The sequence below is a fragment of the Pseudomonas sp. 9.1(2019) genome (genome assembly GCF_009910445.1).
GTDB classification, from domain to species: domain Bacteria; phylum Pseudomonadota; class Gammaproteobacteria; order Pseudomonadales; family Pseudomonadaceae; genus Aquipseudomonas; species Aquipseudomonas paraversuta.
This window is the reverse complement of sequence record NZ_VBWF01000003.1, coordinates 172196-229162: the sequence shown is the minus strand read 5'-3', so window position 1 is coordinate 229162 and position 56967 is coordinate 172196. Positions and strand designations below refer to the sequence as shown.

Annotated in this window: 52 protein-coding genes and 1 pseudogene (2 of these 53 only partly in view); 21 read left to right on the top strand and 32 right to left on the bottom strand. The window is 59.7% G+C overall.

What is annotated here, in order from left to right:
* On the bottom strand, window positions 1-118 hold the beginning of the coding sequence (gene gmk / locus FEZ21_RS04095; protein WP_003437785.1) for a guanylate kinase. Its footprint begins 503 nt before the window's first position; 118 of the gene's 621 nt are visible here — the first part of the coding sequence; it begins with the start codon at window positions 116-118; its stop codon lies off the left edge, out of view.
* 13 nt (window positions 119-131) lie between these two features.
* Complete coding sequence (locus FEZ21_RS04090; protein ID WP_003437788.1) at window positions 132-995, bottom strand: YicC/YloC family endoribonuclease; 864 nt, start codon at window positions 993-995, stop codon at window positions 132-134.
* A 222-nt stretch (window positions 996-1217) separates the two neighbouring features.
* On the opposite strand from FEZ21_RS04090, the gene rph reads away from it, so the two are divergent.
* Window positions 1218-1940 carry a ribonuclease PH gene (gene rph, locus FEZ21_RS04085; protein ID WP_003437790.1) on the top strand — a complete coding sequence of 241 codons (723 nt, stop codon included), beginning with the start codon at window positions 1218-1220 and terminating at the stop codon, window positions 1938-1940.
* Between the two features lie 49 nt (window positions 1941-1989).
* On the top strand, window positions 1990-2358 hold the full coding sequence (locus FEZ21_RS04080; protein ID WP_003437794.1) for a DUF4870 domain-containing protein: 369 nt from the start codon (window positions 1990-1992) through the stop codon (window positions 2356-2358).
* 60 nt (window positions 2359-2418) lie between these two features.
* Here FEZ21_RS04080 and FEZ21_RS04075 read toward each other — a convergent pair whose 3' ends face one another.
* Complete coding sequence (locus FEZ21_RS04075) at window positions 2419-3198, bottom strand: exodeoxyribonuclease III (RefSeq protein ID WP_003437806.1); 780 nt, start codon at window positions 3196-3198, stop codon at window positions 2419-2421.
* Between the two features lie 81 nt (window positions 3199-3279).
* On the opposite strand from FEZ21_RS04075, the gene pyrE reads away from it, so the two are divergent.
* Window positions 3280-3921, top strand: coding sequence for an orotate phosphoribosyltransferase (gene pyrE / locus FEZ21_RS04070; RefSeq protein ID WP_003437809.1), 642 nt, complete (start codon window positions 3280-3282; stop codon window positions 3919-3921).
* A gap of 61 nt (window positions 3922-3982) precedes the next feature.
* On the opposite strand, the gene argB is transcribed toward pyrE, so the two are convergent.
* The 4 genes and pseudogenes from argB to coaBC all read right to left on the bottom strand — a co-directional run bounded on the left by argB (window position 3983) and on the right by coaBC (window position 8281).
* Window positions 3983-4888 carry an acetylglutamate kinase gene (gene argB / locus FEZ21_RS04065; protein WP_003437812.1) on the bottom strand — a complete coding sequence of 302 codons (906 nt, stop codon included), beginning with the start codon at window positions 4886-4888 and terminating at the stop codon, window positions 3983-3985.
* Window positions 4889-4913: 25 nt separating this feature from the next.
* A pseudogene (locus tag FEZ21_RS04060) lies at window positions 4914-6290 on the bottom strand (phosphomannomutase/phosphoglucomutase); the annotation flags it as partial.
* A gap of 321 nt (window positions 6291-6611) precedes the next feature.
* Window positions 6612-7067: a dUTP diphosphatase gene (gene dut, locus FEZ21_RS04055; protein ID WP_003437816.1), complete on the bottom strand. Its 456-nt coding sequence runs from the start codon at window positions 7065-7067 to the stop codon at window positions 6612-6614.
* Window positions 7068-7072: 5 nt separating this feature from the next.
* Window positions 7073-8281 carry a bifunctional phosphopantothenoylcysteine decarboxylase/phosphopantothenate--cysteine ligase CoaBC gene (gene coaBC, locus FEZ21_RS04050; protein ID WP_003437818.1) on the bottom strand — a complete coding sequence of 403 codons (1209 nt, stop codon included), beginning with the start codon at window positions 8279-8281 and terminating at the stop codon, window positions 7073-7075.
* 122 nt (window positions 8282-8403) lie between these two features.
* On the opposite strand from coaBC, the gene radC reads away from it, so the two are divergent.
* The gene (gene radC, locus FEZ21_RS04045) at window positions 8404-9078 is read left to right on the top strand and encodes a DNA repair protein RadC (protein WP_003437820.1); all 675 of its coding nucleotides are present in this window, start codon (window positions 8404-8406) and stop codon (window positions 9076-9078) included.
* 3 nt (window positions 9079-9081) lie between these two features.
* Here radC and FEZ21_RS04040 read toward each other — a convergent pair whose 3' ends face one another.
* Window positions 9082-10668 carry an ABC transporter substrate-binding protein gene (locus FEZ21_RS04040; protein WP_010656756.1) on the bottom strand — a complete coding sequence of 529 codons (1587 nt, stop codon included), beginning with the start codon at window positions 10666-10668 and terminating at the stop codon, window positions 9082-9084.
* A 512-nt stretch (window positions 10669-11180) separates the two neighbouring features.
* Here FEZ21_RS04040 and rpmB point away from each other — a divergent pair.
* Both rpmB and rpmG read left to right on the top strand, forming a co-directional pair.
* On the top strand, window positions 11181-11414 hold the full coding sequence (gene rpmB / locus FEZ21_RS04035) for a 50S ribosomal protein L28 (protein WP_003437823.1): 234 nt from the start codon (window positions 11181-11183) through the stop codon (window positions 11412-11414).
* 11 nt (window positions 11415-11425) lie between these two features.
* Window positions 11426-11581 carry a 50S ribosomal protein L33 gene (gene rpmG, locus FEZ21_RS04030; RefSeq protein ID WP_003437824.1) on the top strand — a complete coding sequence of 52 codons (156 nt, stop codon included), beginning with the start codon at window positions 11426-11428 and terminating at the stop codon, window positions 11579-11581.
* Between the two features lie 173 nt (window positions 11582-11754).
* On the opposite strand, the gene FEZ21_RS04025 is transcribed toward rpmG, so the two are convergent.
* On the bottom strand, window positions 11755-12117 hold the full coding sequence (locus FEZ21_RS04025; protein ID WP_003437825.1) for a cupin domain-containing protein: 363 nt from the start codon (window positions 12115-12117) through the stop codon (window positions 11755-11757).
* 238 nt (window positions 12118-12355) lie between these two features.
* On the opposite strand from FEZ21_RS04025, the gene FEZ21_RS04020 reads away from it, so the two are divergent.
* Both FEZ21_RS04020 and FEZ21_RS04015 read left to right on the top strand, forming a co-directional pair.
* Window positions 12356-13849: an aldehyde dehydrogenase gene (locus tag FEZ21_RS04020; protein WP_003437826.1), complete on the top strand. Its 1494-nt coding sequence runs from the start codon at window positions 12356-12358 to the stop codon at window positions 13847-13849.
* Between the two features lie 147 nt (window positions 13850-13996).
* On the top strand, window positions 13997-15142 hold the full coding sequence (locus tag FEZ21_RS04015) for an MFS transporter (protein WP_010656754.1): 1146 nt from the start codon (window positions 13997-13999) through the stop codon (window positions 15140-15142).
* Between the two features lie 29 nt (window positions 15143-15171).
* Here the strand turns inward: FEZ21_RS04015 and FEZ21_RS04010 are convergent, their stop codons facing one another.
* A complete protein-coding gene (locus FEZ21_RS04010; RefSeq protein WP_029612719.1) occupies window positions 15172-16707 on the bottom strand; it encodes a phospholipase D family protein in 1536 nt (511 codons plus the stop codon).
* Between the two features lie 30 nt (window positions 16708-16737).
* The gene (locus FEZ21_RS04005; RefSeq protein ID WP_003437829.1) at window positions 16738-18174 is read right to left on the bottom strand and encodes a PLP-dependent aminotransferase family protein; all 1437 of its coding nucleotides are present in this window, start codon (window positions 18172-18174) and stop codon (window positions 16738-16740) included.
* Between the two features lie 169 nt (window positions 18175-18343).
* On the opposite strand from FEZ21_RS04005, the gene FEZ21_RS04000 reads away from it, so the two are divergent.
* A complete protein-coding gene (locus tag FEZ21_RS04000; protein ID WP_003437832.1) occupies window positions 18344-18577 on the top strand; it encodes a DUF1127 domain-containing protein in 234 nt (77 codons plus the stop codon).
* 35 nt (window positions 18578-18612) lie between these two features.
* Here the strand turns inward: FEZ21_RS04000 and FEZ21_RS03995 are convergent, their stop codons facing one another.
* The gene (locus tag FEZ21_RS03995; RefSeq protein ID WP_003437833.1) at window positions 18613-19914 is read right to left on the bottom strand and encodes an FAD-binding oxidoreductase; all 1302 of its coding nucleotides are present in this window, start codon (window positions 19912-19914) and stop codon (window positions 18613-18615) included.
* A 147-nt stretch (window positions 19915-20061) separates the two neighbouring features.
* On the opposite strand from FEZ21_RS03995, the gene FEZ21_RS03990 reads away from it, so the two are divergent.
* On the top strand, window positions 20062-20415 hold the full coding sequence (locus FEZ21_RS03990; protein WP_003437837.1) for a YkgJ family cysteine cluster protein: 354 nt from the start codon (window positions 20062-20064) through the stop codon (window positions 20413-20415).
* 50 nt (window positions 20416-20465) lie between these two features.
* Here FEZ21_RS03990 and FEZ21_RS03985 read toward each other — a convergent pair whose 3' ends face one another.
* The gene (locus FEZ21_RS03985; RefSeq protein WP_003437842.1) at window positions 20466-20954 is read right to left on the bottom strand and encodes an Lrp/AsnC ligand binding domain-containing protein; all 489 of its coding nucleotides are present in this window, start codon (window positions 20952-20954) and stop codon (window positions 20466-20468) included.
* 156 nt (window positions 20955-21110) lie between these two features.
* Between FEZ21_RS03985 and dadA the strand changes: the two genes are divergently transcribed.
* From dadA to FEZ21_RS03955, 6 genes are all read left to right on the top strand, one after another.
* On the top strand, window positions 21111-22412 hold the full coding sequence (gene dadA / locus FEZ21_RS03980; RefSeq protein ID WP_003437843.1) for a D-amino acid dehydrogenase: 1302 nt from the start codon (window positions 21111-21113) through the stop codon (window positions 22410-22412).
* Complete coding sequence (locus tag FEZ21_RS03975) at window positions 22384-22737, top strand: RidA family protein (RefSeq protein ID WP_003437845.1); 354 nt, start codon at window positions 22384-22386, stop codon at window positions 22735-22737. The genes dadA and FEZ21_RS03975 overlap by 29 nt, the downstream gene beginning before the upstream one ends.
* A 99-nt stretch (window positions 22738-22836) precedes the next feature.
* The gene (gene alr, locus FEZ21_RS03970) at window positions 22837-23910 is read left to right on the top strand and encodes an alanine racemase (protein WP_160626490.1); all 1074 of its coding nucleotides are present in this window, start codon (window positions 22837-22839) and stop codon (window positions 23908-23910) included.
* 127 nt (window positions 23911-24037) lie between these two features.
* Window positions 24038-24586: a cupin domain-containing protein gene (locus FEZ21_RS03965; RefSeq protein ID WP_003437848.1), complete on the top strand. Its 549-nt coding sequence runs from the start codon at window positions 24038-24040 to the stop codon at window positions 24584-24586.
* Window positions 24587-24766: 180 nt separating this feature from the next.
* Window positions 24767-25180 carry a cytochrome c5 family protein gene (locus FEZ21_RS03960; RefSeq protein WP_127196668.1) on the top strand — a complete coding sequence of 138 codons (414 nt, stop codon included), beginning with the start codon at window positions 24767-24769 and terminating at the stop codon, window positions 25178-25180.
* A 147-nt stretch (window positions 25181-25327) separates the two neighbouring features.
* Window positions 25328-27259 carry an acetyl-CoA hydrolase/transferase C-terminal domain-containing protein gene (locus FEZ21_RS03955; RefSeq protein WP_003437852.1) on the top strand — a complete coding sequence of 644 codons (1932 nt, stop codon included), beginning with the start codon at window positions 25328-25330 and terminating at the stop codon, window positions 27257-27259.
* Window positions 27260-27305: 46 nt separating this feature from the next.
* On the opposite strand, the gene FEZ21_RS03950 is transcribed toward FEZ21_RS03955, so the two are convergent.
* Window positions 27306-27878: a xanthine phosphoribosyltransferase gene (locus tag FEZ21_RS03950; RefSeq protein ID WP_003437854.1), complete on the bottom strand. Its 573-nt coding sequence runs from the start codon at window positions 27876-27878 to the stop codon at window positions 27306-27308.
* 56 nt (window positions 27879-27934) lie between these two features.
* Window positions 27935-29944: a DNA helicase Rep gene (gene rep, locus FEZ21_RS03945; protein ID WP_127196640.1), complete on the bottom strand. Its 2010-nt coding sequence runs from the start codon at window positions 29942-29944 to the stop codon at window positions 27935-27937.
* A gap of 368 nt (window positions 29945-30312) precedes the next feature.
* Here rep and FEZ21_RS03940 point away from each other — a divergent pair, with 368 nt between their 5' ends.
* Window positions 30313-31872 (top strand): EAL domain-containing protein, encoded by a 1560-nt coding sequence (locus FEZ21_RS03940; RefSeq protein ID WP_010656748.1) that lies wholly within the window; start codon window positions 30313-30315, stop codon window positions 31870-31872.
* Window positions 31873-31930: 58 nt separating this feature from the next.
* Here the strand turns inward: FEZ21_RS03940 and FEZ21_RS03935 are convergent, their stop codons facing one another.
* A complete protein-coding gene (locus tag FEZ21_RS03935; protein ID WP_160626537.1) occupies window positions 31931-33307 on the bottom strand; it encodes a NorM family multidrug efflux MATE transporter in 1377 nt (458 codons plus the stop codon).
* A 152-nt stretch (window positions 33308-33459) separates the two neighbouring features.
* Here FEZ21_RS03935 and FEZ21_RS03930 point away from each other — a divergent pair, with 152 nt between their 5' ends.
* Entirely contained in the window at window positions 33460-34380 is a 921-nt protein-coding gene (locus FEZ21_RS03930) for a LysR substrate-binding domain-containing protein (RefSeq protein WP_003437862.1), read from the top strand.
* Window positions 34381-34390: 10 nt separating this feature from the next.
* Here FEZ21_RS03930 and FEZ21_RS03925 read toward each other — a convergent pair whose 3' ends face one another.
* The 14 genes from FEZ21_RS03925 to FEZ21_RS03860 form a co-directional block, all read right to left on the bottom strand.
* Window positions 34391-35884, bottom strand: a complete 1494-nt coding sequence (locus FEZ21_RS03925; protein ID WP_160626488.1) for a YifB family Mg chelatase-like AAA ATPase — start codon at window positions 35882-35884, stop codon at window positions 34391-34393.
* 131 nt (window positions 35885-36015) lie between these two features.
* Window positions 36016-37263 (bottom strand): VWA domain-containing protein, encoded by a 1248-nt coding sequence (locus FEZ21_RS03920; RefSeq protein ID WP_160626487.1) that lies wholly within the window; start codon window positions 37261-37263, stop codon window positions 36016-36018.
* Between the two features lie 61 nt (window positions 37264-37324).
* Window positions 37325-37828, bottom strand: coding sequence for a hypothetical protein (locus tag FEZ21_RS03915; protein WP_003437868.1), 504 nt, complete (start codon window positions 37826-37828; stop codon window positions 37325-37327).
* A gap of 4 nt (window positions 37829-37832) precedes the next feature.
* Entirely contained in the window at window positions 37833-38546 is a 714-nt protein-coding gene (locus FEZ21_RS03910) for a hypothetical protein (protein ID WP_003437870.1), read from the bottom strand.
* A 32-nt stretch (window positions 38547-38578) separates the two neighbouring features.
* Complete coding sequence (locus tag FEZ21_RS03905; protein ID WP_127196636.1) at window positions 38579-40126, bottom strand: SUMF1/EgtB/PvdO family nonheme iron enzyme; 1548 nt, start codon at window positions 40124-40126, stop codon at window positions 38579-38581.
* Window positions 40116-41339 carry an ABC transporter permease gene (locus FEZ21_RS03900; protein ID WP_127196635.1) on the bottom strand — a complete coding sequence of 408 codons (1224 nt, stop codon included), beginning with the start codon at window positions 41337-41339 and terminating at the stop codon, window positions 40116-40118. The genes FEZ21_RS03905 and FEZ21_RS03900 overlap by 11 nt, the downstream gene beginning before the upstream one ends.
* Window positions 41323-42042, bottom strand: a complete 720-nt coding sequence (locus tag FEZ21_RS03895; RefSeq protein ID WP_003437878.1) for an ABC transporter ATP-binding protein — start codon at window positions 42040-42042, stop codon at window positions 41323-41325. The genes FEZ21_RS03900 and FEZ21_RS03895 overlap by 17 nt, the downstream gene beginning before the upstream one ends.
* A 10-nt stretch (window positions 42043-42052) precedes the next feature.
* Window positions 42053-44038, bottom strand: coding sequence for a vWA domain-containing protein (locus FEZ21_RS03890; protein WP_202210162.1), 1986 nt, complete (start codon window positions 44036-44038; stop codon window positions 42053-42055).
* Window positions 44035-45051 (bottom strand): hypothetical protein, encoded by a 1017-nt coding sequence (locus FEZ21_RS03885; RefSeq protein WP_160626484.1) that lies wholly within the window; start codon window positions 45049-45051, stop codon window positions 44035-44037. Before FEZ21_RS03885 ends, FEZ21_RS03890 begins: the two co-directional genes overlap by 4 nt.
* 3 nt (window positions 45052-45054) lie before the next feature.
* Entirely contained in the window at window positions 45055-47766 is a 2712-nt protein-coding gene (locus FEZ21_RS03880) for a virulence factor SrfC family protein (protein WP_160626482.1), read from the bottom strand.
* The gene (locus tag FEZ21_RS03875) at window positions 47763-50828 is read right to left on the bottom strand and encodes a virulence factor SrfB (RefSeq protein ID WP_127196631.1); all 3066 of its coding nucleotides are present in this window, start codon (window positions 50826-50828) and stop codon (window positions 47763-47765) included. Before FEZ21_RS03875 ends, FEZ21_RS03880 begins: the two co-directional genes overlap by 4 nt.
* An 18-nt stretch (window positions 50829-50846) precedes the next feature.
* The gene (locus FEZ21_RS03870; protein WP_160626480.1) at window positions 50847-52235 is read right to left on the bottom strand and encodes an SrfA family protein; all 1389 of its coding nucleotides are present in this window, start codon (window positions 52233-52235) and stop codon (window positions 50847-50849) included.
* Window positions 52236-52385: 150 nt separating this feature from the next.
* A complete protein-coding gene (locus FEZ21_RS03865) occupies window positions 52386-52832 on the bottom strand; it encodes a VOC family protein (RefSeq protein ID WP_003437890.1) in 447 nt (148 codons plus the stop codon).
* A 46-nt stretch (window positions 52833-52878) separates the two neighbouring features.
* Window positions 52879-53139 (bottom strand): accessory factor UbiK family protein, encoded by a 261-nt coding sequence (locus FEZ21_RS03860; RefSeq protein WP_003437892.1) that lies wholly within the window; start codon window positions 53137-53139, stop codon window positions 52879-52881.
* A gap of 417 nt (window positions 53140-53556) precedes the next feature.
* Here FEZ21_RS03860 and glnK point away from each other — a divergent pair, with 417 nt between their 5' ends.
* From glnK to sutA, 3 genes are all read left to right on the top strand, one after another.
* On the top strand, window positions 53557-53895 hold the full coding sequence (gene glnK, locus FEZ21_RS03855) for a P-II family nitrogen regulator (RefSeq protein WP_002555808.1): 339 nt from the start codon (window positions 53557-53559) through the stop codon (window positions 53893-53895).
* Between the two features lie 34 nt (window positions 53896-53929).
* Complete coding sequence (locus FEZ21_RS03850; RefSeq protein ID WP_003437894.1) at window positions 53930-55267, top strand: ammonium transporter; 1338 nt, start codon at window positions 53930-53932, stop codon at window positions 55265-55267.
* 504 nt (window positions 55268-55771) lie between these two features.
* Window positions 55772-56098 carry a transcriptional regulator SutA gene (sutA, locus tag FEZ21_RS03845; protein WP_003437896.1) on the top strand — a complete coding sequence of 109 codons (327 nt, stop codon included), beginning with the start codon at window positions 55772-55774 and terminating at the stop codon, window positions 56096-56098.
* Window positions 56099-56193: 95 nt separating this feature from the next.
* Here sutA and FEZ21_RS03840 read toward each other — a convergent pair whose 3' ends face one another.
* Both FEZ21_RS03840 and xerC read right to left on the bottom strand, forming a co-directional pair.
* The gene (locus FEZ21_RS03840; RefSeq protein ID WP_127196628.1) at window positions 56194-56886 is read right to left on the bottom strand and encodes an HAD family hydrolase; all 693 of its coding nucleotides are present in this window, start codon (window positions 56884-56886) and stop codon (window positions 56194-56196) included.
* Window positions 56883-56967, bottom strand: the 3' end of a protein-coding gene (gene xerC / locus FEZ21_RS03835) for a tyrosine recombinase XerC (protein ID WP_160626478.1). Its footprint extends 812 nt past the window's final position; the window shows 85 of its 897 coding nt (coding positions 813-897); its start codon lies beyond the right edge, outside the window — the gene reads right to left on this strand; it ends in the stop codon at window positions 56883-56885. Before xerC ends, FEZ21_RS03840 begins: the two co-directional genes overlap by 4 nt.

The following is a 56967-nucleotide window of genomic DNA, read 5'->3' as shown; positions in this document are numbered from 1 at the left end:
TGTGCGAAACCGAGACGCGAATCTGCGGTTCGAGGTCGATCAATGCCTTGACCAGACTGGTCTTGCCTGCGCCCGAAGGGGCAGAAACGATATAAAGGGTGCCGGTGCTATGGGTCATGTCAGGGAGAGCCTTACTCAATATTCTGTACTTGTTCGCGCATCTGCTCGATCAACACCTTGAGGTTGACCGCCGCCTGGGTACTGCGCGGATCGAATGCCTTGGAACCGAGGGTGTTGGCCTCCCGGTTGAGTTCTTGCATCAGGAAGTCGAGGCGCCGGCCGGCGGCTCCACCGGACTTGAGCACGCGCCGCACCTCAAGGATGTGGGTACTCAGGCGGTCAAGCTCTTCGGCGACGTCGCTTTTTTGCGCCAGCAGGACCATTTCTTGCTCAAGACGCTGGGGATCAAGCTCGGCCTTCATGTCAGCAAAGCGATCGAGCACCTTTTGCCGCTGGGTGGCCAGCATCTGTGGCACGAGTTCACGCAAAGTCTCGACATCAGCCTCGATCGCGGTCAGTCGCTCGCTGATCAGGCGCGCCAGTTCGGCGCCTTCGCGCTCGCGGCCGTTTTTCAGTTCCTGCAGCGCCTGCTTGAACAGCACCAGCGCCTGATTGTTCAGGGCCTGAGGGTCGCTTGCATCCGCCACCAATACGCCTGGCCAGGCCAGCACTTTCAGCGGATCCAGCGCAGCCGGCTGCTTGATCAGGCTGGCGATGGATTCGGCGGCGGCCACCAGTTGCGCCGCACGCTCACGGTCAACCTGCAGCGGCTTGCCCGTGGTTTCTTCGGTGAAACGCAGCGTGCATTCCAGCTTGCCACGTGAGATCCCCTGACGCAGCGCTTCACGCACCGCACCTTCGAGGTCACGCAAAGACTCGGGCAGGCGCAGGTGCGGCTCCAGGTAGCGGCTATTGACCGAGCGCAGCTCCCAGCTCAGGGTGCCCTGAGTGCCGGCACTTTCGACGCGGGCAAAGGCGGTCATGCTATGCACCATGGAGGTACCTCGCGATTCGATGAATTTAGCCTGACGGCCATTGAGGCGAAGGATTGTAACGCAGTGCAGGGGACGGCCCCAAATGACGTCTGTCGTAAAAGTACCCGGTGTCATGGCGCTCCCAAGGGGGCGGCGAGCCGGGCATGCAATTATTAGGCGTGTCCTGTCGGGCCATGGCCTTTATAATGCTCGGCAGTTTTCCGTCCCGTACAGGTATCCCACATGAAACGTCCAAGTGGTCGCGTTGCCGATCAGCTCCGTCCGATCCGCATCACCCGCAACTACACCAAACACGCAGAGGGTTCTGTACTGGTCGAGTTCGGTGACACCAAAGTCATCTGCACCGTCAGCGTCGAAAACGGCGTGCCACGCTTCCTTAAAGGCCAGGGCCAGGGCTGGCTGACTGCCGAATACGGCATGCTGCCCCGCGCCACCGGCGACCGCAACCAGCGTGAAGCCAGCCGCGGCAAGCAAGGCGGACGTACCCTGGAAATCCAGCGCCTGATCGGCCGCTCGCTACGCGCCGCACTGGACATGTCCAAGCTGGGCGACATCACCCTGTACGTCGACTGCGACGTGATCCAGGCCGACGGCGGCACTCGCACGGCCTCGATCACCGGCGCCATGGTTGCCCTGGTCGACGCTTTGAAGCTGATCAAGAAACGCGGCGGCCTCAAGGGCGGCGACCCTCTCAAGCAGATGATTGCAGCGGTCTCGGTGGGCATGTATCAGGGCGAGCCAGTGCTCGACCTCGACTATCCTGAAGATTCGGCAGCCGAAACCGACCTGAACGTCGTAATGACCAGCACCGGTGGCTTCATCGAAGTTCAGGGCACTGCCGAAGGCGCGCCATTCCAGCCTGAAGAGCTGAACGCCATGCTGGCACTGGCGCAAAAGGGCATGACCGAAATTTTCGCCCTGCAACAAGCTGCACTGGCCGACTAACATCGCCGAGCTGTATGCCGAAGCCGTCTGTAACCATCTGGAGAACGCCATGAGCGAGCTGGACCTTTCAAAACCCGAGCCGAGCCGCGATGCTCGTAAATGGGCCATGTTTTGTCACTTTTCAGCGTTCCTCGGGATGTGGTTTCCGTTTGGCAGCCTGATCGGCCCGCTGATCCTGTGGCAGGTAAAGCGTGAAAGCGATCCGTTCATCGATGACCAGGGCAAGGAAGCCCTGAACTTTCAGATCACCGTGGCGATTGCTTCGGCCATTTGCTACGTGCTGATGTTTGTTCTGATCGGTTTCGCCCTGCTCGGCCTGGTCCTGATCGGCGCAGTGGTGCTGGTGGTGATTGCCGGCGTCAAGGCCAATGACGGAGTGGTATACCGCTACCCCTTCACCTGGCGCCCGATCAAGTAAACCAGCACCCACAAAAAAGCCGACAGCGATGTCGGCTTTTTTGTGGCTTCGAAAAAACACCTAGATAGTCAGTGTCCAGTCGTAGTCCACGATCAATGGCGCATGTTGCGAGAAGCGTGGCTGACGCGGCAGGCGAGCGCTTCGTACGAAGCGGCGCAGACCCGGTGTCAACAACTGGTAGTCGAAACGCCAGCCCAGATTAAGCATCTCGGCCTGTTCGTTATCCGGCCACCAGCTGTACTGATCGCCTTCACGACTGACTTCACGCAGGGCATCGACATAGCCCATATTGCCGACAATCTCGTCCATCCAGGCCCGCTCAGGCGCCAGGAAACCAGGAGATTGCTGGCTGTCACGCCAGTTTTTAATGTCGAGTTTCTGCTGCGCCACATACAGCGAGCCGCAGTAGATGTACTCACGACGCTTGCGACGCTGCTTATCCAGATAGCGTGCAAAGTCGTCCATTAGCTTGAATTTTTGATTCAAGTCTTCATCGCCGTTCTGCCCCGAAGGGAGCAGCAAGGTCGCGATGCTGACCTTATCGAAATCGGCTTGCAGGTAGCGCCCGTAGCGATCGGCCGTCTCGAAGCCAAGCCCAGTGATGACTGCTTTCGGTTGCAAGCGCGAATACAAAGCCACACCGCCTTGGGCAGGGACTTCAGCTTCGCAGGCATAAAGAAAGTAGCCATCCAGCTGGTAGGCTGGATCGTCCAGTTCAAAGGCGGAGGCGCGGGTGTCCTGCAGGCAGATAACGTCGGCATTCTGAGCTTGCAGCCAACTGAGCAAACCGCGCTCGACTGCCGTCTGAATACCATTGACGTTCACACTGATGATCCGCATAAATGGCCCCAAAAATCACGTGCGTGTATGATACACGCCGTCTAACCAATTAGCTAAATCCGTGGCATCTGGGGCCTTTACATGCAAGCGTATCAGCGCGACTTCATCCGTTTTGCCATCGATCGCGGCGTTTTGCGCTTCGGTGAGTTCACCCTGAAGTCCGGGCGCACCAGTCCTTACTTCTTCAATGCCGGCCTGTTCAACACCGGCTCCGCACTGGCTCAACTGGGGCGTTTCTACGCTGCCGCCATCGTTGACAGCGGTATCTCCTTCGACGTCCTGTTTGGCCCGGCCTACAAAGGCATTCCACTGGCGGCAACCACCGCAGTGGCCCTGGCAGAACACCATGACCGCGACCTGCCATGGTGCTTCAACCGCAAAGAAGCCAAAGCCCACGGCGAAGGTGGCAGCCTGGTCGGCTCGCCGCTCGAAGGCAATATCCTGATCATCGACGACGTGATCACCGCCGGCACCGCCATCCGTGAAGTCATGCAGATCATCCAGGCCCAGGGCGCCAAAGCCGCAGGCGTGCTGATTGCCCTGAACCGTCAGGAGCGTGGCAATGGCGAGCTGTCAGCCATTCAGGAAGTCGAGCGTGACTTTGGTATTCCTGTGGTCAGCATCGTTTCCTTGAACCAGGTGCTGCAGTACCTGGCCGAAGACGAAACGCTCAAGCAATACCTGCCAGCCGTTGAAGCCTATCGGGCGCAGTACGGGATCTAGTCCGCACAGCCAAAAAAAAGCCCCGCCCGGCAATCGCCGGACGGGGCTTTTCTGGTTTTGCTTAAACCGTCTTGCTGTTGGTAATCAGGGTACCGACACCGGTATCAGTGAAGATTTCCAGCAGCACCGCGTTCGGTACACGACCGTCGACGATGTGCGCAGTGGTCACGCCACCTTGCACGGCTTCCAGCGCGCAGCGGATCTTGGGCAGCATGCCGCCGTAGATGGTGCCATCGGCAATCAGGTCATCCACCTGGGCAGTGGTCAGCCCGGTCAGCACCTTGCCCTGCTTGTCCATCAGGCCCGCGATATTGGTCAGCAACATAAGCTTTTCAGCTTTCAGCGCTTCGGCGACCTTACCCGCCACCAGATCCGCGTTGATGTTGTAGGACTCGCCGTTTTCACCCACGCCAATCGGCGCAATTACCGGGATGAAATCACCCTTGGTCAGCATGTTCAGCAGGTCAGTGTTGATCCCGACCACTTCGCCCACATGCCCGAAATCGATGATTTCCGGGCTGGTCATTTCCGGTGTCTGGCGGGTAACCACCATTTTCTTGGCCCGGATCAGCGTGGCGTCTTTACCGGTCAGGCCTATGGCGCTACCGCCATGGCGGTTGATCAGGTTGACGATCTCTTTGTTCACATGGCCGCCGAGCACCATTTCAACCACATCCATGGTTTGCGAGTCTGTGACCCGCATACCGTCGATGAAATGGCTCTCGATGGACAGGCGCTTGAGCAAATCACCGATTTGCGGACCGCCACCATGGACCACGACCGGATTGATACCCACGGCCTTCATCAACACGATGTCGCGGGCAAACCCGGTTTTCAGCTCATCGTTTTCCATAGCGTTGCCGCCGTACTTGATCACCAGCGTCTTGCCGACGTAACGGCGAATATAGGGCAGCGCTTCGGACAAAACCTTGGCGACGTTGGAGGCGGCATCACGTTCGAGGGTCATTCAGGGCTCCGGTAGAACAAATCGATCAAAACGGTAGTTGGAGATCAGGCGCCACACGCTTCAATTGGGCGTGAAAGACATCCTTGATACGTTGCAGTTCGGCCTCGGTCTCTGCCTCGAATCGCAGCACCAGCACCGGAGTGGTGTTGGAGGCGCGAACCAGGCCCCAGCCGTGTGGATAGTCGACCCGAACACCATCAATGGTGGTCAGCTCGGCGGCTTCACCCCATTGGGCATCGTGCAGGGCGTCAATGATGCTGAATTTGCTCTCATCCGTCACATCGATATTGATCTCTGGCGTAGAAATATCGTTGGGGAAGGTCTCAAACAGCTCTTCGGCTGTCGCCTGGCGCTTGCTGAGGATCTCCAGCAGGCGCGCAGCACTGTAAATACCGTCATCAAAACCGAACCAGCGCTCTTTGAAAAAGATATGCCCGCTCATTTCTCCGGCCAGCAAGGCACTGGTTTCCTTCATCTTCTTTTTGATTAACGAATGACCGGTCTTCCACATAAGTGGCCGACCGCCACATTCTTCGATCCAGGGCGCCAGACGACGGCTGCATTTCACATCAAAAATGATCTCGGCAGCCGGGTTGCGCACCAGCACATCCTGAGCGAACAGCATCAGCAAGCGATCCGGGAACACCATGGTGCCGGTATTGGTCACGACACCGACACGGTCGCCGTCGCCATCAAAGGCCAGGCCAAGGTCGGCATTGGTTTCTTTAACCTTGGCGATCAGGTCCAGCAGATTCTCGGGCTTGCCCGGGTCCGGGTGGTGGTTGGGGAAATTACCGTCCACCTCGCAGAACAACGGGATCACTTCGCAATTCAGGGCTTCGATCAGTTGCGGGGCAATCACGCCTGCCGCACCGTTACCACAGTCGACCACCACTTTAAGACGCCGGGCCAGCTTGATGTCCCCGGTAATTTCATCGAAGTAGCGCGGCAAAATCTCAACCCGGGTGATGCTGCCTTCACCCCAAGTCAGATCATTGCTCTTGAGGCGGGTATGCAGCGCCTGTATTTGCTCGTTGGCCAGGGTGTCGCCAGCGATCACGATCTTGAAGCCGTTGTAGTTGGACGGGTTATGGCTGCCCGTGAGCATCACCCCCGACTTGCCCCTCAGCACGCTGGCCGCGTAATACAGCGCCGGCGTCGGTACCAGGCCTACATCGCTGACATGGCAACCGCTGTCGGCCACACCCTGAATCAAACGCTCCACCAGTTCCGGACCCGACAACCGCCCGTCACGCCCCACCGATACATGGGGCTCACCCTGGGCCAGGCTTTCGGCGCCAATGGCACGGCCAATCCAGTAGGCAGTTTCAGCGGTCAAGGTTTCAGGCACCACACCGCGAATGTCATAGGCGCGGAAGATGCTGTCAGGGAATTGCGGCGCGACCGAAGCTGGGCTGCTCATTAAAAAGGATGCTCCATTTTCTGAGAATTCGGGGTGTGCACTGAAACTGCCAGGCACACGAACGTCGACCTTGCCCTACGGCGAGCATTCACCGGTTGACGGGGAGCGGTCGAGCATAAGCTGTGGCTTTGGACGGCGTTTTGACGCGAGAGTTCGTGAGGCCAGTTGGCATTACGGGGCGTATGGCACAAGGCTGCCATCGATTTTGGCAATAAACAGAGTGACTGCATTGGCGCGAGCTTCATCCTGAATTACCACGCTAACGAGTCAGGTCAGGCAGGGCGCCTGACCTGAGTACAATCAGAGGCTGCCGGAATGACCGAAGCCGCCAGCACCACGCTGGCTTTCGTCGAATTCTTCGACCAGCTCAAAGTGCGCCTGCACCACCGGCACCAGCACCAGCTGAGCAATACGCTCACCGATGGTGATGTTGAAGGCGGTTTGACCACGGTTCCAGCACGAAACCATCAGTTCGCCCTGATAATCGGAGTCGATCAGGCCGACCAGGTTACCCAGCACGATGCCGTGCTTATGACCCAGGCCGGAGCGCGGCAGGATCAGCGCCGCCAGGCCCGGATCACCGATGTATACCGACAGACCGGTCGGGATCAACAGGGTCTGGCCCGGTTCCAGAACGGTGTCTTGTTTAAGCATGGCGCGCAGATCAAGACCGGCGGAGCCGGGCGTGGCGTACTGCGGCAGCGGAAATTCGCTACCAATGCGTGGATCGAGGATTTTGGCTTGCAAAGCGTGCATACGAGTTAAACCTGGTTCAGACGTTCGGCGATAAAAGTGATCAGCTGGCGGGCAATTTTGCCCTTGCTGGTCTGGGCAAACACAGTGGCATGCAGTTGACGGTCAATCACGCTGCAGGCGTTTTCTTCGCTGTTGAAGCCGATGCTGGGGTTAGCCACATCGTTGGCCACAATCAGGTCGAGGTTTTTGTCTTTGAGCTTGCGCGCAGCGTAATCGAGCAAGTGCTCGGTCTCTGCGGCAAAGCCGACACTAAAAGGGCGGTCAGGGCGCGAAGCGATGGTGGCCAGAATGTCTGGATTGCGCACCATCTGCAGCAACAGGCCGTCACCCTTGGTAGGGTCTTTCTTGAGTTTCTGCGGGGCAACGACTTCCGGGCGGTAATCCGCGACTGCAGCGGACGCAATAAACACGTCACAGGGGATCGCCGCTTCACAGGCCGCGAGCATGTCGCGGGCACTGACCACATCGATCCGGCTCACCCGGTCCGGGGTCGGCAAGTGCACCGGCCCGGTAATCAGGGTTACCCGGGCACCGGCCTCAACCGCCGCTTCAGCCAGGGCAAAGCCCATTTTTCCGGAGCTGTGGTTGGTGATATAGCGCACCGGGTCGATGTTTTCCTGGGTCGGGCCTGCCGTAATCAGTACATGCTTGCCGGTCAACACCTGACGCTGAAAACACTCGGCGGCGCAGTGCACCAGATCATCGGCCTCAAGCATGCGGCCAAAGCCCACGTCACCGCAGGCCTGGCTTCCGGAAGCCGGACCAAACACGCGCAGGCCGCGGGTTTCAAGCAATCGGGTGTTGGCCTGGGTGGCCGGATCACGCCACATGGCCTGATTCATCGCCGGCGCAATGGCGACCGTCGCGTCAGTGGCCAGCACCAGGGTGGTCAGCAGATCATTGGCCAGGCCCTGGGCAAGACGGGCGATCAGGTCAGCCGTGGCTGGCGCGATCAGTACCAGATCAGCCCACTTGGCCAGCTCGATATGGCCCATCGCGGCTTCAGCCGCCGGGTCCAGCAAATCCAGGTGAACCGGGTGCCCGGACAGGGCCTGCATGGTCAGCGGAGTGATGAACTCGCTACCGCCACGGGTCATGACAACCCGCACTTCGGCGCCTTGATCCAGCAAACGGCGAACCAGCTCTGCACTCTTGTAAGCCGCGATGCCGCCGCCGACGCCCAAAACAATGCGTTTTCGATACAGCCGCTGCATAGGCCTGCCTTCTAGTTCGATGATGACTGCGCGGAAAATGGCCAAATGCCACGCAAAAATGATGGGCTAAGATAACACAGCGCCTGCCAGGGAACAGCGGCGCCCACTTACATGGAGGTGTTATGAGCATCAGGGATTGGCCGGCAGCAGAGCGGCCGCGCGAGAAGCTTTTAGAACACGGAGCATCCAGTCTTTCCGACGCCGAACTGCTGGCAATCTTCCTGCGCACCGGGGTCTCGGGCAAAAGCGCGGTCGACCTGGCACGGCATTTACTCGCTGAATTCGGCAGCCTGAGGGCCCTGCTCGAAGCCGACCTCGCCGGGTTCTGTCGCCAGCTGGGGCTCGGGCCGGCCAAGTTCAGCCAGTTGCAGGCGGTACTGGAGATGAGCCGCCGGCACCTGGCCGAGCGCCTGCGCCGGGACTCGGCGCTAGAAAGCCCGCAGGCCGTTCGTGACTATCTCAAGTCGTTACTGCGTCACGAACTCCACGAAGTGTTTGGCTGCCTGTTCATGGACTCCAAACACCGGATGCTGTCCTTTGAAGTGCTGTTCAGGGGCTCCATCGACAGTGCCAGCGTGTACCCGCGCCAGGTGGTCAAGCGCGCCCTCGCACATAACGCCGCAGCGGTGATTTTTTGCCACAACCACCCCTCGGGTGTCACCGAGCCCAGCCAGGCCGACCGCACCCTGACCAAGCGCCTGAGCGATGCGCTGGACCTGATCGAAGTGCGGGTTCTGGATCACTTTATCGTTGGCGACGGTGAACCGCTCTCAATGGTCGAACATGGCTGGATGTGACACTCAGGGCTTGATGCTGACCGTCGAAAAGTCCTGACGCCCGAACGGACTCACCTGATAACCCTGTACGTCTTTACGGGTAAGCGCGTAGGCCGTTGGGTGTGCCAGCGGCAGCCACAGCGCCTGCTGCTGAATCAGGGCCTGGGCCTTTTGATACAGCGCGCTGCGCTTGTCCTGGTCGGTGAGGGTTTTGCCCTCACTGATCAGGCTGTCCAGGGTCTTGTCGCAATAACGCGCAAAGTTGGTCCCGGACTTCACCGCGGCGCATGAAAACTGCGGAGTCAGGAAGTTGTCCGGGTCGCCGTTATCACCGGCCCAGCCCATGAACAACAGGTCGTGCTCACCCGCTTTGGCGCGACGGATCAATTCGCCCCATTCAATCACCCGGATGTCCGCCTTGATGCCCACCTTGCCCAGGTCCGCCTGCAGCAACTGCGCCCCAAGGCTTGGGTTCGGGTTCAGCACGCTTCCGGTCGGCCGGGTCCAGATGGTGGTTTTAAAGCCGTCCTTGAAGCCTGCACTGGCCAGCAGCTCTTTGGCTTTTTGCGGATCATGGGCATAGCCCGGCAAATCTTTGGCATAGCTCCAGGTCGTGGCCGGATAGATGCCATTGGCGGTCTGTGCACCGTTCTCGAACACCGCCTTGAGGTAAGTGTCTTTATCGAAGGCCAGATTGATCGCCTGCCGCACCTGGGGCTTGTCCAGTGGCGGATGCTGACTATTGATGGCCACAAAAGCAGTCATGAAAGCCGGGGTTTGCGCAACGCTCAACGCCGGGTCCTTGGTGGCGGCATCCACATCCAGCGGTTTGGGCGAGAGGGCAATCTGGCACTCATTGCGGCGCAATTTCTGCAGGCGCACGTTGGCGTCCGGGGTGATGGCAAAAATCAGCCCGTCGATGGCCGGCTTGCCCGCGAAATAGTCCGGGTTGGCCTTGTAACGCACCACCGCGTCTTTCTGGAAGCGCGAGAACACAAAAGGCCCGGTACCGATCGGCTGGCTGTTCATCAGCTCCGGCGTCCCGGCCTTGAGCAGTTTGTCGGCATATTCGGCCGAATAGATCGATGCAAAGCCCATACTCAGCGCCGGCAGGAACGTTGAATCCGGATGGCTGAGGGTAAAGCGCACGGTCAACGGATCCGGGGTTTCGATCTTTTTCACCAGCTGCGGCAGTTGCAAGGACTGCGCATGGGGGAAACCGCTTTGCGCCACCTTGTGCCACGGATTGTCCGGATCAAGCATGCGCTCGAAGCTGAAGCGCACGTCATCGGCATTCAGTTCACGGCTCGGGGTGAAATAAGGCGTGCTGTGAAACTTGACCCCGGGGCGTAATTTGAAGTCGTACACAAGACCGTCAGGGGACACTGACCAGCTTTGCGCCAGACTCGGCACCAACCTGGCAGCCCGGGCATCAAAATCCACCAGACGATTCATCAGCACGTCTGCCGAGGCATTGGTGGTCGTGAGCGAGTTGTACTGCACCACATCGAACCCTTCGGGGCTGGCCTCGGTGCAAACACTCAAGGTGGCCGCCTGAACCAGCGGACTCAGGCAAAAGGTAAGCAATAAGGGGGCGGCAGCGAGGCGCATGATCTGTTTCCTTTGCAAGTCGATGTGGCCCATCTGCAGGTGCAGTCTGGAAAAGACTAACCCTAGTGACCTGATGGACAAATGACTACTTTTTAATACGATCCGTTCCCTGTAGTGGCTGCCGAAGGCGCCTGCAGAGCTCGAAACGGGGGTATTTTCGGCCATATCAAGACCCGTCCGCCCTTGTCGCGGCCGTCGCCGACTGCAATAAAGCGCAATTTTCGCACTGAAACCTTTCATCTCGCGACGAGCGGTAAAACCCAAGCAGGCATAGGCTTTAGCGCGAAATGCCGTTAGACTGCCGACTTAATTAATTACAGCAAACCACAGTTCGTGTTGTTGCTCTTTAGTCTTTCTGGTATAAAGCAGCGCTCTTTTCTAGGGGCCCGGTTCCTTCGTTTGTAGGTGTAGCCGGTAAGACCCTTAAAGAAACGCGGCGCCTGGCGCCATGACTGAGAGATTAAGCGGCCAACCCATGCCGGGTTGGGCATGTGGTTTTAGAGGGCTGAGGCATGTCGAGAGTCTGTCAAGTTACCGGTAAGGGTCCGGTGACTGGGAATAACATTTCCCACGCAAATAACAAAACCCGTCGTCGTTTCCTGCCGAACCTGCAGCATCACCGCTTCTGGGTTGAAGAAGAGAAACGTTTTGTTCGTCTGCGCGTATCTGCTAAAGGCATGCGCATCATCGACAAGCGTGGCATCACTGTCGTGCTGGCCGAAATCCGCCGCGATGGCAAGATCTAAGGGAGCTAATCATGCGTGAATTGATCCGTTTGGTGTCGAGCGCTGGTACAGGCCATTTCTACACCACAGATAAGAACAAGCGCACCACTCCGGACAAAATCGAAATCAAAAAATTCGATCCGCGGGTTCGCAAGCACGTGATCTACAAAGAAGCCAAAATCAAGTAATTGGTTTTACTTCTTACAAAAAAGGCCCGCATCTCACGATACGGGCCTTTTTTGTTGCTCAGCGCTGACGGTTCAACGTGGGACCGGCACTTCCCTGCATTTCCCGGCCTGACTCAGTTTCATGGTCACCATTACCCCTCCTGCGCCACGATCCTCAGCCGCCATCTATCGGCTCAGGGTTTGTGTTCAAACACGACGTAAACTTTGCGACATGGCTCCAGCACTTCCCACGTGCCACTGAAGCCGGCAGGGATGACAAAGCGGTCACCGGCCCGCAGGGTCTTGGCGTTGCCTTCCTGGTCACGCAGAACTGAAACGCCCTGCAGAATTTCGCAATATTCATGCTCGGTGTAATTGACCGTCCAGTGCCCCACAGCACCTTCCCACACCCCCGCGCTCATCTGCCCGCAAGGGCTGTCGTAATGGTTGTGGACAACTTGCTCCGGATTACCCTTGAGCACTTTTTCCGGCGCAGGACTGAATCGGTCAGCCTGGGTTTTGGCAGTGCTGAAGTCGACGATTGTGGCAATGCTCATTATTTTTGTACCCCCGAAATTGCTGCGTGTGTGGTCAGAAAGACAAAAGCTGATGTTTATTAAAACGAACAAGCCTTGCCGTTTGCGACACATGTGTCAAATATATTGAAAGTTCCAGGGCCACTGGTTTAGGGTGGCGGATGTCTCGTACTGATCACTTTAGTGAATCGGACAGCATCCATGACGCGCCATGCCAAAGCCTGAGCGCTGCAATTCTTAATAAGAGGAGGACACTCGAATGACCACCCTGACGCGTGCTGATTGGGAACAACGGGCCAAACAGCTGAAAATCGAAGGTCGCGCCTACATCAACGGTGAATACACCGACGCGGTCTCCAATGAAACGTTCGAGTGTCTCAGCCCGGTCGACGGCCGCTTGCTGGGCAAAGTTGCCAGCTGCGATGCAGCTGACGCCCAGCGCGCCGTAGAAGTGGCACGCAAAACCTTTGAGTCGGGCGTCTGGTCGCGCCTGGCACCGGCCAAGCGCAAAGCCGCCATGATCCGCTTTGCCGATCTGCTCAAGCAAAACGCCGAAGAACTGGCCCTGCTTGAAACCCTGGACATGGGCAAGCCGATCAGCGACTCGCTGCACATCGACGTCCCCGGTGCAGCCGGTGCGCTGAGCTGGAGCGGTGAAGCCATCGACAAGATTTACGACGAGGTCGCCGCCACCCCCCACGACCAGTTGGGTCTGGTGACCCGCGAAGCGGTCGGCGTAGTCGCCGCCATCGTGCCATGGAACTTCCCGTTGATGATGGCCTGCTGGAAGCTCGGTCCGGCGCTGTCGACCGGTAACTCGGTAATCCTCAAGCCCTCCGAAAAATCGCCACTGACAGCCATCCGCATTGCGGCACTGGCCGTTGAAGCCGGCATTCCGGCTGGCGTCCTGAACGTCCTGCCAGGTTACGGCCACACTGTCGGCAAAGCCCTGGCCTTGCACATGGACGTCGACACCCTGGTGTTTACCGGTTCGACCAAAATTGCCAAGCAGTTGATGATCTATTCCGGCGAATCCAACATGAAGCGCATCTGGCTCGAAGCCGGCGGCAAGAGCCCGAACATCGTCTTCGCCGATGCTCCCGACCTGCAAGCCGCTGCCGAATCCGCTGCCAGCGCCATCGCCTTCAACCAGGGCGAAGTCTGTACCGCAGGTTCGCGCCTGCTGGTCGAGCGCTCCATCAAAGACAAATTCCTGCCGCTGGTGATCGAAGCGCTCAAGGACTGGAAGCCGGGCAATCCGCTGGACCCGGCCACCACCGTGGGCGCCCTGGTCGACACTCAGCAAATGAACACTGTGCTGTCGTACATCGAAGCCGGCCACAGCGAAGGCGCCAAACTGGTTGCCGGTGGCAAACGAATCCTGCAGGAAACCGGTGGCACCTACGTTGAGCCGACCATTTTCGACGGTGTGAGCAACGCGATGAAAATCGCCCAGGAAGAAATTTTTGGCCCGGTCTTGTCGGTTATCGCCTTCGACAGCGCCGCAGAAGCGATCCAGATTGCCAACGACACGCCATATGGCCTGGCGGCTGCAGTCTGGACAGCCGATATCTCCAAGGCTCACCTGACTGCCAAAGCCCTGCGCGCCGGTAGCGTATGGGTCAACCAATACGATGGCGGCGACATGACCGCTCCGTTTGGCGGCTTCAAACAGTCGGGTAACGGCCGTGACAAGTCGCTGCACGCATTCGACAAATACACCGAGCTGAAATCCACCTGGATCAAGCTGTAACACAACACTGGTAACACCCTGTGGGAGCGGGCTTGCCCGCGATGATCGCACCCGGTCTGCGCTATGGACCTCGGTGCTAGCATCGCGAGCAGCCGCTCCCACATTTGTTTCAAACCTTTATTTCTAGTTATCCACAGGAGCACAGCGATGCGTTGGGCGACTTACTTCGCCGTACTGGCCTCGGTACTCAGCGTCGGCCTGGCGCTGGGCGTGAGCATGCCGCTGGTGTCGTTCCGGCTCGAAAGCTGGGGTTACGGCGGGTTCGCAATTGGCGTGATGGCAGCCATGCCGGCAATCGGCGTGCTGGTGGGCGCCAGCCTGGCCAGCAAACTGGCCTCGCGCTTTGGTACGCCAGCCCTGATGCGTCTGTGTTTGTGGTGTGGCGCGCTGTCCATCGGGCTGCTGGCGTTGCTGCCCAGCTACCCGGTGTGGCTGGTGCTGCGACTGCTGATCGGGGTAGTGCTCACGATCATTTTTATTCTCGGTGAAAGCTGGATCAACCAACTGGTGGTCGAACAATGGCGCGGCCGCCTGGTCGCACTGTATGGCTCGGCCTACGCCTTGAGCCAACTCTCCGGGCCCCTGCTATTGGGCCTGGTTGGCTCTGAAGGGGACTACGGATTCTGGATCGGCGTAGCTCTGCTGACGCTGGCCCCCTTGCTGCTGATGGGCCGCGATGGCGCCCCCGTCACCGAAGCGTACAGCGTGACCTTCAAGGACTTGCTGGAGTTCTGTCGAGGCTTGCCGGCCATCGCCTGGGCTGTAGGGTTATTTGCGGCCTTTGAAGCCATGATTCTGACCCTGCTGCCGGTCTATTGCCTGCGTCAGGGCTTTACCGCCGACATCGCCCTGGCAATGGTCAGTACCGTGGTGGTGGGCGATGCCCTGCTGCAACTGCCGATTGGTGCGCTGGCCGACCGCCTGTCCCGGCGTTCGTTGTTCACCGGTTGCGCGGTGCTGCTGATGCTGTCGAGCCTGGCGGTGCCATTGTTGCTCAATACCCTGTTGATCTGGCCGCTGTGGGTGATTTTCGGCGCCAGCGCAGGCGGCCTGTTCACCCTGTCGTTGATTCTGATCGGTGAGCGCTACCGTGACGACGCGCTGGTACGTGCCAATGCCCACATTGCACAGCTATGGGGCATTGGCTGCCTGATCGGGCCGCTGGCCGCAGGTGCTGGCAGCCAGTGGATCAGCGGCCATGCCTTGCCGCTGTTCATGGCCGCCGGAGCCTTGGTGCTGGTGATCCTGGTGTTGCGCCAGGGCGCCTTTGGCGCAGAGCAAACAGCCGCATAAAACACGCGCCTGCAGAGGGGCCTGGGTGGTTACAACATTTTCTCCAGCCCCACGCTCTTGCTGAACCAGGCGTTCAGCCGGCGCCACCAGTTGCCCGGCTCGTGGCTCAACGCATGTAACCGGCCATTGTCTTCGGTTACCCAGACGATCTTGCCCTGCTCCAGGGTCGGCTCGTAGCTCAAGGCCGGCGACATGCCCTGCAACGCCAGCTTGCGCGCCTCGTCCGCCAGCTGCGGGCTGTCCACCAGCACCCCGACCTCGGTGTTCCACAAGCCCGAACGCGGGTCGAAATTGAACGAGCCGATAAAGGATTTTTGCCCGTCGAAAATCATCGCCTTGCTGTGCAGGCTCGAATCGCTGCTCATCCCGTGTTTAAACAGATGCGGACCGCTGCCCGGGTGGCTGCCGGGCTGGCGCCGCAGCTCAAAGAGCTTGACCCCATGCTCCAGCAACGCCTTGCGATAGGGGGCATAGCCGCCATGCACCACCGGCACGTCCGTGGCTTCCAGGGAGTTGGTCAATAAACGTACATCGACCCCGGCATCCGCACGGCCCGTCAGGTACACCAGCCCGGTTTCACCCGGCACAAAGTAGGCCGAGACCAGAATCAGCTCTTTGTTCACCCCGGCCAGTTCCGGCGCCAGTTGCGTGGTCAGCAACAAATGCGGATCCGGCTCGTCCTTGGCCAGCACCTTGCTCGGTGCATCCCACAAGGCCTGACCCCAGGCCCAGATCAGCTCTTTGCGCCAGGTATCCAGCTGCGGGCTGGTTTCATACGAAGCCAGTTGCTGGTACAGCGTGTTGTTGCGTTGTTGTGCCAGTTTGAGCGACGCCTCGAGTTTTTCCCGCGCCCTGGCCAGCTCCGACCGGGACAGCCGTGCCGAAACAAAATCACCAATGGGCTGGCTCAGGGCACTGTTCCAGTATTGATCGAAGCTGTACCCCAGTTGCTCAGCCACCGGCCCCACTCCGAGCAGGTCGATGTCGGTGAAATTCAGATCCGGCTGAGCATCGAAATACTCATCGCCCAAATTCCGCCCGCCGACAATCGCCGCACTGTTATCGGCCAGCCACAGCTTGTTGTGCATGCGCCGGTGCTGGCGCGAAAGATTGAATAGCCGGCCCATCGCCCGGGTCACCCCCGTGCCACGTCCCAATTGCAGCGGATTGAACAGGCGGACCTGAATATTGGGATGGGCCGCCAGGGTGGCCAGAATATCGTCCAGGCCATCGCTGGCGGTGTCGTCGAGCAGCAGTCGTACCCTCACCCCGCGATCTGCCGCCTTGAGCAGCTCATCAACCAGCATCCGCGTACTCAGCCCGTCGTGGACGATGTAGTACTGCAGATCAAGACTGCTCTGCGCATTGCGGATCAGCTCTGCCCGGGCCCGGAAGGCTTCGCCGCTGTTGGGCAATAAACGGAACCCCGAGCGGCCCCGGTAGGGCGCCGCCTGAGCCATGATCGAGCGGCCAAAGGATGAATCCACCGCGGGGGTAGCCTGACTTGACTCTCGAGGTACATCCAAGGTGCTACAACCTCCCAGCAACAGCGCGAAAAACAACATGCAGAGTGATTTCAACGTACGGTGCCCCGTTCAACTGTCCGCGTGACCGGCCGCCTGAGCCCACAATTTGCTGGCCGTTTCACCGACCTTGCGCACGGCCTCTTCAATCTGCAGCGTTGGCTTGGCAGCGTAGTTCATGCGCAAGCAATTACGGTACTTGCCCGAGGCAGAAAAGATGCTGCCCACCGCGACCTGCACCCCCTGCTCAAGCAGCGCGCGATTGAGGCGCAAGCTATCAAACCCCTCGGGCAGTTCAAGCCACAGCATAAAACTGCCCTGAGGCCGGCTGGCGCGGGTACCGGGTGGAAAGTAGCGGCTGATCCAGCCCAGCATCAAATCGCGATTGCGCTGATATTGGGTGCGCATTTTGCGCAGGTGCGGCTCGAAATGACCGTTTTTCAAAAAGTCGGCAACCGCCAGCTGCGGCTGCGGCGCGGTGGAGCCGGTGGAGATGTACTTCATGTGCAGCACCCGCTCCAGATAACGGCCCGGCGCGACCCAGCCTACCCGCAGGCCCGGGGCCAGGGTCTTGGAGAACGAGCTGCACAGCAGCACCCGACCGTCATCGTCGAACGACTTGATGGTCCGCGGGCGAGGGTAGGTGTAGGCCAGCTCACCGTAGACATCGTCTTCGATAATGGCCACGTCAAAGCGCTGGGCCAGGGTCACCAAGGCCCGTTTGCGCGCCTCGGGCATGATGTAGCCCAGCGGATTGTTGCAACTGGGGGTGATCTGGATTGCCTTGATCGGCCACTGCTCCAGCGCCAGCTCCAGCGCATCCAGGCTGATGCCGGTCAGCGGGTCGGTGGGTATCTCCAGCGCCTTCATGCCCAACCCTTTGAGGGTTTGCATGGCGCCGTGAAAGCTCGGCGAATCGACCGCCACAATATCTCCCGGCTCACACACCGCCCGAATACTGCATGACAGCGCTTCATGGCAGCCAGTGGTGATCACTATCTCGTCGGGGCTCAACTGACAGCCCGAGTCGAGCAGCAGGCGCGCCAGTTGCTCGCGCAGGGCCAGCACCCCGTAGACGTTGTCGTAATACAGGCCGGGCAAGTCCAGGCGGCGACTGATTTGCGCCAGGCTGCGCAACAACGGCTTGATGGTCGGCACAGTAACGTCGGGCATGCCGCGCCCCAGTTGAATCACATCCTTTTGCGGCACCGAGCGCACCAGTTCCAGCACCTGCTCCCACTGGGAAATTTCCACCGGCCGCTGAGCGGGCTTGCCCATGCCCGGCAAGGCCGGCAACTGGCGCTCCATCGGTACAAAGTATCCGGACTTGGGGCGCGGCGAAGCCAGGCCATTGTCCTCCAGCAACCGATACGCCTGCTGCACCGTACTCAGGCTCACACCATGTTCGGCGCTTAATGCACGCACTGAAGGCAAGCGGTCGCCGGGGCGATAAAAGCCCTGTTCGATGCGCGTACCGAGCAGGTCGGCGAGGTTGACGTATAGAGTCATGGCGGTGCTCTCGAAAGATTGACCGGTACAGATGGGCTATAAACCGAGGATTCAGGCTCTAAAAAGACGAATCTGTATGCATATAAAAACAGTTTGCTGAATCTGTCATGGTTTTTGACGCAAGGCCATCATGCTGACTCATAGCAACCGAGTCAAAAGGAGCTGGCGAATGAATGGTTTAAGCGATGTGCGTCTGACGTTACACGGCCCGCAATTACAGGCTGAGCACGAATCTTTTCAGGTCGTCAGTTCACCTGCCGCTTTAAGCCGCTGGGGCCTGTTCTGTCACCGCTCACGCACCCGCCGGGCCTTGCTCCAGCTGGATGCACAGCAGCTGCGGGACGTGGGTTTGAGCCCGGAGCTGGCCCTGCGCGAAGGCTGCAAACCGTTCTGGCGCTCTTGACCTGACTGGCAGCAGCGAGCGCCCAGGGGGGCGGGTTAACCCAGCTCTTTGAGCCGATGCCACAACATGCCCAGCGCCAGCAACGGCGAACGCAGGTACTTGCCGCCCGGAAAGGTGATGTGCGGGACTTTGGCGAACAGGTCAAAACCGTGGCTTTGCTGGCCGCTGATGGCCTCGGCCAGCAGCTTGCCGGCCAGGTGCGTGGCGTTCACCCCATGTCCTGAATACGCCTGGGCGAAATACACGTTGGGCTGATCCGGCAGACGACCGATCTGCGGCAAGCGGTTGGCGCCAATACCAATCATCCCGCCCCACTGGTAATCGATTTTTACATTGGCCAGGTGCGGGAACACTTCGAGCATTTTCGGCCGCATGTAAGCGCCGATGTCCTGCGGGTCGCGGCCTGAGTAGTGGCAGGCACCACCGAACAGCAAACGCCGGTCCGCCGAAAGCCGGTAATAATCCAGCGCCACACGCTGATCGCATACCGCCATGTTCTGCGGCAACAAAGCATGAGCCTGGGCTTCACTCAACGGCTCGGTGGCAATGATGTAACTGCCCGCAGGCAGTACTTTGCCACTGAGTTGCGGGTTGAGATCCTTGAGATAGGCATTGCAGCCCAGCACCAGGCTCCTGGCCCGCACCGATCCCTGAGCCGTATGCACACGCACTTCAGGGCCGTAATCGATCCGGGTTACCGCGCTGTTTTCGAACAGCTTCACGCCCAATTGCGCCGCGACGGCGGCTTCACCCAGCGCCAGGTTAAGCGGGTGCAAATGACCCGAGCCCATGTCGACCAGGCCTCCGACATAACGGTCCGAACCCACCACACTGTGCACTTCGTTGGCTTGCAGCAAACGGGTCTGGTGGCGATAACCCAAACCGCGCAATTCTTCGGCCTCTTCGGCAAAACCTTCCAGGTCGCGAGGCTTGTTGGCCAGGTCGCAATAACCCCAGGTCAGGTCGCAGGCAATGTTGTAGCGTTCGACCCGCTGGCGCACGATTTCCACCGCCTCCAAGCCCATCAACTTCATTTGCCGCACACCGTCCTTGCCGATGATCCCTTCAAACTGCTCAAGCCCGTGGCCGACGCCACGAATCAGTTGCCCGCCATTGCGCCCGCTGGCGCCCCAGCCGATCTTGTGCGCTTCGAGCACAATCACGCTCATGCCGCGCTCGGCCAGTTCCAGCGCCGTGTTCAGGCCGGAAAAGCCGCCGCCCACCACGCACACATCAGCCACATGCTCACCTTGCAGCACCGGATGATCGGGCTGCGGCAGACTGCTGGCGGCGTAATAAGAAGCGGTGTGCTGGCTGCGCGGATCCGGGGCGCTCATGTGATTAATCCTGATTATTCATGTTAGAAAAATTTGACGGAGCATAAGCCCGGCCCTTCCTGCGGGGCAAGAACAGCCGGACGGCCCTGTCTAGAGTGAGGCTTTTCGGGCAGACTCTGCGGCCTTTTCAAATCCGGTGAGCCTTAGATGAGCTGTAACAGTCATAAAATCCGCTTTCTCAGGCAGCAGATCCCGTCGTTCGAATGCGTTCCGGGTTGCCATGACTGCTGCGGGCCCGTGACCACCTCATCTGAAGAAATGGCCCGCCTGCCACGCAAGACCGCTGCCGAACAAGAGGCGGCCATGGACGAGCTGAACTGCGTACACCTGGGCCCCAATGGCTGCACTGTGTATGAAGAGCGCCCGCTGATCTGCCGTCTGTTTGGCACCACCCCGACCTTGCCGTGCCCTAACGGCCGCCGCCCGGTGGAAATGATCCATCCTTCGGCGGAGAAGCTGGTGCATGAATACATCGCCAGTACCCGCCAGGTGCTGGTCTAGAACCTTCCTGCCCCTGCAGGAGCAAGCTCGCTCCTGCAGAGCCCCGGGGGTCAATCCGGGATCGGCAAATTCAGGCTCTCTTTCACCTCTTCCATCACGATATAGCTCTTGGACTCACGCACGTGGGGCAGTTTGAGCAAGATATCGCCCAGCAGTTTGCGGTACGAGGCCATCTCGCTGATCCGCGCCTTGACCAGATAGTCGAAGTCACCCGACACCAGATGACACTCCAGTACGTGGGGCAATTTCAGCACTGCACGGCGGAATTCTTCAAAAGTATCGCCTGACTTGTAGTCGAGGCTGATTTCGACGAACACCAGCAAACTGCCCTGCAAATGCTGGGGGTTGAGCCGGGCGTTGTAGCCCATGATGATCCCTTCGCGTTCCAGCCTGCGTACCCGCTCGGTACAGGGCGTGGTCGACAACCCTACCTTCTCTCCAAGCTCGGTAAACGAGATCCGGCCATCGGCCTGCAGGATGCGCAAAATGTTGCGATCGATCTTGTCCAGTTCACGCTTTGTCTGATGATTTGTACGCATAGGAGAATCTCCTTTGTAAAAAGCGTTTTGGCCGAGAATTGTCGCCAAATATAGCTTTTTATACAGTGAAATCCACTGGCAAATGCTTCTTATACTGCGCTCATCTTCGCTTTGAACAATAAACGTCTGCGGCTGGCCGCGATGAGGGAAATAAATATGCGAGTTATGGTATTGGGTGGCGGCGTTATTGGTACTGCCAGCGCCTATTATCTGGCCCGAGCCGGTTTCGATGTAGTCGTCGTAGACCGTCAGCCAGCCGTTGCGATGGAAACCAGCTTTGCCAACGCCGGCCAGGTATCCCCGGGCTATGCATCGCCATGGGCCGCGCCGGGCGTTCCGCTCAAGGCGATCAAATGGCTGCTCGAGCGCCACGCGCCCCTGGCGATCAAGGCCACCACCAATATCGACCAGTACCTGTGGATGGCGCAGATGCTGCGCAACTGCACCGCCAGCCGCTATGCCGTGAACAAGGAGCGCATGGTGCGTTTGTCCGAGTACAGCCGCGACTGCCTCGATGAACTGCGCGCCGAAACCGGTATTGCCTACGAGGCTCGCAACCTCGGTACCACTCAATTGTTCCGCACCCAGGCCCAACTGGACGGCGCAGCCAAAGATATCGCCGTACTCAAGGAGTCCGGGGTGCCTTACGAGCTGCTCGACCGTGCGGGTATCGCCCGGGTTGAGCCGGCACTGGCCGGTGTCACTGACATTCTGGCCGGCGCCCTGCGCCTGCCGAATGACCAGACAGGTGACTGTCAGATGTTCACCACCCGCCTGGCTGAAATGGCTAAAAACCTGGGTGTCGAATTCCGCTTCGGTCAGGATATCCAGCACCTGGACTTCGCGGGCGATCGCATCAATGGCGTAATGATCGACGGCAAGCTCGAAACCGCTGACCGCTACGTACTGGCCCTGGGCAGCTACTCACCGCAAATGCTCAAGCCACTGGGCATCAAGGCCCCGGTTTACCCGCTCAAAGGCTACTCGCTGACCATCCCGATCACCGATCCGGCCATGGCCCCCACCTCGACCATTCTGGATGAGACCTACAAAGTCGCCATCACCCGTTTCGACAACCGTATCCGTGTCGGCGGCATGGCCGAGATAGCCGGTTTTGACCTGTCGCTCAATCCACGCCGGCGTGAAACCCTGGAGATGATCGTCAATGATCTTTATCCTCGGGGCGGTGATTTGAGCCAGGCCAGTTTCTGGACCGGCCTGCGCCCGACCACTCCGGACGGCACGCCGATCGTGGGCCCGACGCCATTTAAAAACCTGTTCCTGAACACCGGTCATGGCACACTCGGCTGGACCATGGCCTGCGGCTCCGGTCGCTTCCTCGCTGACGTGATGGCCAAAAAGACGCCACAGATCAGCGCCGAAGGCCTTGATATTTCCCGTTACGGAAACCACCAGGAGACTGCAAAACATGGCAATCCAGCGCCAGCTCACCAATGAACGCATGAGCCAGATCGTGGCTCACAACGGCACTGTTTACCTGTCAGGGCAAGTAGGCAATGACATGTATGCCGGGGTCGAGCAACAAACCCGCGAAACCCTGAAAAATATCGAGCACCTGCTGGACCTGGCGGGCACCGACAAAAGCCACATCCTGTCGGTCACCATCTACCTCAAGAACATCGATGCCGACTTTGCCGGCATGAACAGTGTCTGGGACGAGTGGCTGCCTAAAGGCGTACAGCCTGCACGCGCAACGGTCGAAGCCAAGCTGTGTGAACCGGAAATTCTGGTGGAACTGTCGGTTATCGCGGCACTGCCATAACACCCTTGATGTCATAACTGTCCCTCTTCCGGTGCCACCGTGGTCAAGCCACGGGTTGGCGCCGGTTTTTTATTCAACAGCCGTTAGAAGCCCGCCGCCATGCGCCCAGCCCGTGCCCTGATCGACCTTCAAGCCCTGCGTCATAACTACCAACTGGCCCGTGAAGTGACGGGGGCCAAAGCCCTCGCCGTGATCAAGGCCGACGCCTACGGCCATGGCGCCGTTCGTTGCGCCCAGGCCCTGGAGGCTGAAGCCGACGGCTTTGCTGTTGCCTGTATCGAAGAAGCCCTGGAACTGCGCGCTGCCGGCATTCGCGCCCCTATTCTGCTGCTTGAAGGTTTTTTTGAAGCAGATGAACTGCCGCTGATCGTCGAGCACGACTTCTGGTGCGTGGTGCATTCGCTGTGGCAGCTCGACGCGATCGAGCAGGCCCGCCTCCCCAGACCGATTCAGGTGTGGTTAAAACTCGACAGCGGCATGCACCGCGTCGGCTTGCACCCGCATGATTACAAAGCCGCCTACCAGCGCCTGCAGGCCAGCGGCAAAGTGGCAAAAATCGTACTCATGAGCCACTTCGCCCGCGCCGATGAACTGGACTGCAGCCGCAGTGAAGAACAGCTGGCGGTGTTTCAGGCGGCCCGTGCGGACTTGTCTGCCGAAGTCAGCTTGCGCAACTCGCCGTCGATCCTTGGCTGGCCAACCACCCCAAGTGACTGGGTCCGTCCGGGGCTCATGCTGTACGGGGCAACCCCGTTTGAAGAGCCGCAGGCTCAAGCTTCCCGCCTGCAGCCAGTGATGACCCTGGAATCCAGAGTCATTTGCGTACGCGAATTGCCGGCAGGCGAGCCGGTGGGCTACGGCGCCAGATTCATCACCACCCGACCAATGCGCGTCGGCGTAGTGGCCATGGGTTATGCCGATGGCTACCCGCGTCAGGCGCCCACCGGCACCCCGGTACTGGTGGCCGGTGTACGCAGCCAGCTGCTGGGGCGGGTGTCGATGGACATGCTGTGCATTGATCTCACGGATGTGCCGCAAGCCGGCCTCGGTTCACCCGTCGAGTTGTGGGGCAAAACCATCCTCGCCAGTGAGGTGGCGGCCAAGGCTGACACCATTCCTTACCAGATTTTTTGCAACCTGAAACGAGCCCCGCGCCTCTATTCCGGGAACTGATGAGTTGTATCCAATGTGCGGAGCAAAATGGGTGTACAGGTTTTAAGTCGAAGTGTTGTAAATACTGAACGCTATCGCCATGATGGCGGCTTCTCGACCTGAACCTGACCCCTAGGAGGCTCCCGCATTGGACGTCGGTGAACGACTGCAATCCATCCGCAAACTTAAAGGCCTGTCACAGCGTGAACTCGCCAAGCGTGCGGGCGTCACTAACAGCACTATTTCGATGATCGAAAAAAACAGCGTGAGCCCTTCAATAAGCTCCCTGAGAAAAGTGCTGAGTGGCATTCCAATGTCCATGGTCGAATTTTTTTCCGAAGAGATCCTTCAAGAAAAACCGACGCAAATTGTCTACAAAGCCAATGAATTGATCGACATTTCAGATGGTGCCGTGACCATGAAACTGGTCGGCAAGGCGCATCCGAGTCGGGCCATCGCATTTCTTAACGAAATCTATCCACCGGGCGCCGATACCGGGGACGAAATGCTGACCCACGAAGGCGAAGAAACCGGAATCCTGGTGGAAGGCCGTCTGGAGTTGACCGTAGGTCTTGAGACCTTCGTGCTCGAAGCCGGCGACAGCTACTATTTCGAAAGCTCCAAGCCGCACCGTTTTCGCAATCCGTTCGATGTCGCAGCGCGACTAATCAGCGCAGCCACCCCGGCGAATTTCTAAGAAAAGAGGCGCCCTGCTTATGGGCAGAGGCATCCGCAGCTGCATTTCGCCATCTCTATTCCCCCTTTGTCTTTAGGGTTGTTTCAGAGTGGCGGGCTAACCGTTATACTTTTGCCGCCCGCGAAACCGTGGTTGTGGGCGTGAATAGCCACCATTGAGGGTGTACGCGTGAACCTAATTATGAAAATGCTGGCCGTACCAGCAACTGTATTGGCCCTTTGGGCAGTCAACGCTCAAGCGGCAACAAACGATGACATCGCAAAACGTCTCGAGCCTGTAGGCAAAGTCTGTGTTCAGGGCGAAGAATGTAAAGGTATGGATGTCGTCGCTTCAGCTGGTGGCGGCGGTGCTCAAAGCCCGGACGACATCATTGCCAAGCATTGCAACGCGTGCCACGGCACAGGTTTGCTGGGCGCACCGAAAATCGGTGACACCGCAGCCTGGAAAGAACGTGCCGATCACCAGGGCGGCCTCGATGGCATCCTGGCCAAGGCCATCACCGGGATCAACGCCATGCCGCCAAAAGGCACGTGCATGACCTGTACCGATGAAGAACTGAAAGGCGCCATCGAGAAGATGTCCGGCTTGAAGTAAGCCGATCTTCACCAGAAAAGCCGCTGATGGGCGGCTTTTTTGTGCCTGAAATTTGCTCCGGCACGCCCTTGATCCTCCTTGCTCTTTGCAACCAAGACCGGTCACTCTCTGTCACATCTCTATACACGGATGGTCTTGGAGGGTCAGATGGTGCAGTCCTGTTCGATCGAGCGCGCAGTCGATGATGTGCTCGCACGTTTGCCGATGCATATTCACCTCGGCTTGCCGCTGGGTCTGGGCAAGGCCAACCGGTTCGTTAACGCGCTATATCGGCGCATCAAGTTGCTGCCCGAGCGCCGGCTGACGATTTACACCGCCCTGAGCCTTGGTCGCCCGCCCCTGGGTGACGGTTTGCAGCGCCGCTTTCTCGAGCCCTTTGTGGAGCGGGTGTTTGGCGACTATATCGAACTGGATTATCTCGCCGACCTGCATCGCAACAGCATGCCGGGCAACATTCACGTCGAGCAGTTCTTTATGCAGCCGGGCAGCCTGCTCAATAGCCCCGCGGCGCAACAGGATTACGTCAGCAGCAACTACAGCCATGCCGCCCGCGATATCAACGCCAACGGCTTGAATCTGGTGGCGCAGATGGTCGCCCGTGATCCCCTGGATGCCACTCGCCTGAGCCTGAGCTGCAACCCCGATGTCACCCTCGATTTACTGCCCATGATCGCCAGACGCCGGGCCGCGGGCGAAACCATTCTGATACTGGGCCACGTGCACAGCGACTTGCCCTACATGCCCGGGGACTCTGAACTCGACATCGAAGATTTTGACCTGCTGATCGACGAGGATGAGCACACCACGCTGTTTTCTACCCCCAATATGCCGGTGAGCCAGCAAGACCATTTTATCGGCCTGCACGCCAGCACTCTGGTGCGTGATGGCGGCACGCTACAGATTGGCATTGGTTCGATGGGCGATGCGCTGAGCGCCGCGTTGCTCGCGCGTCAGGGCGATAATGACGGCTACCGGGCCTTGCTCGGCGATATCGATATAACCCCATGGCGCTCGCTGATTGAACGCGAAGGCGGGGTCGAACCGTTCGCCCGGGGCCTGTATGGCTGTAGCGAGATGTTTGTGCACGGGCTGATGGTGTTGGCGGACGCAGGTATTGTGCGGCGCAAGGTGTACCCGGATGTCGAGCGTCAGACGCAGGCCAATGCCGGCACCCTGGACGAAAGCCTGCACCGCGATGGCATCAGCGTACACGGCGGCTTCATCCTTGGTCCGGCCAGCTTTTACCAGCGCCTGAGGGAGTTGCCACTGAGCAGGCGTAGCGAATTCAACATGACCGCCATCAGCTACATCAACGAACTGTATGGCCAGGAAGACCTGAAGCGCTTGCAGCGGCGCGATGCGCGTTTTGTGAACAGCGCGTTCACCGCCACCTTGCTCGGGGCCGCCGTCGCCGATCAACTGGAAGACGGCCGCGTACTCAGCGGGGTCGGCGGCCAATACAACTTTGTGGCCCAGGGCCATGCGCTGCATGACGCGCGCTCGGTGATCATCCTGCGCAGCTGGCGCGAATCGGGAGGCGATGTGAGTTCCAACATCGTCTGGGAATATGGCCACTGCACCATTCCCCGGCATTTGCGCGACATCGTGATAACCGAATACGGCATCGCTGATCTGCGCGGCAAGACCGATCGTCATGTGATCGAGGCGATGCTGTCCATCACCGATTCACGCTTCCAGACCGAACTGATCGAACAGGCACAGCAAATCGGCAAATTGCCCAAGGACTTTTGCCTCGATCCGCGATTTGCCGACAACAGTCCGCAGCGCCTGCAATCGATTGCCGCGCGCCACCCGCATTTATTCCCGGAGTACCCGCTGGGCAGCGATTTCAGCACCCAGGAGCAAGACCTGCTGCGGGCGTTGAACTGGCTCAAGAGCAAATTCAAACTCACGCAGATCTATGAACTGGGCAAAGCCACGCTGGACGCACCTGCAGCGCAAGCATTCCCCGAACACCTCTCGCGCATGGGGCTTGAAAAGCCCGAAGGTCTGCGCGAAGAGCTGTATCAGCGCCTGCTGCTGGCAGGTTTGCAGGCGACCGCAAAGACCGGCATCTGACACCTGTCACCTGCAGGAGCGTGCTCCTGCAGGGAGGGCAGCGGTATCAGTCGATAAAGGTCACTTTACCGTCAGCCAGGGATTTAACCCGTGCCAACGATTCAACGCGATAACCCTGCGCGTCCAGTTCAGCACGACCGCCCTGGAACGACTTCTCGATCACGATACCCAGACCGGCAACCGTTGCGCCCGCTTGCTTGATAATCGAAATCAGCGCCTGGGAAGCTTTGCCGTTGGCCAGGAAATCGTCGATCACCAGCACGCGATCGGTGCTGGTCAGGTGACGCGGAGAAATCGCCACAGTGCTTTCGGTTTGCTTGGTGAACGAATACACCGTGGCCGACAGCAGGTTTTCAGTCAGGGTCAGGGACTGGTGCTTACGCGCGAAAATCACCGGTACACCCAGGTTCAGGCCCGTCATCACCGCCGGGGCGATGCCCGATGCTTCGATGGTAACGATCTTGGTGATGCCCGCATCCTTGAACAAACGCGCGAATTCATCGCCAATCTGCTTCATCAGGTACGGATCAATCTGATGGTTCAAAAAGGCGTCGACCTTCAAAACCTGATCGGAAAGCACGATGCCTTCTTCGCGAATTTTCTTGTGCAGTGCTTCCAACGTAACGTCCTCAAATAGCGCTTATGCGCTGAAGGTAGAGTAAAAAATAGTCAATTTTAGCGTTTTAGCATGGCGCGTATATCGGCCAATGCCGTATTTCCGCGAACCGCTTTCACTTCGGTGGGGGTGTCATCGTTACCTTCCCAGGCCAGATCGTCCGGGGGCAACTCATCCAGGAAGCGGCTCGGTGCGCAATCGATGATTTCGCCGTACTGCTTGCGCTTCGCTGCAAAGGTAAATGCCAGAGTTTCACGTGCACGGGTAATGCCCACATAGGCCAGCCGGCGCTCTTCTTCGATGGTGTCGGCTTCGATACTGGAGCGGTGCGGCAGGATCTCTTCTTCCATGCCCATGATGAACACGTAGGGAAATTCCAGACCTTTGGAGGCGTGCAACGTCATCATTTGCACGCCCTCGGCGCCATCTTCCTCTTCTTGCTGGCGTTCGAGCATGTCGCGCAACACCAGCTTGCCGATGGCTTCCTCGATCGTCATGGCACCGTCTTCGTCTTTTTCGAGGGTGTTTTTCAACGCCTCGACCAGGAACCAGACGTTGGACATACGATAGTCAGCAGCCTTTTCGCTGGAACTGTTGGTGCGCAGCCAGTTCTCGTAGTCGATGTCCATGATCATGCTGCGCAGCGCCGCGATCGGATCTTCGCCCGAGCATTGCTCGCGCACACGGTCCATAAAGCGCTTGAACCGCGCCAGGCGGTCGGTAAAGCGGGGGTCCAGATGCTCACCCAGACCTATCTCGTCAGTGGCCGCATACATCGAGATTTTTCGCTCGGTGGCGTAGTTGCCCAGCTTCTCGAGGGTGGTAGAACCGATTTCGCGACGCGGGACGTTGATCACCCGCAGGAAGGCGTTGTCGTCGTCCGGGTTCACGATCAGTCGAAAGTAGGCCATCAGGTCTTTCACTTCCTGACGCCCGAAGAAGCTGTTTCCGCCCGACAAGCGGTACGGGATCTGATGGTGTTGCAGCTTCAATTCGATCAGCTTTGCCTGATAGTTGCCGCGATACAGGATCGCAAAGTCACTGTAAGGCCGATCGGTGCGCAAGTGCAGGGTCAGGATTTCAACAGCCACGCGCTCGGCTTCGGCATCTTCGTTGCGGCAGCGGATGACCCGGACTTCGTCGCCGTGGCCCATCTCACTCCACAGTTGCTTCTCGAACGCGTGGGGGTTGTTGGAGATCAGCACGTTGGCGCAGCGCAGAATGCGGCTGGTGGAGCGATAGTTTTGCTCCAGCATCACCACTTTCAGGGACGGATAGTCGTCCTTGAGCAACATCAGGTTTTCCGGGCGGGCACCGCGCCAGGCATAGATCGACTGGTCATCGTCGCCCACAACGGTGAACTGATTGCGTGTACCGATCAGGTATTTCACCAGCAAATACTGGCTGGCGTTGGTGTCCTGATACTCGTCCACCAGCAGGTAGCGGACCTTGTTCTGCCACTTTTCGCGAATGTCGGTGTGCTCTTCGAAGAGCTTCACCGGCAGCAGAATCAGATCGTCAAAGTCCACCGCGTTGTAGGCTTTAAGCGTGCGCTGGTAGTGGGTGTAGACAATGGCCGCCGTCTGTTCCTTGGGATTGCGCGCGTTTTCCAGGGCCTGGGGCGGCAGGATCAGATCGTTTTTCCACGAGCCGATCATATTCTTGATCTCGTCGACCCCGTCGTCGCCCGAGTATTCCTTTTGCATGATATCGGTCATCAGCGCTTTGACGTCGGCCTCGTCAAAAATCGAGAACCCGGGCTTGTAGCCCAGCCGCGCATGCTCCTTGCGGATGATGTTCAGCCCCAGATTGTGGAAGGTACACACCGTCAGGCCACGACCCTCGCCCTTCTTGAGCAGGGTGCCCACCCGCTCCTTCATCTCGCGCGCCGCTTTGTTGGTAAACGTCATGGCGACGATGTACTGGGCACGAATGCCGCAGTTCTGAATCAGGTGCGCGATTTTGCGGGTAATCACGCTGGTTTTGCCGGAGCCTGCGCCGGCGAGCACCAAAAGAGGGCCGCCGACGTAGTTCACGGCTTCTTGCTGCCGGGGATTGAGTCGGGACATGACGAAAATAGGGGTCGTGTGCAAAAAGGGCAGGCATTTTAACAGGCTGAGCAGATATTGCTGCCTCCGTGCGACGGTGTGACGTGGCACTCTATCTAAATTTGCCGCTTTTGTTAGTTTGCCGCAGGATACCGGGGGGTTTTAGTCTACCGTTTGGTATACACCGACCGCGCGTAATTGATAATCGGTGTCATTTACCATTAAGTATTGGCGCGTCATAATGCCCATCGCCTGAATTATGCAGAGTCTAGGGAGCTAGCTTGTCCAAGCATGTTGAACCCTTGCGTTTACTGCTACTGGCCGAAGAGCCATCTTGGGCAGCGTTAGTGCGCGAGTGCCTGGCGCCCATGGGAAGCAAGGTCGTACTGATGTGCGCACCGGACTGGGAATCTGTCAGCTACCTGTTCGAGCACGATCGAAATGCACTGCTTCTGACCACCCCGGCGCTGCAACCCGCCCCGGGACGCTGTCGCATGCCCACGGTTCTGTTGCTCGACAGCGAGCCCGTGGATCCTCCCCAGGGGGTCAGCGACTGGTTAATCAGTACCAGCCTTAACACCGATGTCCTGCGCCGCTGTTTGCGCCATGTGCGCGAGCGCGGAGTGCTTGAACACACCTTGCAGCGCCTGGCCGAAGAAGACCCGCTGACCGGCATTGCCAACCGCCAGGGCTTCCAGACCCTGCTGGCCGTGCGTTTGGCCGAAAGCGACGGGCGTGGCATCGCCCTCGGGCACCTTGACCTGGACAATTTCCGTCACGCCAACGACGCCCTCGGGCATCAGGCGGGAGACCGCCTGATCCTGCAAGTAGTCGCACGTCTCAAAAGCCAGCTCGAGGCCGGCGATCAGCTTGCCAGGCTGGGCAGTGATGAATTCGCCCTGCTGATCGATACCCGCCGTGCCCCCGAGCGCGCCGAATGGATCGCCGAGCGCATCACCGAAGTCATGGCCGAGCCCTACTGGATCGACGGTGAAAGCCTGCTGATCGGCTGCAGCCTTGGCATTGCCCATGCACGGGCCAGCGCCGGGGCCGACCCATTGATGTGGCACGCACACATTGCCATGCAGCAAGCCAAAAGCACCCAGGGCTGCACCTTTCATGTGTTCGACGAACGCATCAATCGCAATGCCAGAAGCCTGGCCGACCTTGAAAGCGAGCTGCGCCGGGCCTTGCGCCGTGACGAACTTGAACTGCATTACCAGCCGCGCCTGGATCTGGGCACGGGCAAGATCGTCGGGCTCGAGGCACTGGTACGCTGGCGCCATGCCGAGCGCGGCTTGCTCGCGCCCAACGAGTTCGTGCCACTGGCCGAGCAAAGCGGGCTGATCGTGCCGCTGGGTTACTGGGTCATTTCCCGGGCCCTGCGCGATATGCAGACCCTGCGCGAGCTTGGCCTGCCGGCGCTGCACATGGCGGTCAACCTGTCGTTCCGCCAATTCCAGGACAGTCAGTTGCTTTCAACCCTCAGCCGCTTGATCACCGAGCGCGCAGTTGAAGCCCAGTGGCTGGAATTCGAGCTGACCGAAACGGCTGTCATGCGCCGCAGTGACCTGGTCAAACAGACAATGGATGCCTTGGGAAGGCTGGGGGTGCGCTTCTCGCTGGACGACTTCGGCACCGGTTTTTCATCGTTCGTGCATCTCAACAGCCTGCCGATTGCGCTGCTCAAAATCGACAAGAGTTTCGTCGGCGGCATGGAAGACCGCGAAGAAAACCGCAAGCTGGTGCATGCCATGATCAACCTGGCGCACAACCTGAAACTGGAAGTGGTTGCCGAAGGCGTCGAAACCCCTGAGCAATTGTCCTTGCTGCGGGGGTTTGGCTGCGATCAGGTGCAGGGCTACTTCATCAGCAAACCGCTGCCGCTGGCAGACCTGGTGGAGTTTTTGACCTTGGGCGAGCAGCAGAAGGTACCGCAGGTTATCTAGCCATCACCTGCAGGAGCGAGCTGTTCAATACGCCAGCCAGGAACTCGCTCCTGCAGACTCAACTTGCCTTGAGCTCACGCTTTAACATGCGCCGCATCTTCCATTCGAATGCCAGGGTCAGGCTTACCGACGCGCAAGCCAGGCCCAATGCCAGCCCCCACCAAACCCCGGTAGGGCCCCAGCCAAGGGTGAACGCCAGCAACCAGGCCATCGGCGCACCAATAGCCCAATAGCAGAACAGCCCCACCAGGAACGTGGTCCGGGCATCCTTGAGCCCGCGGATAGCGCCCATGGCAATGGTTTGCACTCCATCGAACAGCTCGAACCACGCCGCCACCGCCAGCAAACTGATAGCCAGCTCGAACACCGGGCGGAATGCCGGGTCGTTGTAATCCAGAAACAGACCAATCAGCTGGCTCGGCCAGAACCAGAACACCACTGAAAAACCAAGCATGATCAGCGCGCCGCAACCGATCCCGACCCGACCGGCCAGTCGCGCCCGGAGCAAATCGCCACCGCCATAGTGCTTACCGATACGCATGGTAATTGCATAGGACAACCCGGCCGGAACCATGAACGCCGCCGACACAATCTGCAGCGCAATCTGATGCGCCGCCAGTTGAGTGCTGCCCATCGTGCCCATGCACAGTGCTGCAAAGGCAAACAACCCGACTTCCACCGCGTAGGTGCCGCCAATCGGCAAGCCAAGGCGCCACAGTTCACGCAGGTACGTCAGATTAATCCGCGACAGGCCATTGCGAATCGGATACGCGTCGTAGGCCGGATGCCGATGAATATGCCAGGCCAAGCCTGCGGCCATACAGGTGGCCACGATTGCCGTGACCAGGCCGATGCCCATCAAGCCCAGCTTGGGCAGGCCGAACATACCGGTGATCAACGCGTAATTGAGCAGAAAGTTGGCCACGGTGCCGATCAGACTGATCACCATCACCGGCGTCGCTCGCCCCATGGCGCTGGTAAAACCACGCAACGCCATGAACGTCATGTAGCCGGGCAGGGCGAAGGGCAGCAGCAGCAAAAACTGGCCCGCGGCTTCAACGTTGGTAGGCGTCTGGCCAAACAACAGCAGCAGCGGTTTGATATTCCACAGCATCAGCGCGCCGCCCAGGGCCAGGACCCAGGCCAGCCACAGTCCGGCCTGGGTCAGGCGGGTCGCGCCTTCGATATCGCCTGCCCCCTGACGAATCGACACCAGGGTGCCAACCGCCGCAATCACACCGATGCAGAAAATCGACACGAATGAGTAACTGGCCGCCCCCAGGCTCCCGCCTGCCAAAGCCTCCGGGCTCAGACGAGCCATCATCAGGGTGTCGGTAAGCACCATCAGCATATGAGCCAACTGCGAGGCAATAAGCGGCCCGGCCAGCCGCAAAAGGGCCCGGAGTTCGATACGAACGGGATGCTGTAGGGTCATCAGTAAAATTTCTGTAGGTGCGTTGAAGGGCTTGATTCTCGGCGCGTTGAGTGTTTTAAGCAAAGGGATAAAAACGATCCATGACATGATTAAAACTCATATATAGATCCGTAATTTTCCACTGTTTAGTGTTGCGCCCAGGAATAATCCTCATGTCACGTAGCCTTCCTCCGCTTTATGCCTTGCGCGCCTTTGAAGCCGCGGCCCGCCACAGCTCATTTACCCGGGCGGGCGAAGAGCTGTCGATCACCCAGAGCGCCGTCAGTCGCCATATCAAAACCCTGGAAGCGCATTTCGCCTGCCGGTTATTCCAGCGCAATGGCCGCACCTTGCAACTCACCGAATCTGCCCGCTTGCTGTTGCCGGGCGTGCGCGAAGGTTTTGCCGCCCTGGAGCGCGCCTGTACCACCTTGCGTGCCGAAGATGACATCTTGCGCATGAAGGCCCCCTCGACCCTGACCATGCGCTGGTTGCTGGCCCGCCTCAGCCGCTTTCGCCATTTGCAGCCGGGCAATGAAGTGCAACTGACCAGCGCCTGGATGGATATCGACCATGTTGACTTCAACCAGGAACCCTTCGACTGCGCGGTGCTGCTGAGCAACGGTCACTTCCCGCCCGACTGGGAGGCCACATTGCTGTTCCCGGAGATGCTGATTCCCGTCGGCGCGCCCAACCTGCAAGACGACCAGCCATGGGATGCCAGGCGTCTGGCGGCCACTGAACTGCTGCACCCCACACCTGACCGTCGCGACTGGCGGCGCTGGCTCGACTGCATGGGCCTGAGCGGCCAGGTGTCCCTCAAGGGCGGGCAGGTATTCGACACCCTGGAGCTGGGCATGATCGCCGCCGCCCGTGGCTACGGCATCTCAATGGGCGACCTGCTGATGGTGGCCGAAGACGTTGCTCAGGATCGTCTGAGCCTGCCCTTTAGAACCGCCGTGGCCAGCGGCGAAAACTACTATCTGGTGTGGCCCAAAACCCGCCCCGGCGGCGAACGTTTGCGCCGTCTGAGCGATTTCTTGCAACACGAAGTGGCCGCGATGGAACTGCCGGTGGTCAGGCGCATGGCGTGAGTCAGGCCCGTTACCCGCTCACCGGCCGGTACTGCAATGCCTCCGCCAGATGCTTGCGCTCTATAGCGTCCACTTGCTCCAGATCGGCCAGGGTTCGTGCAACTTTCAACAACCGGTGAGCGGCCCGCAGCGACAGGCCCATGCGCTCGCAGGCCGTCTCCAGCCAGGTGTTATCCACAGCACTGAGCCTGCACTGGCTCCGCACCCCGGGCAGGTCCAGAAAAGCATTGGCACAGCCCTGGCGCTGCAGCTGCCGTTCACGGGCACCAGCCACTGACGCAGCGGCGCTGGCCGTGGTCAAGCCGCAGGCAAGAGCGGGGTTGAGCGCGGTGGTTTCGCGGGCCACGGTCAGGTGCAGGTCGATGCGATCGAGCAAGGGCCCGGACAGCTTGTTGCGGTAGCGCTGGATGTGCTCCGGGGTACAGCGACAACGGCCCGTGGGCTCTCCCAGATAGCCACAGGGGCAGGGGTTCATTGCCGCCACCAGCTGGAAGCGGGCCGGAAACCGCATTCGATCCCGGGCCCGGGCGATCACGATAAATCCCGATTCCATCGGTTCTCTGAGCACCTCCAGCACTTTGCGATCGAATTCGGGCAGTTCATCCAGAAACAACACCCCGTGGTGCGCCAAAGTGATCTCGCCCGGCTGGGGTTTTGAGCCGCCGCCAACCAGCGCCGGGCCGGAAGCCGAATGGTGCGGCTGGCGAAACGGACGCTGCGGCCAGCACTTGAGGGGCACATGACTGGCCACCGATTGAATGGCCGCCACCTCCAGCGCCTCTTGCTCGTTGAGGGGCGGCAATAACCCCGGTAGACGGCTGGCCAGCAGGGTTTTGCCCGTGCCGGGCGGCCCGGTGAACAACAAATTGTGGCTGCCAGCAGCGGCAATCACTAACGCCCGCTTGGCCGAGAGCTGGCCCTGTACATCGCTCAAGTCCGGATAAGGCATGCTCTCGCGCAGCAAGCCACTGGCGCCGTAAGGTTCAAGCACTGTACGGCCGGCGAAGTGCGCCACTGCCTGCAACAAGTGTTCGACCGCGATGACCGTCAGGCCGGAGGCCAGACAGGCTTCCTCGGCATTGGCCAGCGGCACCAGCAAAGCCCGGCCCGCAGCACGGGCTGCCAGGGCGGCAGGCAATACGCCCTGCACCGACCTGATGGCGCCCGACAGGGCCAGTTCACCGAGACACTCGACCTGGGCCAGGGATACAGCGGGGATTTGCCCGCTGGCAGCCAGGATGCCGAGAGCAATGGCCAGGTCAAAACGCCCGCCGTCCTTGGGCAGGTCGGCAGGCGCCAGATTGAGGGTGATACGCCGGGCCGGAAACTCAAACCCGGAGTTTAGAATCGCGCTGCGTACCCGGTCCTTGCTCTCCTTGACTGCGGTTTCCGGCAGCCCGACCAGGGTCAGTGCCGGCAACCCGTTGGCCAGATGCGTTTCGACCGTAACGGCCGGGGCCTCGACGCCCACTCTGGCTCGGCTGTAAACGATGGCCAGCGACATGACTCACTCCTTGAGTTCACAAAGCGTCCATCCTGCGCGAATCAACGACCCGGGGCAGGGTCGCAATGGATACGGAATGTGTTGCGAGCCCCGGTCGTCAGCGCGTCAAACGCCGGGCAGACTCGCCGCGATCATTCACATTCCGACACCGGGCCGGTGGCCTCTTTCAACGCATCGGCCAAATCGCTGGCGTTGCGACTGGAGTAAATACTGCCTCCGGTATTTTCAGCGATGCAGTCAGACAGCGAGCTGTCGCCAATATTGACCACGTTGACCCGCAGACGTGGCTGTTCGGTGGCAATGGTCTGCGCCACCTTGCACACGTTCTGGTTACAGCCATCGTCACCGTCGACAAACATCACAATCACCGCATCGCGGTCACGGCCGTTGACCGTGCGCGCGGCCTTTTTCAGGCTCGACGCCAGGGGAGTACCGTCGTCGGCGTTCAAACGCTGAATCCCGTCGATTAATTGCCCACGCCGGGCCGCGTTGAAAACGCCGTGATCCGGTTGTTGCGAACAGCCGGCGAAGGTCATCAAGCGCGTATCAATGTCCGGGTGCAGGTTATTGATCATTCCCGACAACGAGGCCTTGGCCACGTCCAGCCGGGTTTGTGGGCTGAACATCCTGATTGTGCGCGGGTCGTCAGCCGCCGGTCGGGGGCGCGTCTTGAAATACCAGTCTTCGTCAGCCTTGGTGGCGGCGATGTTCAGGTTCATCGAGCCCGAGGTGTCCAGAATCACCACAAACTCCGGCGGCAGCTCCCCGCCACCCGGTACCTTGGCCCGACAGGCATAACTGCTCTGGCCCGGCCACAGGTTCATCAGTGGCAAACGCCACTGCCACAACGCCCACAGCAACAGCCCCAACCCCAATAACCCGGCAAGCAGCCACAACCAGCCGCGCCAGACCCGCCACACTATTACCCGGCGCACCACCGGATGCGGGGCTGGCGCGGGTGCCGGCGGCGGGGCCACGACCGCAGCCCGCGGCTGCAGACCCCAACGCACCACGACCGGGTCACCGTTGACGCTGTACAGATTGTTCAGGTCCGGCGGGCGGATCAGTGAACGCAAGCTGGCGGCCTGTTCGGCCTGGCCGCGCGCGACCAGCTCATCGGCCAGCAAGCCCAGGGTTTCCTGGCGCTGGCGATAGCGTTCCAGCAACGCCGCCTGCTGATCTTCGTTCAACTCGTGGAAGCGCGTAGGCTGGCCGCCCAGCTCCGTCCACCACTCCACCACATTGCCGCTGCCGATGCGCGGGATCGCGTAGACACTCGCCACCGACGGCGGGAAATGCTTGAGGATCAGCGCAATTTTCGCTTCCAGCACATCCAGCTCTGTGGAGCTGGCGTGCTCATCCCGGGTAATGCGCTGCATGCAGTGGCTTCCTGAAAAAGGGTCGGCGGCACTTGGCCGCCGACTGGACGGGGATGCAGGGTTATTCGTAACCGAGGCTGAATTGCAGCTGGTTCACCTTCTTCTGCAACGTCTTGAGCTCCTGCTGCCTGGCGGCCACCAGCGCCGGATCAGCGCTGCTGGCCGGCTTGGCACGGGCGGCCTGGAGCTGCTGTTCAAGCCCGGCAATCTGCTGCTGTACCTGCGCCTTGTTGCCACTGCGGGCTTTGAGCGAACCCAGTAACTGGTTCAGCGACTGGTTCAATGCCGCCTGGGACTTTTGCTGGCCCAGCAGGTCGGTGCGCGACACCGCCTGTTGCGCGGCAATGTTTTCGTAGACCTGATGGAACAGCGCATTTTCCTGCTGCGACTTGGCCAGCGCCAATTCGTTTTGACGAATCTGCTCGCTGTAACCGCCACCGGCGTCGCAGTTCATTTTGGTGAACAGCCCGGCGTCACGGTTGCCGGCATCACATTCACCCGGCTGTGTGGCGCAACCGGACAACGCCAGCAAAACACCGAAACCCAGTATCAATCGTGCGTTCATCGTCTCAACCCAGAGTGATTGCAGAGCGCTGGCTGTACAAGCCATCGACTTCTTTTTGCAGGCTGGCGACTTTCTCGTTCATCTTCGAGATATTGGCGTCGATTTGCTTGAGCTCCGGGGCATTGCCCTGGGCACGCTCGGCTTGCACCACGTCGTTGTAGCCCTTGACCTTGACCCGCATGTTGTCCAGCTCCTGGCGCAACTGAGCAATGTTGCCGTCAACCATGGCGATTTGTTTTTTAGCCTGGGCCTGATCGATTTTCTTGCTGGCCAGGTCGCGCTTGATCTGCGCAATCTGCGCCTGGTCATCCTTGATCACCTGCTGAGCCGTCGCGGTACGCGACACTACTTTTTGGGTGTCCAGCTGCACATCGCTGTTGTACTTCTGCAAACGCTCGCTGGTGTTGGAGTATTCGCTGCGACGCTGATCCAGGTAGTAGTTGGCGCCCATTGCCACGCCACATGCGGTGACACCCGCAGCAATCATGCACACGGTTTTATTGCCGCTATCGGCCAGTACACAGGCCAATACACCGGTACCGACCCCCATGGCGCAGGCCTGATAGCCCGACTTGCTGAAGAACTGGGCGTCCGAGCTCTGGGTCAGGCGCGGATCAACCATGCTGCTGCCCGTGCTGGCGCAACCGCCCAACAGCAGGCTGCCTGTGAGTACAGAACTGATCAGTAACTTGGAAGAGGACCACAGGCTGCGCATCATCGTATTTCTCCTTGTTGAAGCAGGTATTGGGCTTATTGGGTGACCGATTTGCAGCTCTTCAACCAGGCGTCAGTGTCGATCCTCTGCTTTTGCAGATAGGTCTTCTGATTCGCCCAGTGAGTGCGCAGGTAAGGTTTGAGTTCTTGCAGTTGTTTGTTCTGGCCGATGATTTCTTCCATCACCGGCACCTGCGGTTCCAGCAGGGACTGGCCGTACAAGGACGCCGACTCCACCAGGCTGCTGGCGTAATAACGGCTGAGTTTGTGCAGACGGTCTTTCTGTTCGTCCAGCTTGCCTTTGCGCATGTCGCAGCTCGGGTCCTTGTCTTCGGACTCGCAATTGAGGGCGTAATTTTTCTGCAGGAAGTCCAGGTACTGGCCGTCATCGAGCATTTTGGTACACAGGAACGCCCCCAGATTGAGGCTCGCGCGAATCGCCTGGTCGCGGGTTTCTTCCTGCTGCTGATTGCTGGCACGCAGCTGGTTTTCCAGGGCCTGGAGCTTTTCTTTGAGGGCCTTGTCTTCCACCGCGGAGGCCAGCGAATTCAGCTCCTGGACCGCGCCGCGGTCTTTCCCGGTGTCACCCTGGACAGCGCCAGTGCCTAGGCTCTGCCAGCTCTTTTCGATGCTGCCCACACGCTCGCGCGAGGTGAGTGTCGGCGACACCAGAACCAGCCGCAGGCCGGTGGTTTTATTCTTAACCTGGCCGTCGGCGTTGTAGTAAGGCTCTTCTTTGCGCAAGGACGTGCGCACGTCCGCCTGGGGCGTCAGGTAGTTGCCGCCGCGTACCACATAGCCGCCGGCCTGACCGTGTTGCCGATCGAGCTTATTCAGGCGAAAGGGCTCGAACATCATTTCATCGGCGTTACCGAGCATGTCGTGCAGGCCCAGCGGGTTGGGTTTTTGTAGCCCGCCCAGTTGCAGCTTGCCGTTGGACGATTGCGCACCGCCGAACCACTCATAAGCGTTCAGGCCGTCCGGCATCGGGTAGCGTGTATCGCTGAATTCGGCGGCCCCCACTTCCAGCCCGCCACGGGCGGCGAACTCCCATTCGGTTTCAGTCGGCAGGCGCAAAAAGCCCAGCGCACCATCTTCCTTGGGCAGCGCGGCGGCAGCGTTTTTACGCAACCACAGGTTGTATTTGTCGGCCACTTCGATGGCTTGTACCCAACTGATCGCCACCTGCGGCAAGCGCAGCTTGTTCGACGGCACCGGGCAGGTTTCATCGGTCAGAGCCTGATACTGCAACTGGCTCATCTCGTACTTGGCCATCAAGTAATAACGGGACTTGTCGGTTTTGCTGCCGGTGAAACTGCCGGAAATAAACGCGGGGCGCTTCTGCTCCACATACCCCCATTCGGCGCTGTCCTGACCGATATTGATCGGGTAGTCGTCCAGCGGGCCGGTAACGGGAATGAACACCTTGCGAAATACCATCGAGCCGTCGCAGGGCATGGGCAATACGACGTCACTGGCGTCGGCGGCCGGGTTGTAGAATTTCTCGTCCCAGGCCGCCGCCGAGGCGCCGGGCAAGTAGCCAAGGCTCAGGAATGCGAGCGCAACAACAGATTTATAACTCACGCAGACTCTCCGCAGGTTGGATGCTGATGGCCCGCAGGGCGCCGATCACGGCGACCAGTGCAGCGACCAACAGGGCGATCAGCAGGGCTGCCAGCCCGTGCCAGACAGTGATGTGGCAGACAAAGGTGCCGGTGGCCTGACTGCTGCCCAGCAGATGGTCAAACAGCAGGCTGCCCACGCCATAAAACGCCAGCCCGCCGACATAGCCGGCCAGGCTTAAGAGCAACGCCTGAGCGATCACGAACCCGGCCACTGCCGGGCTGCTGAAGCCCAGTAATCGCAGAACCGCCAGGCTTTTGCGTTTGCGGTCGATATTGGCCAGGAACGCACCGATCATCGAGGCGATGCAGCCAATCAGCGCGGCCCCGGCGATCACGCCAAAGATCAGCCCCAGTACATGGTTGATGGCTTTGACGTTGTCGATATCGGCCAGGCGGCTCGATGTCTCGATGTTCTGCTGGTTCAGCCAGCGTTCCAGCGGCGCCACGCTATCGATATCACGGGCATAGACCCGGGCGCGGGCATACAGCGGCTGCAAGTCGCCGACCGGTTTGCCGGTAGCAAGGCCAAACGCCGGGACCTGGTAGCCATCGCGAAAGCGTTCCAGCTCGAGCAATAAAGGCGGTGCAACGAAACCGGCGGCGCGGCCAAAGCGGGCGGCGTCGAGCACCGCGACCACGATCAGATTCAGCTCGCCGCGCTCATTGATGCCGTCCAGACGGCGGCTCACCCGCACCCGCACGCTGTCGCCGACATCGGCTTGCAGACGTTGGGCGGCACGGGCACTGAGGATCACCTGATTGGCACTCAACGTGATATCGGGCAGGTTCAGCAACGGGTCAGCCGCCGCGCTGGGGATAATTTCGGCGTTTTCGACAAAACGCTGCAGGCCCACCAGCAGGTCGGCCTGCGTATTCAGCGAACGGGTCTGGCCGATGGCGAAACCGACTTCAGGTCGCTGGCGCAAACCCTCGATCCAGGCGGTGTCGTAATTGCCGCTACTGAGCATTTTCACTTCAAGGTTGCGCGGGTCGCTGAGCAGTTCGTTCTGCAACTGGCTGACTACGCCATGCTTGAGCCCGAACAGCAGCAACAGCGGTGCGATCACCGCCACCAGCGACGCGGCGATGCACAAGGACACTTTGCGGTCATGCCAGAGGTCTTCGACCGCCAGCTTGCCGAGCAGGCCGAGGCGGCTAATCCATGGCTTCAAAGCGTGTTTCTCCCTGACCGCTGATGGCACCCAGACGCGGCAAACCAAAGTCGCGCACCAGCGCCCAGTCATGGGACACCACCAGTGCGCTCAAGCCCAGCTCATTCACCAGACTCAGCAACAATTCAAACAAACGCCTGGCGCTGTGGGGATCAAGTGCCGCGGTGGGCTCATCGGCCAGCAGCAACTGCGGCTCATGGGCGATAGCCCGCACGCACGCCACGCGCTGGCGTTCGCCGATGGACAAGGCCTGGGGCAACTTGTCCAGCAAGCCCTCCAGCCGCAGCGCCTGCACGGCACGCTCGACCTGCGCACTCTCGACCGGCATGCCGAGCAGGCGGCGGGGCAGTGTGATGTTGTCGCGCACGCTCAAAAACGGCAGCAAGCCGCCACTTTGCAAGATGAACCCCAGGTGCCGCGAACGCACCGCCGACAACGCCGGCTGGTCATTGGCCGCGAGCATGCGGGCTATATCCAGTGCCTTGGCCCCTGGCTCATGACGCGCCGGACCAAGGCTGAAGCGCCCCAGTTCGACGGGCATCAGCAGCAGGCCGATGGCTTCGAGCAGGGTACTTTTGCCACAGCCGCTTTCGCCGGTGATGGCGAGGATTTCGCCGGCCTTTACCTGCAAGGCCGGCAACCGCACGCTATGGGCCTGCGCACCGCTGCCACGGCGCACCAGCATGTCCTGAATATCGAGCATGGGCGTCCCGTTAAGGCATCATTTCCAATGGCACCGGGTACACGTTGTCCCGTGCATCGCTGTCTTTGGCCAAGGCCACCCAACGGTCCACGTCAGCGTTGTAACGCTGGTAGTGGCGCAGCTTGGTGTTCAGGTTACGAATGAATTTCTCCTGGGCCAGACCATCCCAGCTCTTCCAGGTTTCTTCATCCAGGTTGAGGACTTCGCTCTGGTACGGCAGGTCTTCGAGGTACTCACCGAGCACACCCATGTCCGCCAGCCTGGCGTTGCCGTTCTGCTTGAGCTGATTGGGATCGGCGCCCATGGTCGCGGCGACGGAACGCAGGCGATCGAACATCTCGGTCGGCGAAATCAGGCCTTCGTTGGCGGCATCCAGAATCTGTTTCATCACGTCGCTCAAATCGCTGAGCTGTGACTTGGTCAGTAACACCCGGACATCGGTGGTGGGGATGTTTTGCTTGATCAGGTCGCGGTCAGTGATCCACGCCTGGAACACTGGCGGCGCCTGACTGTTGGTTTTTTCACCGAGGTACGCCAGTTGCATCGCGTGGCCGATCAGGGCCGCGTCATCCAGCAGTTTTTGCTCGGCCGGGTCTTTGCCGGCGACAGGCGCTTGCTTGGCGTTCAGCGCGCTGCCAATGGCATCGTCGCCCATGTAGGCGGCCTTGACCTGGGAGGTAATCGCGCTGGCCAGCGCATCCACTTTGCGCCCGAATGCTTGCACGTCACCGGCGTTGACCGGGTAGTACAGCGAGGTATTGGTGCCCGGGTAAGTCGACAGGTTTTGATATTGCGCTTCGGCTTTGCCGTGATCTTTGATCCCGGCCGGCGTTTTCAAGTGCAGGGTGTAAATCGCAACGCCGGGGTTGGCCGCCTCAAGGCGCACCTGGTCAGCGCTCAGCCCGGTGCTGCTCAATGGGTCGTCGCCCTCGATGGCACCCGCGTCGGTGATCAACACCACGTAGCGCGCACCGAACTGGGTCCAGTCCACTTTGTCGATACTGTGCATCACGCCCGCGAGCGAGTCCTCATCAAAGGCCTTGCTCGACACTTTGGCCTGTTTGAGGTCAGCCACCCTGGCCAGAAAATCTTCGCTGCCGGTGACCTTGTTCGGGTCGGCGTACATTTTGCTCACGTATTCCAGGCCAGGTACGGCTTGGGTGCTGGAACGGAATGCCACCAGACCGAACTTGACCTGATTGCCCAGGTTCTCGCTTTCAATCTGTTTGTAGACCTTGCGAATGGCCTCGCGGGTACGGTCGATATAAGGATCCATCGAGATCGTGGAGTCGATGACAAACACCACCGCCGCGCTGAATTCCTTCAACTGGCTGGATTTCGCGGCCCCCGTAGCGCCTGGGTTTGCGCCTGCCTGCAGCGGTTTGTCTTCAGCCTTGCTCACCGACGCTACATTCAACAGGCGGGTGCGAAAGCCTTCTTCGGTCATGACTTCTTCGCCGCTCAACACCGGCAGCAAGTAAAACTGCTTGTGCAGGTCAACGAAGTATTCCGGCTCCTGGGCCAGTACTCCCGGAGCCTGTACTCCTTGCTTGAGCTTGGCGCGCAACGGCGCGACTTTGCTCACCGGGTCCGGGGCATCGAGGATGCCTTCAAGGGTGGCGCGGTCTTTGAAGAACATCAGACGGTCGCGGTTGGCCGGGTTGGTGAATGCCAGCGTGAGCTGCATCTTCCAGTCCGTGGTACAGGCTGCAGGCAACCAGCCGATAGTTTTGCCGTAGCTGTCAGGGCCGACCTTGAGCCACTCGGCATTAGCCGCCTGGGCCCGTTCATATACGTAAAAGCGGCTGAATGTTGGCTGCGCCGCACCGGCATCACCGCCAGCAGCACTGCTGAGCTGACAACCCGGGGTGGTCAACACGCGCTGGAACAGAGTTTTCTTGCCTTCCTGAATCAAGGGCTTGTCGTCGGCGCGGGCCAGCGAGCTGCCGATGGTCAGCGCCAGCAAAGCGCTGGCAGCCAATGCAAAACGGCTCACGGTTTCAACTCCTCAAAGCGCGCCTTGGCTTCGGCATTCTCAGGGTCGTGGCTGAGGATGGTTTCGTACCAGTACGCCGCGGTGGCCGGGTCCGGCTCGGCAAAGCACTTGCTGGCCTGATGGAATTTCGGGTCGTACTCATGGGCGTAGGCGGTGGCAATTTGCAGGTCACCGGCTTGCGCACGGTTGGCGTACAGCCGCTGGGCGATGCCGCAATGGTTGTTGGCCTTGGCCACGGTGATGATTTCCAGCAACTCGGCGCTGCCCGGCGAATTCTTGATGCAGGCCTGCACAACGCTCAGTTCAGGCAGCACGGCCATGCTTTCCAGGGTACAGGCGGCATCGCCCGGTACAGGCTGCGGTGGCATCGGTTCAGGCACTGCCGGGGGTGTTTTGTTGAGCCAGAACCATGCGCCCAGGGCAAGGGCGGCCAGTACCAGCAATGCAATGAGCACCATCAACAACCAGGGTTTTTTCCTGGCTGGCACCGGTGGCGGCGGGGCCGCAGGTGCGGGCTCAATGACCGGCACGGGTTCCGGGGCCGGTTCGGTAACCGGCTCGGGAACCGGTTCAGGCAACACCACTGGCGCCACCGGGGTTTTCAGCTGGCCCGTGTCCTGGTGTACCGGGGCTTTGACATCCGTGGCGGCGCTGGATGATTGCAGGTTCTTGGCCGGGATCAGCATGCCGGCATCGCAATGGCCGTTACCGCCCTGCTCGCGCAATTCGAAGCGCAAAGTGGCCATGGAGCCCACTTCGAGTACCGGGTCGACCAATTGCGGGCCAACCACGGTTTCCAGCGCTTCGCCGTTGGCGGCGGCACTGAAGTGCGCCACCTTGAACCAGTACTGGCTGTTGCTCCAGTGCTGGTCGCCCTGCAGGAAATAGCCGTCCTGGTTACGCTGGACAGAGAACTCCAGACGCTCGTGGCCACCGGTCCAGTCTTTGACGATCAGGCACGCCTGACCGGCGATGTGGGGTTCAAGGGTGACCAAATCGACAAAAATTGACATTGCTTATCTCGCTTCAAACGCTTTGAGCACATGGCCCAGGCGTTCATTTTGTTCAGGGGTGAATTCGCTGCCGGTGCCGTGGCTGGCATTGTCCAGGGTGATGTGCGCCACCCCGGACAACCAGTCGCCAAGGAACTGCTGCGCCTGGTTAATCGGCTGCGCAGGCAGCTGCGGCAACGCGTCTCTGGCCACATCACCGTAGAACGAAAACAGCGCTTCGCGGTTGCCGGCATGGCTTTTAGGACGGGATTCAAGCGGTTCCGCGGTGTAACCGAACCAGGCCACAAAATCGCTCAGCACGCGCTGTACTTCCAGCACCTGGCGCTCGACCATCTGGTCGCGGCGCGAGCCACTTTGCGCACGCTTGAGCACGACGCGAATCAACTGGTCCTGCAAGCCGAGACGGTCACCGCTGAGGATCAACTCCTGAACCAGTGCTTCAATCGATGTTTTATCCAGCTCAAGGGCACGCATCAAACCCTCACGCTCCGGAACTGCACGCAAGTACTTCACCCAGTTCCTGAACACGGCACGGGCAAATTTGTGCTCGTTGCTTTGCAGCTCGGGAGCCTTGGACGCTGGCAACGGAGCGCTGGCCGGGGCATCGAAGTCCACCGACAAATCACCGAAATCATCACCAAAATCAAACTCGTTGCTGCTGGCATAAACGATCGATTGCTTGGTGGAGTCCTGAGCCGTATCGCCCGTCTCAGACACGCTGTCCTCTTCGTATACGCCGTTGAGGTAAAGCTCGCGGATCTCTTCGTTCGGCAGTTGCAAGGTGTTGATCAGCTCGCCCAGCACACCGCCGCGGCGCTTGAGCTGGGCCAGAATCATCTGCGCCTGGGTACGCTTGATGGCCACCATATCGGCGCCATCGGCCACGTAGTAACTGCCCAGGGTGTGCAAGGCTTTGCCGTTGAGTACCTTGTTCAGTTGCTCGCGGATGCGCTTGAGTTTGAAGTCAACGTTCGCCAGTTCCGTAAAGCTTTCGCTGAAACGGGTGATACCGCCGTCGTTGAGCGTGAGCATGGCGTCCCATGCCTGCTGTGCATCCTTGATGTACTTTTTGACATTCGGGCGCTCGACCAGAGTCTGGGCCATCAGCTCCAGCGTGCTGTGACTGTCCTCGGTGAAATGGCTTTCGTTGCCATCGGTACGACCAATGAATGCGGCCTGATGGCGCGGTTTGCGCACCAGATAGGTGTTATTGAACGCCTGGGCGCCTTGCCAGTTCGACATCCACGGGTAGTCTTTGAAGCGCTCGAGCATGGTGCGGGTCATCATGCCGTCCCACTCTTCTTCCAGCTCCAGGCGCGACTTCTTGTTCAATGACTGGGAAATGCACAGGTCAAACATGGTCAGGGTCCAGATCAAGCCCGTGGCACGTGCGCCACGCTCTTGCGGGGTCTCGCCCTGTGTCGCGTTGATCCAGCGCGTCAGCACCGGGCCGACATCGTTGACATCACTTTGCTTGGTGCTGTTGGTGCAGACCACCAGTGCGTTCATTTCCTGATCATCGACATAACGCTCGAACAGGTACGCGACCTTGCCGCGACGGATCAGTTGCGAGATCGAGTTGGTCTGGCCGTTTTCCCTGGCGATGGAGGTCACGTTCAGGCGCCCGCGATATCCGGGAAAATCCAGCAGGTCCATTTGCTCGACGATCTGCGCGGCCGGTACTTCAATCAGGCGGAAGGTCATCTCGGCGGTGAGGGCCGCCAACTGCACCAGGGAAATCGGGCCGGGGTTATGCAACACACCCTCGACCATCGGGCGCACCGACACCGGCACGTCAGTGGCGCTGCCGTAACGCTCCAGAATGTCGACGTTCATGATGCTGTTGCGACGGCTGAATTCATCGCCTACGCGCTCAGCCAGCACTGACAGCGGTGCAAAAACGGTGTCGGGCATGCCCAGCCGATTGAGCGCTGCGCCCAACTGCTGGTACACCTGGGTCAGGCCATCTTGCTTGCCCCACAAAATCGAAAACAGCTCGCCACGCTCCTGGGGATTGAGGCGCGGGGCCAGGTCGATGACTTTCGGCCAATAGTGATGGGGCAGAACTTTGAGCGATTGTTCAAAGCTCTGGTTCAGGTAATCCATCAACGACACGACGTCTTCGGCACTCACCCCAGGCTGCAGCGGACCCAGCTCGCGGCCTTCGAAAGGTTGCAGGGCCTGGCGCACCACGCTGTCGTCGATCACGAAGGAGACTTTTTCCTGGTCGAAGTCTTTGAACCAGGTGTTGGCAAAAATTTTCGCCAGTTCGATTTCGCGGAAAAGCTTGAGCTCCACCGGGAAGTTGTCGTCTTCACTGGGCTTGGCCAGACGACTGAAACGGGTCACCAGCCCGGTGGCTTCAGTACCGCCACCGCTGGGGTTGATGTTCTCGATGAAGTCCATACGCTGCTGGCCGAACTGGGTCTCGAGCGCACCGTTGGCCCCTGCCGCCAGGGCTGAAATAAGGTAGGACTTGCCCGCCTGGGACAACCCGAAGAAGCCGGTGGTCATCGGTGTGGTGGCTACCCGGCCAAGGTTGCGGGCCATGTTGCGCGCCTGATACAGGCCCAGCTTCAGGTCAGCCGCATCGCGATCAAGTTTGGGCGCCGTAACCCGGCTTTTGTCCACCCAGCCCAGGGCCTGGCCGGCACCTTCGTAGACGGCATTCCAGCTGGCGCTGAGGGCGATTTGCTCTGGGGTCAGATTGCTCATTTGCGTTTTACGCTCCCGCTGTCCAGCCAGTACTTGCTGTCACTCAAACCTTCCACCAGGGTGGTGTTGAGTTGCAGCAAAAGGTCATTTTTGCTGAACGTTTTGTCGGTATTCGAATCCACGTATGTCACCTCAAGCTCGTCGCTCAGTTGTCCCTGGCGCTTCATCTGCTCGGTGGCCTCGCTCACTTTGAAGGACACGTAGACCACGGGCATCTCGTTGTTCTGGGTCTTGGCCTCGGTAAAGCGCTGCCGCCCCTGGGGGGAGAAATCCAGGGTGTAGAGCGGCGTGGCAGACCAGCGCTCGGCCGCCAGCTGACGGAAGCCCAGGCGCATATTGCCGCGCATTTCCAGCGCTGGCGGCCTTGCATCCAGGCCTTCACCGATTTCGGGCAGCACGATGCGCCCGTCCTCGGAGGTCAGGTCGCGGAACAGGACGTCCGAGTCAACGATGATGTTGGCCCCGTCGATCTTGCCGATGTGCTTGATGGTCGAGTACGGCCTCAGGGCCGAGGTGCGGAAATAAAAGTTCGGCACACTGTGGTTGGCGCACAGCAGGCACAGCATGGCGCCGACAGATGCCGTGCTTTTAGGGTCGTCGATCAGGCCGTTTTTATGGAACGGGTACCAGTTGCCGGTGCGGTAATTTTGCAGCGCAAGGATGCGCCCCGGCGGCAGTGGCAGCATCTTGCGGATAAACGCCTGAATGCCCGGCAGACGCGATGGCCGCCCTGTCAGGAGCAACATGTCGCATGGATAATGCGCAATGACCTCGCACAACCCGGCAAGGATCTTGGTGATGTTGATGCCACCGCTGATGAACGCGCCATGCAGTTTCTGCAAGTCCAGGGTAATCGGCGTTTGCAGCAGATCGAAATCGGTCTGAACCCCCAGCTCGCGGCGAACCGCGGTGTTCACATACTCCAGCACGTTGGCTCTGACAGCATCTTTTTCCAGCAACGTCAGGTAGGTGTGGTCACTGGCCGGCGTGGCGAACTCCGGGTTGTAGAGCTCGTAGCGGCGCAGCAATTCAAGGGCCAGCGGCGTGAACACCTGCAGGTTCAATTGTTGGCGCAACACCATGTCTTGCGCGCTGCCCGATTCGGCGCCGCACAGACGCGACATCAGGGAGCCGGGGAATTTAACCCCGGCGTTCTGCAAGGCGCTTTCAAAGCTTGGCAGAATGAACCCCTGAATCACGTCCAGCAGGATGTCGTCCCCCGCGACTTTGAAACCGTCACGGAAACGCTGCTCGGGCACGATGTGCACATTGCTGCCACTGCTGGCAGTGCCGGCACGGTCAAGACGGTAATCGGTGATCACCAGGTCGGTGGTACCGCCGCCTATGTCGATGGTGGCCAGGGTGATACGTTCGCGGTCCGTCTTGCCGGGGCGCGAGATGGCATCGAAGAATTCTTCCGGGTGCCCGGCGAAGTTTTCATTGACCTCGGTGTAGAGGTAGACCAATTGCCCGCACGAGGCCTCGTCCCACTCCACCCGCACCTTGGGCAGCGGCGTAGTGGCCGGGCTCGAGTCATGAGCGAAGGGGTCTTTGCGGTCGGTCTGCCAGTTCATGCTTTTCCACACCAGACCAATGGCGTGTCGCATGCGCTTTTCCAGGATGCTGCGCTCGGCCTGGGGCATGCCCGGCGGTACGGTCAGGGTGATGCTGTTGAGGCGCCGCGGTACGCGGGTATGGCCCTGACGCGAGCGCTGCGCCGGGCTATTGATTTGCATCAGCGCCTGGGCCAGCACTTCAGCGAGCATGAAAGTCATCAGCGAGCTGCGCGAATAACGCGGTACAAACACCGCCAGGCCTGGGGTGTTGAAGCTGTGCAGCGCGTCGCCGGTTCCGTTGATCAGCAGCGAAAACGGTTTGGCGGTGGCAAACGGCTCGGCTTCCTTTTTGTCGAAGCTGTAGCTGAAGCGCCATCCGTGATCGTAGGCCTCTTCATCCCACAGATAACGCTTGGGACTGGAGAGTCCGGTTGAGCCCTCGGTGCCACGACGGCGACTCGCCAGCCGCGCGGCCTCCTTGCCAACCCGGGCGATGGTTGGCCACAGGAAAGCCTCCGTGTGGCCACTTTTTACCGAACAGTCATCCTTGCCAAAGGAGATCTGGGCAAACTCGACGCGACTTTCGAACGCGTCGTTGTAGATGTGCTCCGGGCTCATCAGGTCCCGCAGCTCAAGCACATAGTTGTCTTTGAGACCGGAGCCGGACTGGCCGTGGTTTTCGATCAGAATGCCGCAGGTGCGCGAGTTGCCAACATCGAGGATCAGATCCACCGGAATCGGCGGCGTGACACCACTGCCATGGCTGGCCACGATTTTTAGTTCGGGCAGTTTCACTTGCGCCGCCGGGGTGTTGTTGTCCCGGGTGGTGCAAGGCTCCATGAACAAGCTGAGCAGGTTCAGGTAATGGGCTTCGGCATGACCGTCCTTGATCTCTTTGTCCAGCTCATCGCGCGGGGTTTTGGGATGGCCTTGCGTGAATACTTCCAGCAGCCACTCCCGCACCCAGATCTGATCCAGAAACCAGCGGGCCTGCTGGGGCTTGCACGCCAGCTTGAACGATACGCCGGAGCTGGCGTCGCGCTCGACCGGCCCCAGATAGAGGCTGGTGTCATGCTGTTCCATGAGCCGGGTATCCAGCGCGACCGTCAGGCGATGGGTGTTGCCATCAATGTCCGGCTCGGGCAGGCGCACCAGGCGCATCCGCGACCAGTTGGCCGGCCCCTGGTCAAAGCTCTGGGGCGGGCGGTAACGGAACACCGGGATCGGTACCCAGAGCCCGTCGTAGAGCTTGAGACTGGCTTCCATGCCGAGGTTGAGGGTACTGCGTGCGTCAACGGTCTTGCCCGGCTCGCTTTCGTAAAAGTAGCTGGTCATGCCGTTGCGTTCGCCCTCTTCGAGGCGGCACAACAGGCCATTGGTCAACGGCGCGAAATCACCCGAGGGCAGCTTCCTGGGGTCCAGGCGCAGGGCGAAATCCATGAACTGGATGCCGGTATCGGCAACAAGGATAACGGTGTCTTCAAATTGGGTAACTTGAGGCAGCATGTCAGAGTTTTCCAGTCATTATTCGCCCGTCTGGCGCATGGTGATGGGGAATTTTTTGTCTTCGTAAGCGCCGGTGCAGTCGGCAATGCTTTTGGCCCCCTGACGACAATCGATTTGCGGCATGTCATAGCTGCTGCCATCGCTGCAGGCGGCCTGGGCCTGGCTATTGATCGCCAGGCTGCCGGCCTGCATGGCCGCAGAAACCGGACCGGTGCAGCTGATGCCATTGGCCTTGCGCACAATGACCTCGCCCTTGCCGTCCTTGAACTGATACTCAAGGCGCAGTGACAGACCGGTGTTTTTGTCTTGAATGCCCGCGCCCGCGCGGTAGTGGCCGTTGAGGAAGGCGGCCTGGCCATCCGCGCTGTCGGCCGGGATGACCAACCGCTCGCCGGGTACAGGCACAGGTGCCGGAGTTTTCGGCAGCTCATCCGGGATTGTCGGCGGCGTCGGCGGGGTAGTCGCGTTATCCGCTGTCGGCGGCTCTTGAGCCATGGATGCCTGGGCGTTATCGGTGCCTGGCGGCACCACCGACTCCGGCTGGACCGCAGGCGGGGTCTGCACTTCAGGCACCTGGCCTGCAGTTTCAGCCGTGCCCGCTGCCCCGCCAACCTGGCCACTGCCTGACAGCTCGCGCGATGGCGTGAGCGTGGACGTGGGGTTGGGCCTGGAAACAGGTTCAGAAACCTTGAGCCCGTCCAGGTTGAAGTCCACCAGCCATGCCGGCACTGGCACCCCCAACTGCGGGCCACAGCTGCGCAGACCAAACAGTAGCAACAGCAGCAGTAACAGCGGGATCAGCCACCACAACCAGCGCCACCAAGACCGGGCCACCACTGGCACCGGCACCGGGGCGGGTGCCGGAGCAGGCTCGGCCAGCGGGGCAATCACCGGGGCAGGGGTAACGGGTGCTACCTGTGGCCGCAGACAGTACAGCGGGTCGAGGCCGTGGTCAGTGCCCGGACGACGGAAGCCCCAGAACGTCAGTACCGGTTTGCCGTTGACCAGATAAACGTAGTTCTCATCCGGAAATGGCAGCACGTGGGCCAGCAGCTTGCCGAACACCGTACGGTCTACCGAAGGTTTGTGGGCACTGTCGGGGTCGAGTTGTTCAGCACTGAGCTGATTGAGAAAAGACTGCAGCTGTTCCAGCTCGACAACGGCTTGAGCACGTTCCTGCGGGGTGGCGCTGGCCCAGGGAATCACATCGCCGGGTAGCTCGCTGTACCAGTCAATGTTGTCGCCCAGCTCATCGCTTTGAGGGATGGCCAGATGCGTGGCCATGTCAGGATTTTGGCAGCGAATCGCTTCGCGCAATTGCAGTGCCGCCCGATAGACTGGCTGACCGGTCTCACCCAGGGCAGTAAAAGCCCCGCTTTTGCCACTGCGAAGAAGTGCGCCGCGCATCCGTGCTCCGTGTTTTAAGTTCGCGCGGCAAAACCCGGACATGAGTCCGTACCGCTTCCTTGATTAGCTGGCGACAGTAATGTTTAAGGACCATAGAGTCAAATGGCCATTATCTGGAGAGCCGTATTGGTTCAAAAAATGAGCGGTGGGTCACCCTGGCATCGCGGGTGTCCCGGTGGCGGCCCGGGTTCCCAGGTCCTCGGCAAAGCGCAGCAGGTAGCCATCGGGGTCGAGCAGCAGGCAGTTGCGCTCACCGAACAACACCTCGTTGCTGCGGTACCAGCGCTCTTCAAGGGGTTTGCGCAATGTGTACCCGGCGGCTTCGAAACGGTCGATCAGGGCCTGGACGTCGGGGCATTTGATCGACAGGTTGATGCCTCGCCCGAAAGGCGCCTCCAGCGGCCCGACCCGCCAGGAGGAGGGTTCAAGATCATCCTGCTCCAGCATCAGCTGGCTGCCGTGATATGACAGAAACGCAAACTGATGCTCAGGTCGCTGGTACTCGATCTGAAAGCCCAGCACTGCGCAGTAAAAATCCAGGCTGCTGGCAAGGTCCGAGACGATCATCTCGGGGACCAGCCGATTCATCACCAACATACAAAAACGTCCTTGTTCATATGGGTAAACGCACCGCCTTGGCGCGTTATTCGGTCGGCGGCAGCAATCTGGCTTCCAGCTCGGCCACCTTGGCTTCCAGGCTTTCGAGGCGGGCACGGGTGCGGGCCAGAACCACCATTTGGCTGTCGAACTCTTCACGGCTCACCAGATCCAGCTTGCTGAAACCGCTTTGCAGCAAGGCTTTGAACTGGCTTTCGATTTCATTGCGCGGCAGCGCAGTTTCGCCACTGAGCACACGGGAAGCATGGCCACTCAGGGCGTCGAGGAGGTCTTTGGGCGCGAGCATGGGTAAGGTCCTGAAAAACTGATGGTGGCGAGTGTATCACGCAGTGTCCGGGCCCAATCTTCGGGGGCCTTCGCACGATTTTTGGGCGCCTGGCCTGCCGGGCACGCACTGTTTACGTGCACAAATGCCCTGCCAAATCAGGCCAAAAGCCATCAGCTATGGGTATCTCCCTGTAATTACTGACTTTTCCAGACATGGCAAGGTTTCTGCTTAGTTGGCTGTGACTCAGGCACTGATGCAGTAGCTGTGACCTAGGCAGTGCGGCAGGTGGTTCAGGGAAAGCTTTCGTCACCGGCGATTGAGACACGTGGAACAGCCTGAACAAGGCTGACGATGCGTTACAAAGCCAGACACTGCGCTTAGACTTGAGCCGGGTTTGTTTTCCTGGGGCAAGTCCACCAATTCGGGAGAAGTTTCATGAAGCTAGTCACCGCCATAATCAAGCCGTTCAAGTTAGACGACGTGCGCGAGTCGCTGTCTGAAATCGGCGTGCAGGGCATTACCGTTACTGAGGTCAAAGGCTTCGGCCGGCAGAAAGGTCACACCGAGCTGTATCGCGGCGCGGAATATGTGGTCGATTTTCTGCCAAAGGTGAAGATTGATGTCGCCATCGACGACAAAGATCTTGACCGGGTTATCGAGGCGATAACCAAGGCTGCCAACACCGGCAAGATTGGTGACGGCAAGATTTTCGTGGTCAATCTGGAACAGGCTATCCGCATCCGTACCGGCGAAACCGATACCGACGCAATCTAAGCCGCCATACCCCAACGCCCCAGGAGAAAACACTATGACTCTGCGTAAAATCGCAGGGCTCGGAGCCCTGCTGTCCGTCGTAATGCCAGGCCTGGCCATGGCGGCAGACGAAGTAGCGGCTCCAGTCCTCAATTCGGGCGACACCGCCTGGATGCTGACTGCAACGGCTTTGGTGCTGTTTATGACCATCCCCGGCCTGGCGCTGTTCTACGGCGGCATGGTGCGCTCCAAAAACATTCTTTCCGTGATGATGCAGTGCTTCGCCATTACCGGTTTGATCAGCATTCTGTGGGTCATTTATGGCTACAGCATCACGTTCGATACCACGGGCATGGAGCAGGGCGTCACCAACTTCAACTCGTTCATCGGCGGGTTCTCCAAAGCCTTCCTGGCAGGGGTGACTCCGGACAGCCTGACGTCCTCTACCGCACTGTTTCCGGAAGCGGTGTTCATCACCTTCCAGATGACCTTCGCCATCATCACCCCGGCACTGATCGTCGGCGCCTTTGCCGAACGCATGAAGTTCTCGGCCATGCTGATTTTCATGGGTGTGTGGTTCACCCTGGTGTATGCACCAATTGCCCACATGGTGTGGAGCGGTAATGGTGGCCTGCTGTGGGACTGGGGCGTGCTGGATTTCGCGGGCGGTACCGTGGTGCATATCAACGCCGGTATTGCAGGCCTTGTAGCGTGCATCGTGCTCGGCAAGCGCAAAGGCTACCCGAACACTCCGATGGCCCCGCACAACCTTGGCTACACCCTGGTGGGCGCCGCCATGCTGTGGATCGGCTGGTTCGGTTTCAACGCAGGTTCGGCAGCTGCCGCCAACGGCACCGCCGGCATGGCGATGCTGGTGACCCAGATCGCAACTGCGGCAGCGGCGCTGGGCTGGATGTTTGCCGAGTGGGTCACCCACGGCAAACCAAGTGCATTGGGGATCGCCTCTGGCGTGGTCGCCGGTCTGGTTGCCATCACCCCGGCAGCAGGCACCGTTGGCCCTATGGGTTCGATCGTGATCGGCCTGTCGGCGGGTGTGATCTGCTTCTTCTGCGCCACCAGCCTCAAGCGCAAGCTGGGCTATGACGATTCGCTGGATGCATTCGGCGTACACGGTATCGGCGGCATTGTCGGTGCCATCCTTACCGGTGTGTTTGCAGCGCCGGCCCTGGGCGGTTTCGGCACCGTGACCGATATCGCCGCTCAAGTCTGGATTCAGTGCAAAGGCGTTGCCTTCACCGTGATCTACACCGCGATTGTGACCTTCGTCATACTCAAAGTGCTGGATGCCGTAATCGGCCTGCGTGTGGCTGAAGAGGAAGAGGCCGTTGGCCTGGACCTGGCACAACACAACGAACGCGGTTACAACCTGTAACTGACGGTCAGAAAAATACCCGGCACGCCGGGTATTTTTTTGTCTGTAATGTGGCCTGATTCGCAACAATCAGATGACTTTTCCTGCTCCCATGTCCCGAGATCGGTTCGGCAATGATTTGTAGGATGATCACTTACAGCGCAACTCGACTATTAGCTGCTTTGCTTTTTTTTCCAGCGCGCTAGAATGCGCGCCGAAGGCCACAAAACTGTGTCCTGGCAGGACGAAGGCGGGGATGACCTCCAGACGCTTTCAAGGCCCAAGGGCCGGGCTGCCGGTTGCTCCAGCCAACACAGCGGAACAACTGGCACCGGACGTTCGGCAAGGTGCTTATTTGGGCGAGTGCCGCAATTGTTGCTGCGCTCGTAAAGTCCTCATCATTTTAATCAGTGGTGAGGCGTGAGCCGAGGTTTACCCAAGGCTACTTTTTCACCGGCGGCGGTCGACATTTGTCGCATCTGGTCTATATAACTAATCTGCTTTAAGTAAGTCATGGGGTAGAACATGAGCGACGACGATCTGGAAAATGATGACCTCGAAGTAGGTGACGAGGACGAAACCGAGGAAGGCCTGGAAGCGGCAGCCGAAGACGTTGCAGACGACGACAGTGGCGACGATGCTCCGGTTCCGGCAGCCAAAGGTAAATCCAAGGCTGCAGTGTCGATTGATGACCTGCCGAGTGTAGAAGCCAAAAACAAGGAGCGTGATGCTCTGGCCCGTGCCATGGAAGAGTTTTTGTCCAAAGGTGGCAAGGTGCAGGAAGTCGAGGCCAACGTGGTGGCAGACCCACCCAAGAAGCCTGACAACAAGTACGGCAGCCGTCCTATCTAAGGATTTATTGCCGGCTTGAAGAAAAAACCCGCCGTCGCTGCGGGTTTTTTTGTGTCTGCAGCCTTGGCCCATCTTCTGCAGGAGCGAGCTTGCTCCTACAAAATGTGTTTCAACACCGCCGGCAACTCACTCAGGCAGCCGATCTCGGCATCCGCAGCCTTGTCGCCTTCCCAGCGCTTGCCGCCGGGGTTGAACCAGATCGCGCGCATGCCCGCCTGCTGGGCTCCGGCAATATCATCACCGGGGTGATCGCCCACGTGCACGGCTGCCGCAGGCGAGATATTGCCGCCACGCACCAGTGCCTCGTGAAACAGGCGCGCATCCGGCTTGGCAATACCGATGTCTTCGGCGCACAGCACGAACTTGAAGTGATGCCCCAGGCCGATGCGCCGCACATCGGCGTTGCCGTTGGTCACCACGCCCAGGTTGTAATCCCGGGCCAGTATCGTCAGTACCGGCTCTGCCTGCGGGAACAGCTGCAGCGCGTGCCGGGCCTCGATGAACACCTCAAATGCCTGGTCTGCCAGGGTTGCAGCGTTCATGTAACCCGCGCCCTGCAATGCATGGAATAACACCCGCCGGCGCAGCGCGCTGATTCGGTGACGCAATTGCGGCTCGTCGCTCAATACCTGCTGACGCAGTGCCTGAAACGCCGCAACGTCCAACGCGCCCACTTTTGGTGCATTGGCAACCAACCATTCGCGCAACCGGGTTTCAGCACTGACAATCACCGGCGCGGTATCCCACAGGGTGTCGTCGAGGTCGAAGGTAATCAACTCAATGGTCATTCATTGCCCTTACTGCGTTTGGCCCTTGGGTGGGCGCTGTCATAGACCGTTGCCAGATGCTGGAAATCCAGATGGGTATAG

Bases quoted from the DNA above. Each gene is read 5' to 3' on its own strand.
- pyrE (WP_003437809.1), top strand. From the start codon at position 3,280: ATGCAAGCGTATCAGCGCGACTTCATCCGTTTTGCCATCGATCGCGGC.
- FEZ21_RS04020 (WP_003437826.1), top strand. From the start codon at position 12,356: ATGACCACCCTGACGCGTGCTGATTGGGAACAACGGGCCAAACAGCTG.
- FEZ21_RS03870 (WP_160626480.1), bottom strand. From the start codon at position 52,235: ATGCGCGGCGCACTTCTTCGCAGTGGCAAAAGCGGGGCTTTTACTGCC.
- rep (WP_127196640.1), bottom strand. From the start codon at position 29,944: ATGTCCCGACTCAATCCCCGGCAGCAAGAAGCCGTGAACTACGTCGGC.
- FEZ21_RS03920 (WP_160626487.1), bottom strand. From the start codon at position 37,263: ATGCAGCGCATTACCCGGGATGAGCACGCCAGCTCCACAGAGCTGGAT.
- FEZ21_RS03990 (WP_003437837.1), top strand. From the start codon at position 20,062: ATGAGCTGTAACAGTCATAAAATCCGCTTTCTCAGGCAGCAGATCCCG.
- FEZ21_RS04090 (WP_003437788.1), bottom strand. From the start codon at position 995: ATGGTGCATAGCATGACCGCCTTTGCCCGCGTCGAAAGTGCCGGCACT.
- FEZ21_RS03875 (WP_127196631.1), bottom strand. From the start codon at position 50,828: ATGCTGCCTCAAGTTACCCAATTTGAAGACACCGTTATCCTTGTTGCC.
- FEZ21_RS03930 (WP_003437862.1), top strand. From the start codon at position 33,460: ATGTCACGTAGCCTTCCTCCGCTTTATGCCTTGCGCGCCTTTGAAGCC.
- FEZ21_RS04005 (WP_003437829.1), bottom strand. From the start codon at position 18,174: ATGACTCTATACGTCAACCTCGCCGACCTGCTCGGTACGCGCATCGAA.
- FEZ21_RS04000 (WP_003437832.1), top strand. From the start codon at position 18,344: ATGAATGGTTTAAGCGATGTGCGTCTGACGTTACACGGCCCGCAATTA.
- FEZ21_RS03960 (WP_127196668.1), top strand. From the start codon at position 24,767: ATGAAAATGCTGGCCGTACCAGCAACTGTATTGGCCCTTTGGGCAGTC.
- FEZ21_RS03925 (WP_160626488.1), bottom strand. From the start codon at position 35,884: ATGTCGCTGGCCATCGTTTACAGCCGAGCCAGAGTGGGCGTCGAGGCC.
- rpmB (WP_003437823.1), top strand. From the start codon at position 11,181: ATGTCGAGAGTCTGTCAAGTTACCGGTAAGGGTCCGGTGACTGGGAAT.
- FEZ21_RS04025 (WP_003437825.1), bottom strand. From the start codon at position 12,117: ATGAGCATTGCCACAATCGTCGACTTCAGCACTGCCAAAACCCAGGCT.
- FEZ21_RS04010 (WP_029612719.1), bottom strand. From the start codon at position 16,707: ATGTTGTTTTTCGCGCTGTTGCTGGGAGGTTGTAGCACCTTGGATGTA.
- FEZ21_RS03915 (WP_003437868.1), bottom strand. From the start codon at position 37,828: ATGAACGCACGATTGATACTGGGTTTCGGTGTTTTGCTGGCGTTGTCC.
- FEZ21_RS03850 (WP_003437894.1), top strand. From the start codon at position 53,930: ATGACTCTGCGTAAAATCGCAGGGCTCGGAGCCCTGCTGTCCGTCGTA.
- dadA (WP_003437843.1), top strand. From the start codon at position 21,111: ATGCGAGTTATGGTATTGGGTGGCGGCGTTATTGGTACTGCCAGCGCC.
- dut (WP_003437816.1), bottom strand. From the start codon at position 7,067: ATGCACGCTTTGCAAGCCAAAATCCTCGATCCACGCATTGGTAGCGAA.
- FEZ21_RS03885 (WP_160626484.1), bottom strand. From the start codon at position 45,051: ATGTCAATTTTTGTCGATTTGGTCACCCTTGAACCCCACATCGCCGGT.
- FEZ21_RS03860 (WP_003437892.1), bottom strand. From the start codon at position 53,139: ATGCTCGCGCCCAAAGACCTCCTCGACGCCCTGAGTGGCCATGCTTCC.
- coaBC (WP_003437818.1), bottom strand. From the start codon at position 8,281: ATGCAGCGGCTGTATCGAAAACGCATTGTTTTGGGCGTCGGCGGCGGC.
- FEZ21_RS04080 (WP_003437794.1), top strand. From the start codon at position 1,990: ATGAGCGAGCTGGACCTTTCAAAACCCGAGCCGAGCCGCGATGCTCGT.
- rpmG (WP_003437824.1), top strand. From the start codon at position 11,426: ATGCGTGAATTGATCCGTTTGGTGTCGAGCGCTGGTACAGGCCATTTC.
- FEZ21_RS03995 (WP_003437833.1), bottom strand. From the start codon at position 19,914: ATGAGCGCCCCGGATCCGCGCAGCCAGCACACCGCTTCTTATTACGCC.
- FEZ21_RS03865 (WP_003437890.1), bottom strand. From the start codon at position 52,832: ATGTTGGTGATGAATCGGCTGGTCCCCGAGATGATCGTCTCGGACCTT.
- FEZ21_RS03940 (WP_010656748.1), top strand. From the start codon at position 30,313: ATGTGCGCACCGGACTGGGAATCTGTCAGCTACCTGTTCGAGCACGAT.
- FEZ21_RS03840 (WP_127196628.1), bottom strand. From the start codon at position 56,886: ATGACCATTGAGTTGATTACCTTCGACCTCGACGACACCCTGTGGGAT.
- FEZ21_RS03935 (WP_160626537.1), bottom strand. From the start codon at position 33,307: ATGACCCTACAGCATCCCGTTCGTATCGAACTCCGGGCCCTTTTGCGG.
- FEZ21_RS03880 (WP_160626482.1), bottom strand. From the start codon at position 47,766: ATGAGCAATCTGACCCCAGAGCAAATCGCCCTCAGCGCCAGCTGGAAT.
- FEZ21_RS03955 (WP_003437852.1), top strand. From the start codon at position 25,328: ATGGTGCAGTCCTGTTCGATCGAGCGCGCAGTCGATGATGTGCTCGCA.
- FEZ21_RS04040 (WP_010656756.1), bottom strand. From the start codon at position 10,668: ATGCGCCTCGCTGCCGCCCCCTTATTGCTTACCTTTTGCCTGAGTCCG.
- argB (WP_003437812.1), bottom strand. From the start codon at position 4,888: ATGACCCTCGAACGTGATGCCGCCTCCAACGTCGCCAAGGTTTTGTCC.
- rph (WP_003437790.1), top strand. From the start codon at position 1,218: ATGAAACGTCCAAGTGGTCGCGTTGCCGATCAGCTCCGTCCGATCCGC.
- FEZ21_RS03975 (WP_003437845.1), top strand. From the start codon at position 22,384: ATGGCAATCCAGCGCCAGCTCACCAATGAACGCATGAGCCAGATCGTG.
- FEZ21_RS03910 (WP_003437870.1), bottom strand. From the start codon at position 38,546: ATGATGCGCAGCCTGTGGTCCTCTTCCAAGTTACTGATCAGTTCTGTA.
- FEZ21_RS03985 (WP_003437842.1), bottom strand. From the start codon at position 20,954: ATGCGTACAAATCATCAGACAAAGCGTGAACTGGACAAGATCGATCGC.
- FEZ21_RS03895 (WP_003437878.1), bottom strand. From the start codon at position 42,042: ATGCTCGATATTCAGGACATGCTGGTGCGCCGTGGCAGCGGTGCGCAG.
- sutA (WP_003437896.1), top strand. From the start codon at position 55,772: ATGAGCGACGACGATCTGGAAAATGATGACCTCGAAGTAGGTGACGAG.
- FEZ21_RS04015 (WP_010656754.1), top strand. From the start codon at position 13,997: ATGCGTTGGGCGACTTACTTCGCCGTACTGGCCTCGGTACTCAGCGTC.
- radC (WP_003437820.1), top strand. From the start codon at position 8,404: ATGAGCATCAGGGATTGGCCGGCAGCAGAGCGGCCGCGCGAGAAGCTT.
- FEZ21_RS04075 (WP_003437806.1), bottom strand. From the start codon at position 3,198: ATGCGGATCATCAGTGTGAACGTCAATGGTATTCAGACGGCAGTCGAG.
- alr (WP_160626490.1), top strand. From the start codon at position 22,837: ATGCGCCCAGCCCGTGCCCTGATCGACCTTCAAGCCCTGCGTCATAAC.
- glnK (WP_002555808.1), top strand. From the start codon at position 53,557: ATGAAGCTAGTCACCGCCATAATCAAGCCGTTCAAGTTAGACGACGTG.